Raw genomic sequence first — 57,671 nt, 5'->3', positions numbered from 1 at the left:
TTATTTCGGAGATTTAATAAAAAAAGAAACAGGAATTTCACCACAAGAGTACATTCAGTCTAAAGTGATTGACTTGGCTAAAGAAAAAATATTCGATATAGAGAAATCCATCGGGCAGATTGCTTATAGTTTAGGTTTTAAATATCCACAGCATTTTACGCGTTTGTTTAAGCAAAAAACGGGAATGTCTCCTTTGGAATACAGGAGTCTGAATTAATCTGAATTGTTGATCTATTTTCTTTATTTAAATTGAAAAGACTCAGTTTTATATTTTTTTCAAATTGGCAAAATTGGTTGATTTTGAAATCTTTTGAATGACTGACTGAAACCCTAGCCCCGATTGAAGCTTTGTTTGAGCTCATTTTCAGTGGTTTCGGCGCGGCAGCGAAGCTGCCGCGCCGAAACCACTGAAAATAGCGAGTGCGGAAAGCGGGAAATAGCTTCTAAAAAAACTACTTTTTATCGTATAATTTGAGAATCTGAACCAGATCGTTATCGTCTGCCATCACATCTATTAAAGCAGAAATATCTGGTGAATTTCCGAGCTTTTCTTTCAATAAAGGCTTTAATCCAGGTGCTTTAAAAGATATTTCTGTAATACTTTTATCTTTTCGCATGATTAAATATTCTATATTTTGGGTTTCATAAGTGTAGATGGGGCCGGTGTAAAAACTTCTTCTGTACCAAGCGGTTTTATTTCCGTTATACATCACCTGAAGCAAACCTGTATCTTTAGAAAGAATTGATTTTGAACTTACAAAACGTCGTCTTACTTTTTTAAGATCTCTAATCTCGAGATACTTAACATCAGTTTCGTTAATTTTTACTTTTTTACCTGAAGGATCTAAAACCGTCATTTGCCGGATATAAGTAGCCGGAGAAAACACTGAATTATCGTAAAAGCCAATATTGAGAGCTTTTGTCTTTATGGTATCTTTCGAATTTTTTAATACATATTTTACAGGAAAATAAGTCTCCTTGAACATCTCTTCTTTTTGGGAAAATAAAAAGCAAGAACATAAAATCGAAAGTAATAAAATCATTTTTTTCATGATGGTAAGATACAAAAAAGCCCGGTAATTCCCAGGCTTTAGCTATATTGCAGTGAATATTCTGGCTGTTTATATATTTCAAAGAGAAAAACTTTGTTTCTATTTATTTTTTATCATAAAGCTGAAGTATTTTCAAAAGATCATCATCAGTCTTCCATGAATTAACTAGGGCCATAAGATCGGGGTATGCTGCGAATCTTGTTTTCAGGCTGTTTTTAAGTCCAGGATTAAAAAATCCGGATTCATTGATAATCTTTCCGTTTTTATCATCGACAAGAAAATCTGCTTTGGTAATAATCCCGGTTCCATAAGGATAAAACCTATACCAATTCATGTTTTTGCCCTCATACAAAATTTCAATAAGACCGCCTTTAATCTCCATTCTTCCCACGGACGCATAATATTCGTGGCTAATGTTGTTTTCGTCTGTAATTTTGATATATTCAACATCTTTTGGCTCTACCCAGGTTTCTACGCCATTGTCGTCTCTCATCTTCATCTTAAACATTATAGTGGCAATATAATACTTTGTATTCGAGAATTTTCCAACATTTCTGATTCTTGTCCTGATAGTATCGCCGGACGTTTTTAAAGTATATTCTGCCGGAAAATATCTTTTATCATCTTTCTGCTGGGAAAATAAAAGTCCGAAGCAAATGAATAGCAGTAAAAATGCTGTTTTTTTCATAATCAATAATTAAAAATCCGGAAGATTCCGGGCTTTAGATATAATATAATAATATTTTAGTTATTAATATACTTCTCAAAAATTCTTGAGAAATCTTTTTGATTATACTTATCGAAACTATTGGTGTTCCACGCAAAAACATACTCGTTGATTGCTCTTAATTCCTGACTTTTAGAAACATTTTCCTGCTTTCCTGAAGCCACTGTTGTGATTGCTTTTTGAATGCTGTCATTAGAAAAGTTCAACAACGAATGATTGTGGTGAACTTCCTGCTGAATCGCTAAAAGAGCCTTATAAAGATCTTTTAACTGATCGATTTGTCCTTTCGCTACGCTGATCATTAATGAAACATTCCCAATATTGAACGAAATTTCAACATCTAAATCTATTGTTCCGGCAGTCTGCAATGCGATATTCGAAAAAGGAAACTGATAATATTCGTATCTCTTCAAAATTCTCTTTTTATCCAACGCACTTGCTCCGTCGATATGAATTAATGCTCTGTTGGTGAAGCAGTATTCATCTCTTTTAGATTTAATCAAGAAGAAAATTTTCTCATTGTCTTCGGATAAAATATAATCATCAGAATCTACTTTATCATAATCGTGAGAAGGAATAATTTTACCAATATCACCTAATCCTAACGCTTCTGCAGCTAATTTTTTAAACATCGTTTTTTGAATTTTTTAAAGTTTATTTAGTGGAATAAAATTAAGAAAATAACTGAGATAAAAACCATCTAAAAAAGAAAAACCACAGATTTTTCTTCTGTGGTTTCCTTATTACTTATTATCTTCTTTTGGATAATACCTAGAACTTAATGGACCTGATAAACTGGATCTAAAATAATCAATATATCCAGTTTTTTCACCATCATCAAATATTTCCAATAATCCAACATCTTTCCCTAAAATAGGAACTGAAGAAATTAGTTCTCTTTTTACACCATCTAAATCCTCAATTTCCATATATGCAATATCGGATTCTTTAATACGCTTTCTTTCTCCTTTTTCAGAAATAGTAAGAACACTTCCTACATATGTTGCTGCATGGTATTTTTTATTTGAAAAGACGCCTATATTTAAAACTCTTGTTTTTATTGTGTCATTACTTCCTTTCAAAACATATCGTGCAGGAAAATGTCTGTCTTTATACTTAAAACTACTTTCTTGAGAATATGAAAAAATAAAGCATACAAGACTTGATAGTATTAAAATTTTCTTCATTTTGGTGTTGGATAATAATTTTATTAAATGTGGATCACTTCTCCGTAAGCAGCAGCAGCAGCTTCCATGATAGCTTCAGAAACTGTCGGGTGCGGGTGAATTGACTTGATGATTTCGTGACCAGTCGTTTCTAATTTTCTAGCAACAACAGCCTCAGCAACCATATCTGTAACACCTTCTCCGATCATATGGCAACCTAACCACTCACCATATTTAGCATCGAAAATAACTTTCACGAAACCGTCTGTATTTCCGTTTGCAGTCGCTTTTCCACTTGCAGAAAGAGGGAATTTACCAACTTTGATCTCGTAACCTTTTTCTTTAGCCTGCTTTTCCGTAAGACCAACAGAAGCAACTTCCGGGTGACAATACGTACATCCAGGGATATTGCCATAGTCGATTTTCTCAACGTGAAGTCCTTTGATTTTCTCAACACAAGTAATACCTTCCGCAGAAGCAACGTGTGCCAACGCCTGAGTCGGGATCAAATCTCCGATTGCGTAATATCCAGGAACCGAAGTTTCGTACCATTCGTTTACCAAAACTCTACCTTTATCTGTCTGGATTCCCACTTCTTCAAGCCCGATGTTCTCGATGTTCGCAGCAATTCCAACAGCAGATAATAAGATATCAGCTTCAAGAACGATGTTTCCTTTTGCAGTTTTTACAGTAGCTTTTACGCCTTCTCCGCTTGTATCAACGCTTTCTACAGAAGCATTTACCATAATTTCGATACCTGATTTTTTCAGAGACTTTTCTAAGTGTTTAGAAACGTCCTCATCCTCTACAGGAACGATGTTTGGCATAAATTCAACAACAGTTACTTTTGTACCCATTGTGTTATAGAAATCAGCAAACTCTACCCCAATAGCTCCAGAACCTACAACGATCATAGATTTTGGCTGCTCAGGAAGAGATAATGCCTGTCTGTATCCGATTACTTTTTTACCATCCTGAGGCAAGTTTGGTAATTCTCTGGAACGAGCTCCAGTTGCGATAATGATGTGAGTACCTGTATATTCAGTTACTTTTCCATCGTTATCTGTAACAGAAACTTTTTTACCTTTTTGTACTTTCGCAGTACCTAAAATAACATCGATTTTGTTCTTTTTCATCAAGAACTCAATCCCTTTGCTCATTTTGTTGGCAACTCCACGGCTTCTTTGAATTACATTTGGAAATTCAAAGCTACCTTCTACTTTATTTAAACCATAATCTTCAGCGTGATTGATATAATGAAAAACCTGAGCAGATTTCAATAAAGCTTTAGTTGGAATACATCCCCAATTAAGGCAAATTCCTCCTAAATTTTCTTTCTCGATAATTGCGGTTTTAAAACCCAATTGTGCCGCTCTGATTGCAGTAACATATCCACCAGGACCACTTCCGATGACAATAATATCGTAATTCATTAGTTTAAAATTTTTATGCGAATTTAAGGAAAAATATTGGATGAAGCACGTTTCTGTAAATCTGTAAAGCAATGCATAATAAGTCTCATTTCATTTAATATAAAACAAAAAAAGAGAACAAATAAGCATTCTCTTTTAATAAATTTTATTTTTAATTAAAAACTTCACAAAACTAAATAAGTTTAATTAAACCTAATTAATTGACTTATTTGTATAAATTAGCAAACATTACATCTTTTTAAGCAATTGTTTTTGGCTTCTATATTTTTCATTTAAAGCCTTCAATTGATCCTGTTTCATTTTTTTTGTCGCCAAAGGATGATTCAAGATCAACTTTTTTTCCTGATTATATCTCTTATCAAGCTCTTTAGATTTAATTGCAATCAGTTCGCTTTTCGAGGGATGAGGCGGCGGCGTTGGATGTTTTTGTGCAAAAGCACTTGTTGATAAACCGACTAATAAAATGGTTGATATAAATAACTTTTTCATGACATTTAAATTTTTGAATGATTTTAGTTAAATACTGTTTTTCAATTAAATTCATTCGATTTCGATCTGAATATTACATATATCGTACCATATTTATTTTTTATGATAATTTATTCAATTTCAATGTTCTGCTTCAACGGCAAATTCTTAGAAGAATTTCCAACAAAAATTCGATAGGTTCCTTTTTCTACAATCCAATTCATTTTCTCATCTAAAAACTGTAATTCTTTCACCGGAACTTCAATCGAAATTTGCTTTGATTCTCCCGCTTTTAGTTCTACTTTTTGAAAACCTTTCAACTCAATAATCGGTCTTGAAACCGAAGCTAGCAAGTCTTTTACATACAATTGAACAACTTCACTTCCTGCCTTTGAACCTGTATTTTTTACATTCACTTTCGCAATAATCGTATCATTTTCAGTAAATTTTAATTGATTTAATTGTAAATCAGAAATTTCGAAAGTCGTATAACTCAATCCAAAACCGAAAGGATACAACGGTTCTCCACTCAAATCATGATAATCGTTTCCTCTTCCCGTCGGATGATGATTGTATGTCAAAGGTAATTGCCCTTCTTCGATTGGAAACGTAATCGGCAATTTCCCCGAAGGATTTTCTGCACCGAAAAGTATTTTCGCCACAGCATTTCCGCCTTCTTCACCGGGATACCAAACATCTAAAATTGCTCCAACTTTATCTTTCCAATCTGTCGTTTTTATCGCAGAACCACCAACCAAAACAACCGTTGTCGGCTTATTTAATTTTGAAACTTCCTGAATAAATTGTTCCTGATTTCCGAGAAGACTCAACGAAGAACGATCCTGAAATTCGCCTTCATGAATTCCGGCTGTAACAATGATGTAATCTGCATTTTGAACTAATTTTAAAGCATCATTAAAATCTTTTTGATAATCATTCAAACCATAATTCCAGATCAATTCGATGTTCGCTTCTCCTCTATTTTCATGGAATTCAACGACAATATCAAATTTTTGACCTTTTACGAAATCTATGTCAACAGTTTTTGTTGAATAGCTCAACTTTTCCCAATTATCAATCAATAGTTTTCCATTTAAAAACAATCTGAACCCATCATTTCCGCGAAGTCCCAGTTTATATTTTCCTGAATTCGGAGCTTCCAGTTTTCCTGTCCAGCGGACACTATAATTGTCTGGTTGCAGCTTTTCAGGATTGGGAGAATACAAAGTCCATTTAAAATTTAATTGTTCGTCGTGTTTTTCAAAAGCCGGATTTCCTTTTAAATCAGAATTGGAAAAATAATTTCCTTTTAACCCTTTTTGATTTTCAGAAGATAAAAATTCAGTCGGAACCGTTACAAATTGCTTCAAATTCCAATCAATTCCTTTTGAATAATTGACTTCAACATTTTTATTTTTAATGAAATTTTTAATCCCATCCAAAATGCTTACTTTTTTATTTCCGGGTCCTGAATAACCGCCCAATCTCGCATCAACCGCATCTGTTCCAACCACTAAAATCTTTTTATAATTTTCCGAAATCGGAAGTGTTTGATTATTATTTTGAAGTAAAACAAAAGATTCAATCGCTGTCTTTTCCGCTAAAGGTTTATGATTTATTTTCTTTAATTCATCAATGTCTTTGTTGGAAACATAAGGGTTTTCAAACAAACCTAATTCAAATTTTGCTCTCAAAACTCTTGCTACTGCATCATCAATTCTTTCCTTCAAAATTCGTCCATCCAAAAACGGCGGAATAAACAATTTGTAATGTTGATATTCAGTCTGAAAAATTACATCAAGTCCAGCGTTGATCGCCTGTGCAGAAGCATCATCATAATCTTTTGCCGTAAAATGCAGAACGTTTGCTCCACCAGCTGCACTTGCATCGCTAATCACGAAACCTTTGAAATTCCATTCTTTTTTTAATTTTTCAGTTAGCAGCCAATGATTGGCCGTTGAAGGTCTTCCATCCAACAAATTATAGGAAGTCATCACAGAACGACTTTTTCCTTGTTGAAAGGCTTTTTGAAAAGGAATTAAATGTGTTTCCTCCAAATATCTTTTGCTCCAATGAATTGGATATGAATCTCTTCCACCTTCACCAACATTCGCTAAAAAATGCTTCGGAGTGGTAATAATTCTCTGATTTTCAAAAGAACTCACGAAATTTACCCCCATCACGGAAGTCAAAAACGGATCTTCGCCATACGTTTCCTCGGTTCTTCCCCATCGAACATCACTTGCCAAATTCACAACCGGAGTCAGAATCTGACGAATCCCTCTCAATTTCGATTCTTTTGCAATAGCCATTGAAACTTGTTTCATCAATTCAGGATTGAAGGTTGCCGACAAGCCAATTGCCTGTGGAAAAGCGGTTGCGCCTTCTCGCATCAATCCGTGTAAAGCCTCATCAAAAGGAATAATTGGAATTCCCAATCGGGATTCTTCCACAAAATATTTTTGAATCGCATTGATTTTTTTCGCCAACCTTTCCGCATCTTCATTCGCATTGTATTTCAACAATTGTCCTGCAACTCCACCACCTTGGTTTCCCGCACTCACTTGCAATCCGAAAATTCCGTGAGCATATTGACCTTTCGGAACGTTATCCAAATCTCCCGGAATCATAAAGCATTGCCAGAATTTTTCTTCAGGAGTCATGCGTTTAAGCAAATCCTGAACCCTTGCTTCAATCGGTTGTTTTGGATCTTTATATAATGGTTTTTGAGCTGAAATAATTACAGAATTCAATAATGAAATTGCTATGATTTTAAAACGAAATTTAAAGTGCATAAATAATTTGATTTAATTATGGTTCTTTTGTCTTGAAACAAAAAAACCAAAAATTCAAGACTTGGAACTCTTCGCTAAAAATTAAAATTTAATCCTAAAATTCCCAAAACTTGCGCGAATTCAATATTCGTTCTTCGGTTCAATATTTGTGTCGCGCTTCAAACAATGGGAATTTCTTAACGGCTTAAATTTTAATTTTCTTAACGCTTCGATTTCCTAGGTCGTTTTTATAGACAGTTTAGTTATTGTGTAATTTGAATTACGGTTGAATATTTTAATTGCGTTCTTTCTTTAGACAAATTAACTTCAATTGAATTTCCTGTTTTTTTCCATTGAATTTTGTTTGATAACCCTAAAACTTTCAAAGATTTTGGTTTAAAATTATCCGGAATTATAAAATTTAATGTGGATGGAGATTGATAATTTGTTTTTTCATCCAAGTGAAAAATACTCACCGTTTTTCCATCTTTGCTTTGGGTGTAATAAAAATTTCCGTCGTGATAAGGCGCAATAGTTCTTGTTGCAAAAACCGCGGACTGGTTTTTATCCATCCAACCTGAAATTTCATTTAATCTCTCATAAACAATCGGATCGTAATCTCCATTTGATCCGGGAGCAATGTTCATCAGGTAGTTTCCGCCTCTTGAAATAATTTTAATTAAAGTTTCAATAATTTTCTGAGACGATTTATAATTGTCGTTCGGAACATACGAAAACGAATCACCCATTGTGATACAACTCTCCCAAGGGATCGAAAGCGCTTTTTCCGGAACGGCTTGTTCGGGAGTCACATAATTTTCCCATTTTCCAGGAACGGTACGGTCTACAATGATAATTCCGGGTTGATTTTTTCGAGCCATTGTGCCGATTTTATCCATGTCAATATCCTGCTCAACTTTAATCGTTCTTTGCCATTCAACATTTGGATCAATGGTGTGAAACGGACGAACCCAACCTCCGTCTAACCAAAGAATATCGACTTTACCATAGCTTGAAGTGATTTCATTTAACTGATTAAAAGTGAAATTTTTGAAATTATTCCATCTTTCAGGGTACTTTTTCGGATCGTAATTTACATTTCGATCTTTTGGTGGGAAGTATGACCACCAATAATCATCGGAATGCCAATCGGGTTTTGAAAAATAGGCTCCGATTTTGAAGCCGTCTTTTCGGAATGTATTGAAAACTTCTTTCACCACATCCGCTTTTGGATTTTTGGAGAAAGGTATTTTTGAAGAAGTTATTTTATAATCAGACTGTTGTGTATCGAACATCGCAAAACCATCGTGGTGTTTTGTTGTGAAAACCACATATTTCATTCCCGCTTTTTTAGCTGCATCTGCCCATTTTTGTGGATTGAACTGAGTCGGATTAAAAGTCGACTGAAGATTTTCATAGTTTTTCACATATTCGTAGTAAGATTTTCCGTGTTCAGGTTTTCTTTTCGTCCAATCTTCATCTTCCGGGCAAAGGCTCCAACTTTCGACAATTCCCCATTGGCTGTACGTTCCCCAATGCATGAAAAGTCCGAATTTTAAATCCTGCCAATTTTCAAGATTCTGAATAACAAGTGGATCTGTCGGTTTTTGATAACCTTCTGAAACGTTATGAGCCTGTGAAAAAAAAGTGGTTGATATGAGTAATGATGATAAAAATAAGGTTTTCGTTTTTGGTCTGATGAACATTGAAGTTTAGTTTTTGCTAATTTAATCATCATTTATTAAAATTGCAAAAGCTTACATATTTTAGGCTAAGATTGAGGTTTAGATTAAGATAAATCAAAAATTATTTATAAATTCATTAAAAACTCTTATTATATTTTTATTAAATCTTTAAATACATGATCGACTTCAGAATAAGAGAATTGAAAACCGTTTTTCATTAATTTTTCAGGATAAACGTTTCTACTTTTTAATAATAATTCCGTTTCTGTGTTTAAAAATATGGAAGCGATTTCCAATTGCCAAACAGGTGCATTTAATCCAAATGGAATCTTCATTTGTTTTCTTAATTTTCGCATAAAATCTTCATTAGACAAAGGATTTGGAGCTGTTATGTTGATTTCTCCTGAAATTTTTTCACTATTAATTATAAATTCAACAGCTTTACAAAAATCATCAATGTGAATCAACTTACATTTTGATTTCCTCTTCCTTGCTTTCCTCCTAAGCCGAATTTTGTGATCATTTTTAATTTCGGAAAAGCTCCACCATTATTGCCTAAAACGATGGAAGTTCGTAAAGCTACTTTTCGTACATTTTCTGTTTTTGATTTAAAAAATTCTTTCTCCCAACTTTTACAAATGTTCATAGAAAAATCATCACCGATAATTCCATTTTCTTCTGTATTTAAATGGGTTTCTGAATGAATGTAAATGGTTGCTGAACTTACATTCAACCAAATTTTGGGTTTATTAATACATTGATCAATTGCTTGTTGAAGAACTTTTGTACTTTCAATTCTTGAATCATAAATTTCTTTTTTGTTTTTGTCTGTATATCTGCAATCGACAGATTTTCCAGCGAGATTAATCAAAACATCGGAATTTTCAAGTACATTTTTCCATTCACCTAACATTTTTGCATCCCAATGAATTTCATTTTCACGTTTTGGGTTTCGGGTTAAGATGTAAACTTGGTTTCCTTTTTCTACAAAATATTTTTCGAGATTTTTTCCGAGAAATCCGGTTCCGGCAGCGATGATTATTTTCATTTTTGGTTTGGTTGCTTGTTGGCTGTTAATGGTTTTTAGTTTGAGATGCTTCGACAGGCTCAGCATGACATCAGCATGACACTGCGAATACTAACTATTTTTATTGATTTAATAGAATTAAAATAATCATCGTCGTCGCTCTGAAAATCATCCATGAAAGTGTTGGAAGAAAATTTAATTGTAAAATTTTACATCTTCTTATATGTTCGAGAAACATGATGGATACTACAGTTCCAAAATAAATGACATTAGCAATCGGATTTAAATTCAGAAATAAAGCCGGAATTAAAAGCAATGTTCCAATCAAAGAAACAGTCATCATATTTCCCAAATAATTCCAAATTTTATCTTTTAAATGGGTTTTTAAAAATATAACCTGCCACACGATTTGTCCGATGCAAATTGCAAATTCTCTCCAATAGTTTTGGTTTAAACCAAGCCCTAATTTTGTTGAAAATATACTTAAAACAAAAGCTGAGAAAAATACAACAAATGCAATATAAGCCAACCTATATTTTAAATTAAAATCAGGAATACCAGCGGTTTCTGAATTATTTTTTGACGGAATAATCTGCTTTCTGTTGTATGAAACAAATGAATATAGTTTCTTAAAAAACCAATATAAAGGTTTTATTCTAGCAATTTTTTCCAACGTTGGAAATGAATTTCCAATAATTAATAATAAACTATCTAAACCGTACATCACTTTATTTTTTTCATGATCGACTAAGGCAATTTCGTTCTTTGCACGGTTGAAATTAATAAGGTTTTTATTCTTTATGGTTAATTCTGTAAAGGCTTCTCTTCCGCTTTCATCCAACATTCCGGCTTTTATAAAACCTTTTGAATAGATGTTACACATTGGGCATTCGTTGTCGTAGATTAAGGTGTGTTTTGTGAGGGTTTTCATTGTGCTTGTTTTTGAGATTTGTATAATTTATAGTTTTCGTAAACATAAAGAATTGCTAAAAATGGACTGTAGAAAAATGCAGACATTATAATACCATCCATAATAGAGGCAATATTGTTATCCAATTTTACAGTTCGCTTACATACAATAGAAATCCAAACTGGTAAAATCAATATTCCATAAATATAAAAAAACAGTGATTTTTCAATTCTAAAAAAGATTTTAAGTAAAAAACTGATTAATTGTGGAATTCCTACAATAAAATAAAACAAGATCCATCCCGATAAACCTGCAAATAGAAAACCTTGCGGACCAATTATTAAAAAGAAAAATTGGATATAGTAATCATTTTTAGCAAAAGTTTTCATGGTCATTAATTTTAAAGGTTCAAAAAGTCTCCTCTCGTTCTTTTATTCTGGATTTTGAAAGTGAAATACATCCAGATTTTAAATATCAGTGCTTTCATTTTCGATGATTTTATCTTTATTCATGGCATGTTTACGACCTTTTAAGAAAAGTAATAGGTTCAGAAGCATCATTATTCCTAAGTAAATTGAAAATTTACCAATCTTTTCACTCATATCGACAACCAGACTTTCCATTGTTTTAATTTCATAGAATTCTATAATACAGAGCGCAAAACCAATGTTGAGAAGGTAAAATCCGATTTTAAATAATGAGTTTGTAGCCATCGCAATGTCTTCTTTCTGATGAAAAATATCAATCATAAAAGTTTTTGAGTTTTTGAATAGAAATTGTGAAACAAAAACAGTGAGAGTAATCACAATTGGCAAGTAAATCATGTATGCTGAAAAATTGTACGTCGTTGTGGTTAAAATAGTTGCTGTCATAATAGTTTTATTTGATGGTTAAATTTTTTCTTAAAAAATAGAGTGCAAAAATATTTATATAATGTAAAACACAAAGTATCAATACTATATATCCGATTCGAATGGCTGTTACCGTAAGAAGCTGCTCCATGTTGTTTACTTTTTCCCAATATGTAAGATTAATCGCGATATATCCAAGATTGATCAGGTAATAGCATCCCAAAAGTATCCTGTTGATCGTAAGGCAAAGCGCTTTATCATGAATCAGATATTCCAGATAATCTTTTCCTGCGTTGTAACATCTTCGCCCGACATCGATCGTGATATACGAACTGATGAAAAGAAAAAACAGATATGAAACAATATTGAACATTTTATAATTTTTATATTTTCAATAATTTTTGAAAGTTTATTTGAAATAAAAAAGGATTTTGAAGTCCTTCTTATTTCAATAAATTAGTAATTTTTCCAACCAACCAGTGATCGTCACTCTTAATCGCCAGATCCATAATATTGTTGATTTTTCCTGTAACGGAACTAAAATCTTCCATTAATTTGATAAACTCTTTTGCTTCAGGTGAATCTTTATCTTCAATATTTTTAAGCTCCTCCAAAAAAGAAATAACAGGCTCAATTTCTCTTTTTCTACGTTCTTTAGTGATTTGCTTGAATAAATACCAAACATCTTTTTCTGCTACGAAATATTCTTTTCTATCTCCTTTTACAAACTCTTTTCTTACAATTCCCCAATCGATCAATGCACGAAGATTCATATTGGCATTCCCTCTGGAAATCTCCAGCCCTTCCATCACCTCATCGGTAGAAAGCGGCTTATCACTCGCCAAAAGCAAAGCATGAACCTGCGCCATTGTACGGTTGATTCCCCAATTGGTAGCAAACGTTCCCCATGTCTGAATATACTTTTCTTTGGCTTCTGAAAGTTGCATTTTGTCTATTTTTAAATTTCTATTACAAATATAATTAAATATTTTGAATTTTCAATAATTTTTGAAAATTAAATTTTAAAAAAAATAGAAGCTACTCCGAGGAGCAACTTCTATTGCTAACATTCAACTATTTTTAAGGTTCAATTTTAGATTTAATTCCTTCATTCCAATGCTTAGATTCCGGCATATAATAAAGATAAACATTACTTGCTTTTCCGGTATATTCTCCGGCAAACTCGGTTTTTAAGTCTAAATGAATGACTTTCGTTTCATACGCATCAAAATGTTCCCAATACAACACCAGATAATTATCAAAAATCTCAAAATAGGAAACCTGCTTTTTATCAAGCAAATCTTTCAATAAAGCATTTTGTAGTGTTAATCCTGCCGGAATTCCGATTTTTGCAGTTACCATAGGTAATTGACCGTTGATTTTATTTTTTATGGTTATCGTCAATCTGTCCGTCTCTCCTACTTTTGAGGTTAACGATTTCAGCTTGGTTTCCATAGTCACAGGAATATCTGTACTTTTCGGAGCCTGTAACGTATAAAATTCATAATCCAGTTTATAAGGAAGTCCTTTTGTGCTCGGATAATTAATATCAATACTATTTTCTCCTGATTTAAATGCCGAAGTGATATTAATTCGCGGTGAAACATCCGCATTATTTACTTTGATGATCGGCTTTTCATTTCCATACAGCTTTTCGTTTTTAGCAAAGAAATCTGATAAAGTTTCCAATGCAAGACTCGTCGCCTGCGTAGAGCCGAAACCGTAATATCCGTTATAATTAATCAATTCATCAGCAACTTCAGCAATCTGTAAAGGGCTTTGGTTCTCATTTTTCTGCAACGCCATCATATATAAAGAAAGGGTTTCCGCATTGGCAGACCTTCCACCTGAACCCGTAAAAGTTACTTTTGTATTGATATTTTTATCCTTATCCTGCTTGTTTAAAATTTCCATTAAACTACCATATTCCTGCATTTTATCAAGATTTGCAGAAGCATTTGCCATTAACGCCAACTCATAAGAATCTTTTGTTGCCAAAGCTCTCTTCAGCATCAATTGGTAAGAATTTTCAATCTCATTTTTCACACCAACTTTCGATAAAGCATATAAAACATACATATTTCTCGACCATGAATAATCGGAATATGGCTGATTCATTTCATAATTTCTTCTCACTTCGAAAAGTCCATTCTTGTCTTTTTTAGATAAAATAAATGTTTTTAAATTCTGAATTAAAGACTCGTCAATACTTATTATTTTCTTCAAATCACTAAATTCCAGCAAAGCAAAAGCAGACACGGCAACACTCGATTCTGTAGAACTGAAATATCCGAACCCGTTATCCTTATTTTTATAGCTTAACATTCTCTGAAAGCCTTTTTTTAGATTTTTAAGAACTAAACTTTCCATTTCAGCATCTATTTTTTTGATCGATTTAAGATAATTCAGAATGAAAATATTAGGATAAACCGTGGAAGAAAGCTGCTCAAAACATCCGTAAGGCTCTTTTTTCAGTCGCTCTAGATCCTCAAACATCTGCAATGCTCTGTTTTCAAAAACATAATATGATGCATTCAAGCTGCCATCGATCAATTCAGGAATATGAATTTTTACGCTTTCATTTTTATTATTAATGATCGAATAATGATGCGGAAAACCTTTCTCCTCCACTTTGAAGGGCAAAATCATCGTTTCTCTGAAATCCCCCGAACGAACTGTAAACTGAATATTTGAATTGATGATTTCATTCGTCTGCACTTTAACAAATAATCTTCCGGATTCTAATGGTTTTAAGGTAATCAGGCTGTCCGATTTCATCAAGTTTACCCGATTCGGAACCACCACATTCATCATCATTGTTTTCGTTTCATTCGAATTATTTTTAATCACCACCGGAATCATCATCTCGTCCGTTCGCGTCAAATATTGTGGAATTTTAGCATCAATAGAAATTAAACTTTGAGAGGCATAGGTAGTTTCATTTCTTCCCAGAAGTCCGTTCGCAGAAAGTCCTTCTGTCATTATTCTGAAGGTCGTATTGGCATCAGAATTATAAAACTCTATTTTTGCCTTTCCGTTTTTATCGGTTTCAATCACGGGATTCCAATAAATTGCCTCTCTGTAATCATATCGGTAAGAAGTATTGGTGGTTTTGTACACCGGATAGGAAAACTGTCTCGTATAATTATAGCCATCCAAACTGTCGCTTCGCACGGCTTCCACCGCAAAATAAGACTTCGGGCTAATATCTAACTTCACACCTCTTCCACCGCTTCCAATAGAATTTACCAATACAACGCCATTCGAAGCACGGCTTCCGTAAAGGGCAGTTGCCGCCGCATCTTTCAAAACCGTAATACTCCCAATATCATTAGGATTGATCGTGGTATTGAGGTTTTCCACAGGCATCCCATCCACAATATACAATGGCTGCTTATTCGAAATAGAAGCCACCCCTCTTACTCTTATATTGACATATCCACCAGGCTGACCTGTGCTGTTAACTTCAATGCCAGCTACTTTACCATTTAAAGCAGATAAAACATTTGGATTTTGAAGTTCAGTTGTCTTAAGAGAGGCTAAGGCTCCTGTCATAGACTCTTTTCTCATGATTCCTAATGCAGTAACAACAACTTCTTCAATATGTTGGCTTTTAATTGTATCTGATATTTTACCTAAAGGTTTCTGAAACTGCTTCTTTGGTATCTCTTTTACCAATTCTTTCGGTTTTTCTTTTATTTCAGCTTCTTTAATGATTTCTTCAACATCAACATGACTTATTTTTTTCTTATCTAAAGGATTAATATCCAGTTTATAGGATAAAATTCTCACTTTCACTTCATGTTTAGGCAACAGCGATTTTGCAATAATTTTATACGACTTATCACGTTGAAGATCCGAAAAGTAAAATAATCCGTCTTTCGCTGTATTTTGCTTTACAATTTTACTTTCCTTATAACTTTCTTCCAACAAAAAAACTTCCGATTCTACAGGATTTTTATGTTCGTCTTCCACCATTCCGTAAATCGAATTTTTCTTTTCCGGAAGGTATTTGTATTTATCAGATTGAAGCACTTCGGGGATCAGTTCAAAATATCGGTAGCCGTTGGTAAGCATCACCAAATCTAGACTTTTAGATGCCTTTTCTTCTTTTTTATCAAAATAAAACTGCGGTTTTTCAATCTTTCCTTTGAGTTCAGAATCCATCAGCAACCATGAAATAATATGGTTTTGCTTGTCATCGGCATACGTCCAAAGTTTATCATCAACCACGCTCAATCCAAGATTTGCCGGAACAGCTTTTTGATTTTCATCTAAGGTTTCAATATCCAAAACAACTTTTTCTCTCGGAAGATAATTTTGTTTTGAAGGTTTAATTTTGATGCTCAGCTGCTTATTCTCATTCGCAAAAATAACACGCTCCGCCAACGGAATATCCTTTTCAAAAACGGTAAATCTGCAGATTCCGACAGGAAGCTGATGTTCAGGAATTTCAAATGAATTCAATCCTTTTTTTAAGATGATTGATTGACTGTAAATCTCTTTTTCTCTAAAGTTTCCTTTTACCAAAACCGTCTTCTCATCCGTAGAAAATAGTTTAAAATAAAACGTCTTTTTTTCTTTAGTAACATTTAAAACAACTCCTTCATTTTTTGCAACTGAAAAAGGGTAAATGCTTTTTATATTTTCCGGCTTAGCAACTTTTGCATAATACGTCTCATCTTTTTTAGCGGTAAACAGAAAAGAGCCCATTCCAAAATTATAGGCAGAAATTTCTTTTATTTTTTGATGATTTTGGTTAAAAATTTCCAATGTTGCATCCACAGGTTTTTCAAATTCATCCAAGATTTTAAAAGCAATATTTTGTTCAATTCCGTTGATCAAACTTCCTCCTTCAGGCATCAATTTCACATCCAGATTATTCAGAACAATCGGAATATTTCGCGAAATAGATTCTGTAAATCCATCAAAATTGACTTTGATATTTAATAAAGCATCAGACGATTTCAGGATCTTTGGCAGACTAAATTTCAACTGATATTTTCCTTCTTTATCGGTTATTAACTTTCCTTCGGAAACCTTTTCTCCATCATGCATTACGGTGTAATCTGCTTCGTAAAAAGGGATAGGCAAATTACTCAGACTTTTCATTGAAAAATCTGCCAACACTTCCTCTCCTGCACCATAGCCTTTCTTCGGAAAATCCAGTTTCATTAAAATTCTTGGTGAGACAATCTTCTGTAGGGTAATCTCCTTTTCGAAAGCATTTTTTCCCTGTTCATTCAGCATCCAGTTGGTATAGGCACGAACTTTATAGATTCCGCCTTTCATTTCGTGATCAAAATAGACGTATCCTTCAGCATGACCGTTTTTAATTTCACATTTAAACTTTCGGGAAACCGTTCCGCTAGGTTCAATCAATTCAAAATTAACCACTTTACTATCCTGAGTCGGAAGATTATTCTCACCTTTTACAGTGTAAATTTTAAAGTACATTTCTTCTCCCGGTTTAAAAAACACATGATTGGTCTGCACATATACTTTCTCTTTTTTAAAATCCTGAAACGGTTTTTGAGCATTAAAAAAAACACTTAGAAAAAGAAAGTTAAGCGAAAAAATATAGGTTAGAAGTTTGAAATTCATAGCTTTAAAATTTAAATGAAACCATACATCCGAACGATTTAAAAGAAGGTAAATTGAAAAAGTCCAATCCTTTTCCATTATCTGTATCGTAAAAACTCTGATTAGGATCTGTTCCTTTATTTGCCTGCCAAAGCAGAATATTATTCACATAAAAAGTCAGGGTAAGAGTTCGGAAAGAATTATTTATAGGAAAATTAGCAGATAACGAAATATTATTGATTCGAACATAATCCGCTTTTTGTACATACTCTTCTGCAACTCCCAAATAACCATATCTCGACCATCGGTTTTCCGTAACATCCTGATTTTGGTTATAAAAATCAACCGGAATTTGATTTATTTTTCCGTTTGAATGAACACCCTGAAAAATATAATTTTTGATATTCCTTTCCTCACCAGACTGGTAAGAATGTCCGTAATAATCGAGAACTGCCTGCGTTCCGTTCCAGAGTTGTCCGCCTTTTTTCCATTCCCAGTTGATGTCTAAAGAAAACCGTTTGTAATTAAACGTATGATTAAATTTCATCACCAAATCAGGCGTCGGATCGGCAATTATTTTCATTCCATCGGCTTTTTCAGGAAAACCAAATTCATCAATAATCAATTGATTATCTGTATTTCGTTTAAAATAACTTCCCATCACCGCTCCCAAAACCTGACCTTTTGAAAGGGTTTTATAAATATCCTTAAAACCTGAAACTGCCCAACCGTCATATCCCGCAGCCACCCGATCAACAATATCTTTATACTTAAAAAACGAAATTTTATTGGCGACATAAAAATCCTGACCTAAGCGAAGACGTTCATAATTAAAATTGAATTCATAACCACTATAGGTATGATCTGCCATATTTTTCAGCTTTAACTGATTATTTTCGAAGAAAGGAAATACATCATTTTTGATTTTTCGATTAAAATATTCCCCTTCAAGACTTATTCCATACCCCAGATCCAGTTTTCCGTCCATTTTCCATTCATTGACATCTGTATTTGAAAGATTCTTAAAACTTTCTATCTCATAAACCGGAAAATATTGGTAAGAATTTTCTGCATTGAGCAATGTCGTTGCATAAGAAGCATACGACCTTGTTATTTCAGGTTCAGCGCTTAATTTTGTGTAAGCTCCCACCAATTTGAAATTGACTCTCCTTATATTGAAAATATCATTAAACTTGAGAAAAGCATTCGCCTTTGGAAGCCAGTATGCATTTTTATCTGACGTGTTTGAAATATAGAATGAATTACCAAGATTAACGCCCATTTCAAAATCATTATCATAAATTTCCATATTATAATTAAAACCATAATCCTGAGAAGTTCTTTGATAATTATATTTTTTGCTGATTAAGCTGCTATAAACATCCGATTTCCTGTCATTTAAAATAAAATTTGCACTGAAAATATTTCTAAATCCATAATTTCCCAACGTATAATTTCCTGAAACATTAGAATGATACAAACTATTATTCTGCGTTCTTTCATTTATAATTCCATTGAGAAATCCATACGTGGAAGGTTTATACTGATCGAAATTCCAGAAATAGTCATTTTCGTAGGACTGACTTATATTTAATTTAAAATCGCCCCATTTTTTTGCTATATCCAAACTGAATTGCTTTCTGTTATCTCGATAATTGTATTTATTTTCTTGTTCAAAAAGGAAAAAAGGATTATCTGCTGACTGGCTGTAGCTTCTTTGCAAACCATTTGAAAGAAAAGTTTGCTGAGAATTTGAAAAAGATATGGGAGTAAGCAAAGCATTTTGATAAATTCTATTGAAAAGCCCTATTCTATTCGCATTGGTAACTTTATTTTCTTCATAATTAAATACCGCATTTACCGTGTAACCTTTAAAAGTAGCGTTCAGCTTAGATTTCAACATATTCGAAATATTGAACTGATCGGTAAAATACATTTGATCTTTCTGCTGACCTAATTCTAATGATAACCTCACCCTTTCCTGATACCCTTCTTTAATAAAAGCATTGACCTTTAACTGATTATTGTATCCAACCGTCGTTTTAAAAATATCATTATTGTAAGCTTTTGCGGGTGAAATGCCTTTATCAGAACTCATCAATCTTCCGTTTTGGTCGTATTCATAAGGCTGACCATCAAATGCTAAAGACGAAATATCCGGACCGAAGCTGAAAAGTTCATTTGTCTCGGGACCTCTCCATGTCAAATTTCCATTTTCAGATCTTCCCTGAACGTATCTGCTCTGTGTTTTAGGAATAGAGTTTCTGCTTTTGATCTCGAAAGAAGTCGTAAAACTTCCGTTGAAAATTAAATATCGCTCCTGAATGGATTTCAGCTTGTACAAGCTGTCATTTTTCCGTTTTAATTTCCGAACTGATGAAAAATATTTATCTGAATTTTTACTTAAACCCAAATTAGAGTTTTCAATGCTGAATCGATCTGGTGAGCTTTCTGAAATTAGACTGTCGTACGTTTTGCTGTAAATATGAGCAACACTTTCTTTCTCATCCTGGCCTTCCAGAATAGATTTTAATTCTTTTAAACGGTAAGACATCACCACTTCTGTGTTCTTTCCGTTATTCCAAACTAACGTATCGTAAGGTTTTGCAGCAAGAATGGCAAATCCCTTCTCATCGGTCATTTCATAAATACCACTATTTTTATTAAATACCTTTAAAAAGTTTTGTGGTTTTCCTTTATGATTAAAAAAAATTCCTGAATAGTAGAGATTAGAATCCTGGGCAAAAGCTGCCACAGCTGTTGTCAGAAGACACAGAATATATATTTTTTTCATGGTTAATGATTTACTATGAAACAGAAATTATTTTAATTAATTTTCGACTTTGAAGGGAATTGATGCCTATCTTATTTCTTTTTAACTCCGGCTTTTATCAATATCTCATTTATTTTTTTTCTTTCAGCTCTCGAAATATCTTTTGTTTCCACGACAATGGCTCCGCCGGAAGCTTTATTTCCGAAAAATTCGGTAGCCTTTTCATCTTTTAAAACCGTAATGGCTACAATTCGGTTAGGATCTAATGTTCTGAATTCATCTAAATTTGTCGGCTTACCATCAATAATATATAAAGGATTTTCTTTGGCTGAGGCAGCCCCGCGAATGATCACATCCACTTTTCCTGAACCGGGGTTTCCGGAAGGGCTCATGCTTAAGCCAGCGACTCTTCCCTGTAACATATTTGCCATAGACTGATCGCCCACTTTTTCTGCCAATATAGTATTAGATGCCACCTTCTTTTTATTTCGCAAATAAGTAGAGTTATAACCTAATACCAATGGCTCTTTCAGCTCATTTTTAATCTCAAACTGGCTGTTTGAGTATGCTAAAGCTTCCGCAGTATCGGTCTCAAGCTTCATTTTAGATCTAACCATATCACTTGAAGAAACTAAAGAGGTAGAAGCGTTAGAAGCAATCTTATCTTTTTTCAATCCCATCACCACCACTTCTTCAATATTTTTTCTCTTTGCACTGTCCATCACTTTTGGTAAAGCTGGCGCTGACATTTCTTTGTAAATCTGGCTTCCCAAAGGGTTTTCGATTTCATTGGAAGAAATAATAACCGGTTTTTCAAAAGATTTCTCTTGATGATAAGCTAAAATTTCCTGTTTTTTCGATAGCGTCGGAGTTTCTATCTGATTTTGGATGTTTGACTTTACCGTGCTGTCAATTTTTTCAATGTGTGTATTTTTAGGCCCTGTTGCATTTTCTGCAACTGTATATGATGTATTTTCAGTTGGAATCTCACTTTTGTTTACGAAATAGAATGTTCCGAAGCCAATCATTAAACTTGCTGCAATTCCGTAAGGAATCCAAAAAGGAATTTTCTTCTTTTTTTCTTCTTTTTTATCTAATTTTTCTTCAATTTGGTTCCAAACTTTATCAAACCCAGGAAAAGTCGCAGGTTCTTCTAAAGCTTTGGAAGCTTCGTTGAAAGTTTTGTCTATATTATTATTTTCCATTGTGTTTACAGTTTAAATGTTTTGATTACCTAAAAGTTCCTGAAGTCTTTTTCTCGCAAAATTGAGTTGAGATTTTGAAGTTCCTTCACTTATGGAAAGCATCGTAGCAATTTCTTTATGCGGATACCCTTCAATTGCAAAAAGATTAAAAATAGCCCGACAACCTTCGGGAAGGAAGTTTAAAAGACTCAAAATATCTTTTTCAAATGAAAGATTTTCAGTTTCTGAATCATGAGATTGCGCATAGTTTTCGTCTAAAGAAATATGCAACGCTTTTTGGGAGCGAAGTTTTTGCAGACATTCATTTACCGCAATTTTCTTTGCCCATGCTTCAAAAATATCAGGATTGTGAAGCTGATTCATTTTCGTGAAAATTTTATAGAAGGTATCTGCCAATGCTTCTTCGATATCTTCATCGTTTTTCAGATAACGCTTACAAACTGTATACAGCTTGCCCGCCATCTTTTCGTATACTTTCCGCTGTGCATTGCGGTCGTTACGCTGACATTCTATCAGTAATTCTTTTTCCATAGTCAGGCTTTATACTTATAGAGATGCATGAAATTTCAGAAAGGTTGGAAACATGGTAAACTTTTTTTAAAAATAGTTGAAAATGATGAGTAGCACAAATAAAAGAAAGAGGTTGGAAGTGGGAAGTAGGAGGCTGGAAGTAAAGTTAGCAACTTCTACCCTAGCCCCGATTGCAGCGTTTGTTTGAGCTCATTTTCAGTGATTTCGGCGCGGCAGCTTCGCTGCCGCGCCGAAATCACTGAAAATAGCGAGTGCGGAAAGCGGGAAAAAGCTTCAAATAAAAAAAACTTTCTAACATACACAAATTTAACTTTTCATAAAAAAACTCAATATTAAATTTAACTTTTACCTTTGTAACTAATCTTTAATATGAACGACTATTCATATAAATAATCTTTTTATAGTAATGAAAAATAGAAAAATTGCGTCGTTACTTTTTGTTTTGTCTGCAGGAAGTATGATGTTTGCACAGGATGACTTAATCAATAAGTTAAAAAACAACCAATCTCAAAATGCTAACTTTCAATTTACTACGGTAAAAGATGTGGGTGCTACTTCAGTGAAAAATCAGGGTTCTTCGGGAACTTGCTGGAGCTATTCAGGGAATTCTTTCCTTGAATCCGAAATGCAGAGAATGGGGAAAAAGCCTGTGGATCTGGCAGAAATCTTTACTGCAAGAAATTCTTATCACGACAAAGCAAAATTATATGTTTTAAATAATGGAGCTATCAGCTGGGGAGACGGAGGAGAATTGCACGATGTTGTAAATATGTACAAAAAATATGGTGCCGTTCCTCAGGATGTTTATACAGGACTGAAAGCTGGACAAACTTTGAATAATTTCAAAGAAATGCAAGGGAAATTAAAGCCTGTTTTGGATAGTTTAGTTCAGGCATCGTCTAAAGGAAAACTTTCGGATAACTGGATGTCTTCTGTTGATGCGATCTTAGATGAATATTTAGGAAAAGTTCCTGCAAACTTTACGTATGAAGGAAAAAACTACACTCCGAAAACATTTGCAAAGGAAGTTGTGGGTATTAATCCTGAAGATTATGTAGAAATTTCTTCTTATAAAGATTATCCTTATTATCAAAAATTTGTAGTTCCGATTCCTGATAACTGGAGCCATGATTCTGACTGGAATGTTCCGATGAAAGATTTAACTGCAATTGTAGACAACGCTGTAAACAAAGGATATTCCGTAGGTTGGGCAACGGATGTTTCTGAGCCTTATTTCTCTTATAAAAACGGAGTGGCGTATGTTCCGGATATGGATTTAGATCAAATCACTGCGGAAAATAAAGCGACTTTATTCACGGAGCCTAAAAAAGACAAAACGATTACTGAAGATATGCGTCAAAAAGCCTTGAATAATCTTTCTACAACGGATGATCACGGAATGCATATCGTAGGAATAGCAAAAGACCAAACCGGAAAAGAATATTATATGGTTAAAAATTCTTGGGGTGTAACCAATGATTTTGAAGGATATCTGTATGTAACAAGACCTTATGTTGAATACAAATCAACGGCTATTCTTGTTCACAAAAATGCAATTCCAAAGAATATTCTTAAACAATTGAAGCCAACTAAAAATATTGGTTTGTAAGATCACTTTTTGCCTTTTATTGGCAATTTAGATAATTAATCTGTTAAAAACCGTTTTCATTTTTGAGGACGGTTTTGTTTTTTATTTATGTTTTCCATAAACTCTATTTCTGTAATTCATAATAGGTTTTTCAATACAAACATAAGAAATTGTAGCTGTGATAAAAGAAAGGAGGAAGAAAAGTATAAATTTTACTGTTCCGGGAATAAAACTGAAAGAATTTAACTCCAACAATTTAAAGACCAACCAATGTTGTAAATACAGAGAATATGATATTTTGCTTATAAACGTGAAAATATTTAAAAATAATCTGTTTGAACATTTAATTTCTTTAAAAACAGGAAAAACAAAAGCCAATCCCAACCCTAAAACGGAATAATAAAAAGTATTAAAATAATAAAGATTAGAATAATGATTTCTGATAATAATATACTGATTGATCATTATTAAAACGATTCCAAGCCCCAACAGAATACATCTGCTTAAAAGAACTTTCTTTTCATAAAAATAAAAAGGCACCGACATTAAAATACCCACAGCTATCGCATCTAGTCGTAAAAAAGCCACTTTTCTTACTCCTTCATAAAAGTTGAAATTATAATGACTGAAAGCAATCATCCGCATTAGAAGAAATCCGAGCAGAAATATAAAAACTCCCACAGCAAATATTCTTTTGGTAGATAAATTCTGTTTTATTTTTTTAATCAAGAACAGAGTAAAAGGGAATAAAATATAAAACCATTCTTCAATACTTAAACTCCATGAAACACCAAAGAAAGTAGGTTGTTCATGAAAAAAATTCTGAATGAAAAGAAAATATTTCCATAAGGCAACATCTGCATTTTTAACGGAATCAAAATATTTATTACCAAACCAATAAACAAAAAGCATTATAAAATAAAGAGGTAACGTACGCAACCATCTTCTGATAATAAAATTCTTTACGTTTTGTCTTATATTATTAGTCTCAAATACTTCTATTAATAACTTTCCAATCAATACACCGCTTAAGACAAAAAATAATTCAACCCCAAATAAACCACTGAAAAAACTAATAAAAAACGAATATTCACCCTCATAAATATACCCCAAAACATGCCCTGTCATCACCAACAAAATGGCAAGGGAACGAATAATATCAAAACCAAAAATTCTCTTTTCCAAAGCAGTTTAATAGAAATTACAGAAACGATATCTATCAATTCTAACATCGATATAAATCATAAATATTCAGTTATTTACACCATTATAAATGTATTAAAACTGAATTTCATTAAATTCTTTAAACCACATTATAAAACCTTGCTACAATAAAAATTTTACGAAAATTTTACCGAATTTGATTAAATATTAAATCTCCTCTTTTTTAATTCTTAAACAAGCCCTATTTCTAAATAAAAAAACCAGCTTTCAGAAATCCTGAAAGCTGGTTTCGTTTAAAAATTTAAATAGGTAATCAAGATATATATAAATTGTGAACAGCTGATATCACTTTGCCAATGAATAGTTGTTAATAATGAAGGTTAGAATTAACCGCAAAGCAATTCACCATTCACAATTAAATTTTAGTATAAAGTTGCTAAACTTTCAGCAGAAAAATCAAGAAGTTCTTCCGTGTTTCCTTCTTTAATTTTCATCACCCAGTTCGGATCCTGTAAAAGTGCACGTCCAACGGCAACAAGGTCAAAATCTCCTCTTTCTAATCTTTTGGTAAGTTCGGTTAAATCTGCTTTTTCGGTTCCCTGACCGGCAAATGCACCCATAAAATCCCCTTCCAGACCTACCGAACCCACAGTAATTGTTGGCTGACCGGTAATTTTCTTAGCCCAACCCGCAAAATTCAGATCAGAACCTTCAAACTCAGCTTCCCAAAAACGTCTTTGAGAACAATGGAAAATATCCACCCCAGCCTCTTTTAATGGTAATAACCATTCTTCCATTTCTTCAGGAGTGTGAGCCAATTTTGATTTATAATCCTGTTGTTTCCACTGGGAAAGACGGATGATAATCGTAAAATCTTCTCCAACAGCAGCTCTGATCGCTTTTACAACATCGACCGCAAATTTGCTTCTTTCCTTCAACGTTTTTCCACCATACTCATCTGTTCTGGTATTCGTCACTTCCCAGAAAAACTGATCGATCAGATATCCGTGCGCTCCGTGAATTTCCAACACATCAAAACCAAGATCTTTAGCCGATTTGGCAGAAGCTGCAAACTGAGCAATTGTATCCTGAATATCTTCCAACGTCATGGTAGAAGTCTTTTCCATATCTTCCAGCGGATAATCTTCAGAACTTCTAGTGTCTCCAACATGCCAGATTTGAGGTCCCATTTTTCCTCCATTTTCATGCACGGCATCAATTACGTTTTTCCAGCCATTTAAAGCTTCTGTTCCATAAAAATCAGGGATATTCTGAAGGTTTTTGGAAGCAGGTCTGTTAATTACTGTTCCTTCAGAAAGAATTAATCCCACTTCAGCTGCAGCTCTTCTTGCGTAATATTCCGTAATTTGCTGAGTAGGAACTCCGTTATCAGACTGCGCTCTCGTCATCGGAGCCATTACGATTCTATTTTTAAGTTCTAAATTTTTATATGTAAAAGGTTTGAATAATGATTCTGTACTCATTGGTAAAAGTATATTTTATAATTGTTACACAAAGTAACTAATAATAGTTCATTTTTGTATCTTACAAATTAAAAAAAGTGGTAACTTTGGAGTAACTTACATTAGTAACGTAAAAGTAACGCTTGAAATTTTTACTATGAAAAAGAATGAGTTAATGGCTTACAGTTGCCCTTTAGGGAAAGCGATGTCGGCTTTAGGAAGCAAATGGAAACCTATTATTGTATTGGTTATCAAAGATCGAAAATTACGTTTTGGTGAACTTGCCGTGAGAATTAATGTGATTTCCAGAAAGGTATTGACAGACCAATTGCGCGAAATGGAAACCGATGGATTGGTGATTCGTGAAGAATTTAAAGAGCTTCCTCCACGAGTTGAATATTCTTTGACTGAGAAAGGATTGGCTTTGCTGCCTATTTTATATCAGTTGGAGGAATGGGAAACGAAATATCATGTTTACGATCCTGAAAAAGCGAAAGATTGTAAGATGCTTTTGGAGAGTAAAAAGTTGACTAGAACTGTGGAATCCTAACAATTACAAGATGCGGTTGATACTTTTTCCACTTTTGATATTTTCCATTCATTGTAAAGAAGTTAAGAACGTTGACTTCTCAGGGGAATGGAATTATGAAAGTTTTGATGATAAAAATCCGCTTACGAATAAAACATTTTCTTTACAACTCAATCAAAAGAAAGATTCGGTGAACGGATATTATTGTTCTGTATCACGAAATGGAAACAGAGTAGATTGCTTTGATGAAAAAGATCTTAATCTAAAAGGAAAAGTGAATCATGATACTTTATTTCTTGATTTTAAAAGCAGTTTTAATAATGAAACCGACAAAGCAAAACTCTATTTTAAAGGTAAAAAGCTGTATTGGACTATTACAAAATCTAAAGGCATAAACTATTTACCTTCGGATATTTTACTTGAAAAAAATTAATCTAAATCTCAATTAATTCACTCATAATCAATAAACTTTCAAAAGTTATTAATTTTTGATTTATAATTTATTAAGTTTTATCTCCACACTTTCAGGATAATTTCCATTAATATAATTTACAAAACCGTTTTGAATTATAGCTTTTGAACCAGCTTTTGGGATTATATCTTTATATTTAAAATAAAGAGTATCATTTTTTAACTCATAATTTCCAGAATAAATTTCTTCATCCCGCATCATTCCTCTAGAAATAAATTCAAAACTTTTATCATCATACATTTTTAAATACATCCATCCTAAAGGAGCTTCTCTATCGGCTGAAAGAATCTCTTTCTTTTCATTTTTACAATTGATAATTACCATTAGAAGGAATATATAGGTAAATTTTATTTCAAAGGTTTTTAGTCTCATATCGTGAAAATTTCGGTTTAACATTATTTTACTTCTTAATAATCAGCATATTCGCAAAAGGTGTTAATTTTTGATTCTTTATAATCTTTAAATCTGAGCTAGCAATGGCTTTCTTCCAATTCTTTTCACTCAAAAAATGAAATGCTCCAATATTAAAGAAAACGAAGTTGGTAAAATCTCTGAATTGCTCTGAAACAATGATTATACCGTCATCTTTCAAAATTCTCTTTGCTTCTTTGAAAAATAAAACTCTTTGCTCATGATCCAAAATTTCATGCAAAGAAGTTACTGCCAAAATTATATCTTGAGATTTATCCTCGAAAGGTAATCGATTGGGCGAAATCTTTATTTCTTTAGGATGTGGAGGAAATATTTTTTTTGACGTTTCAATTCCTTTTTCCTGTTCATGACGGTTTCCAAAGATATCACAAACCGTCAAGTTTAAATTTGGATATTTTTCCTCTAACCTTTTAGACAAGGGATCAAAACTTGCGTGAACAAGAATAGCATTTTCAATTTTTTCCCAATCTATTATTCCATTTAAATTTTTCAGTTCATACAAATCAGACTTGTCGTATAAAGTATAAGATGCTACGAGTGAAGCGATGATATTTAAAACAATTAGAGCACTTAGAATTCTAAATAATAACTGAATCCAATCTATATTAATCCAAAAAGAAGCGATCAATAATACAGTTGAAACAACTATTCCTAAAAGGATTTTCTGATAATTGAAAAGAATGACAAGTTTAGTAATTTTCACGATTATGTTTTAAAAGTGAATGTACAAATTTTCAACAAAAAAACCGCCTCCAAAAGAAAGCGGTTTCAAAATTTATCTAAAATCTCAATTAAAATATCGCAGGATATTTCTGAGGATTTGTTTCATTGAATAAAGCGTAAATTCTTTCCACCATATCATCAGAAGATGGCTTAGAGAAGTAATCTCCGTCACTTGCATACGCCGGTCTGTGGTCGTTTGCAGCAATCGTTAATGGGTCAGAATCTAAGAATCTGAAGGCTTTTTGTTTCTCTAAAATCTGTTGAAGGATAAACGCTGAAGTTCCGCCTTCCACATCTTCGTCGATTACAACTAATCTGTTCGTTTTCTTCACAGATTCAGCAATTTCGTGCGTTAAATCGAAAGGAATTAATGACTGAACATCAATAACTTCCGCAGAAATTCCCAATTTTTCCAATTCATTAGCAGCTTCCATAACGATTCTCCAGGTCGACCCATAAGTTACCAAAGTAACATCTTTTCCTTCTTTTGTCACATCGATTTTTCCAACAGGAACCGTGAATTCACCTAAGTTATCAGGCTGCTTTTCCTTTAATCTGTAACCATTTAAACATTCAACAATTACAGCCGGTTCGTCTGCTTGAAGCATTGTATTATAGAATCCTGCAGCAATCGTCAAGTTTCTTGGAACCAAAACTAAAATACCTTTTGAAAGGTTCAGAATTCCCGCCATCGGAGAACCTGAATGCCAGATTCCTTCCAATCTGTGACCTCTTGTTCTGATGATTACCGGAGCTTTCTGTCCCCCTTTGGTTCTGTAATGAACCGTCGCCAAATCGTCGCTCATTCCTTGTAGACAATACAAAATATAGTCTAAATACTGGATCTCGGCAATTGGTCTTAAACCTCTCATCGCCATCCCAATACCTTGTCCAAGAATCGTCGCTTCGCGAATTCCCGTATCTGCAACACGAACTTCTCCGTATTTTTCCTGCATTCCTTCAAGCCCTTGATTTACGTCACCGATATTTCCGGCATCTTCACCAAACACTAAAGTTTCAGGATATTTTTCGAAAATTTTATCGAAATTGTTTCTTACCACTACTCTTCCGTCAACCTCTTCTGAATTTTCAGAGAAAACGGGCTTTACTTCTTTTACATTTTCAGCTTTCCATTGAGACTGAGAATATAAGTGAGAAGAATAATTGTCTTTTTCAACTTCAAAAATCTCGTTGTATTTCTGCATCAATTGGTTTCTTTCCGCAGAATTTGTTCCTCTTGTCGCTAATATTGCTTTTCTTGTTAAATGGAAAACATCTTTCTTAGCTTTTGAAACTAATTTATTGAAATGATTAATATAATTCTCAATTTCAGCATTTTGTCCTTTCAAATTTTCAACTAAAGGCAACACCGAATTGATTAAATCTGTAATCGTTTTTTGATAATGATCCCAAGCATTTTTCTGTCCAGCTTTTACTGTTTTCTTCGCTTCATCATCTATAGAATCCAACTCTTCAACAGTAGCAATTACCTCTTCTTTTCCTTCAATTTCGATTGAATAATTTAAAATCCATTCTCTGAATTTTACCAATCCGTCAAATTGAGCTTCCCAAGCCAAACGCTCTTCGTTTTTATATCTTTCGTGAGAGCCCGAAGTCGAGTGACCTTGAGGCTGTGTAACTTCAATTACATGAACCACAACCGGCACACTTTCAACTCTTGCAAACTGCTCTGCTTTTGCGTAAGCATCCAATAAAGCCGCATAATCCCAAGCTTTCACCTGAATAATTTCACAACCTTGGTTTTCACCTTCTTTTCTTTGGAAACCGCTCAACATTTCAGCGATATCTGCTTTTGCTCTCTGATTTTTTGTAGGAACCGAAATTCCGTAACCATCGTCCCAAATAGAAACAACCATAGGAACCTGAAGCGCACAAGCTGCATTCAGAGTTTCCCAGAAATGACCTTCTGCCGTAGAAGCATCTCCAATGGTTCCAAAAGCGATCTCGTTACCGTTGTTTGAGAACTTTTCAGAACCTTCAAAGTGTACTGATTTATACACTTTAGAAGCCTGAGCTAATCCTAATAATCTTGGCATTTGCCCTGCTGTAGGAGAAATATCAGAAGAAATATTTTTTTGAGACATCAAATCTTTCCAGCTTCCGTCCTCGTTCAAACTTCTTGTGGCAAAGTGCCCATTCATCTGTCTTCCAGCTGATGCTGGCTCTCTTTCAACGCTTGTATCTGCATACAACTGCGCAAAGAAACTTTCTACCGACAATGCATCTACAGCCAATGAAAAAGTCTGATCTCTGTAATATCCTGAACGGAAGTCTCCATTTTTGAAAACCTTCGCCATAGCCAACTGAGGAAGCTCTTTACCATCCCCAAAAATACCAAACTTAGCTTTTCCTGTTAAAACTTCTCTTCTGCCCAAATAAGACATTTCACGAGAAATTCTTCCTAATTTATAATCTCCAAGTATTTGATTTTTAAAATCTTGAAAGGAAATTTGCTGTGTTTCAATATAGGTTGTTTGCATAGCCAAATATTAAATATTTTTTATTTTGAAGTATTTTGCTAATATACACTTTTTAAATTAATTTTAATTTTTAATAATCTTTTTTAAAAATTTGATAATAAAAAAAATTGTGTTTATCTTAGAATAAATTTGTAAAAGATGGAAAAAAAGTCGACTCACATCCTTAATGCATCGAGCAATCTTTTAGGATTTTCGCTGGTGATTATCACTTCATTAAAGATTACCAAGATCAGTCACAGCACGTATTTAGACGAATTCGCGGGAGTCGCGTGTCTCTTTTTTGCCTTCAGTTGTTTCTTCTCTTTTTTAGCCATAAGAGCTACCAACCAAAAGCGTGGAAACAAGTTTGAAACTATTGCGGATTATTTATTTTTAATCGCTTTATTTTGTATTGTTCTAGCTGTTATTATCGTAACAATGAAGGTTATATAATTTAAAATTTACGCTCAATTACGTAATCCAGCATAAGATGTAACGATTTTCTCGCTTCAGATTCAGGAAATTCATTCAGAATATCTTTTGCTTTTTGCTGAAAATCTTTCATTACTGTAATTGCATACTCTAAACCACCTGAATTTTTAACGAAATTAATCAACTCTTTCACACGTTTTTGGTCATTATTATAACGCTTAATCGTATTGAAATAGTATTTTTTATCTTTCTCGTTGGCAATTTTTAACGTATGAATTAAAGGCAAAGTCATTTTTTGCTCTTTAATATCAATTCCTACAGGTTTCCCGATAACGTTTGAACTTAAGTAATCAAAAAGGTCGTCTTTGATCTGGAAAGCCATTCCTGTATAAGTTCCGAAGTCCATCATTTTTTTAGCCAATGTTTCATCCGCATTATTAGACAAAACTCCGATTTCGCAACAAGCGGCAATTAAAGTAGCTGTTTTCTGGCGGATAATTTCGTAGTAAACATCTTCTGTAATGTCTAATTTTCTCGCTTTTTCTAATTGAAGAAGCTCACCTTCAGACATTTCGCGAATAGTTCTTGAAATAACGCCCAACAAATCGTAATCTTTGTGATCCGTTGATAATAAAACCGATTTCGACAAAAGATAATCTCCTACCAAAACCGCAATTTTATTCTTCCACAACGCATTGATTGAAAAGAAATTACGACGCTTGAAACTTTCGTCTACCACATCATCATGCACCAAAGTAGCGGTATGAATCAACTCGATCATGGAAGCTCCACGATAGGTTTTTTCGTTTACATTTCCGATAAGTTTTGCGCATAGAAATACGAACATCGGGCGCATTTGTTTTCCTTTTGTAGTAACGATAAAACGAGTTACTTTATCTAATAAAGGGACTTTGCTCTGCATTGATTCATAAAACTTTTGTTCGAAAAGTTTCATTTCCTCATTGATGGGTTGCTTGATTTCTTCTACAATGTTCGCCACAATCTTCGAATGATGGATAAATTACTAATTCTTACAAAGATAATTTTTTTCAGCCAATTTTAAGATAAATTAATCTTTGAGTTTATCTTTAGGAATAAAATAAAAACTCGGTTTTGCAGTTCCCAACGGCGAATGGAATTTTTCACCCGAAATATACACTCCGGATTCATCCACAGCAATGCCTTCAATTTGCCCGACGGAAAGCGCGCTTCCTAAATAATAATGCTTTGGATTTTCTTTAAAAAAGATTCCCGGTTCTGTTTCTTTGAAGATATTTAAAAACACTTCTGTTTTCTTTGTATAGCCTACCAAATAAAGCTTTTTATCAAAATAATAAGCATCGGTAACTACATAATTTGTTTTGAAACTTTCTACTTTTTGCGCTTGCTGATTTTTTGAAATTTCAGGATCTATCGTATAATGTGTGGTTGCTTTTGAAGCCCATTCTTTAGTAAAAACATGAATTTTTCCGTTTAAATAAATCATGGCTTCCGCATCGAAATCTGTATTTATATTTCTCGATGTAAAATCTGTTTGCTCGGGATAATTAAAAGAAATCGATCTCACAGAATCATTCATTAAACTTCCGTTTTGGAAAGGAACTTTGTAAATTTCTAAATCTTTTCTGGTTCCGGCATTGTTTCCAAAATCACCGATATAGAAGTTACTTCCGTCATTGTTAAGCGCTTCCCAATCTTTATTTTTAGCATTTACTCTTAACGCGTTTATAATTTCACCTGTATTTTTATTGATCTCAAAAATTTCGGGAGAATTTCCGCTATCGTTGAACGTATATAGTTTTCCATCAAAAAAATTAAGCCCCGAAGTCTCCTGAATTTTTTCATCCAAATGATTCACTCTGTACTTTTTGATCTTAAACAAATCTGCCTGTTGAGCAAATGAAAATTGAGAAATAGTAATCGCTAAAACAACAATAATCTTTTTCATATCATAAAATTACGGGTTAAAAATAAAAAAACGGACCGAAGTCCGCCTAGTGATTATATAGATTTTATTGAAAAATTAACGTTTGGTTTACGCTGTCTTTTGCTGAGCGTCGGCTTTTTTTCTGGCTTTTTTAGCAAGATATTCCTTTTGAAATTGCCTTACCGTTTTACCGGTTCCATCATGTCTCCATCCCGGAGAATTGAAAATATAATTGATTCTATCTGAAAATTTTAAACCGGGTTGCTTAATATCTTTCCAAATTTTTCGCCATTCATAGAAAAGAATGGTATCTGGTCTATTGTCCGGCATTTTAGGGTAGATTCCGTATTTTACAGGAACGTTTGGATCTTCCTTTTCAAAAGTTCCGAAAATTTTATCCCAGATAATCAGGCACATTCCCATATTTCTATCCAGATATTTGATATTACAAGCGTGATGAACACGGTGATGAGAAGGTGTTACCAAGATATATTCTAAAATACCCATGCTTTTTACGGTTTGTGTATGCACCCAAGTTCCGTAAACCTGACCGATGGCGTAAACCACCATAATATGCCAAGGATTGAACCCTAAAAATGCCAACGGAGAAAAGTACAAATATCTGTAAAGCGGTTGTAAAACCGGACTTCTGAAACCTGTTGTAAGATTGAAAAATTCTGAGTTGTGATGGGTGATATGAACTGCCCAAAACGCCCTCGAATGATGATCGACATAATGCAGAACATAGTACGCAAAATCTGTGATCACAAAACAGATCAGCCAATACCAAATCGTAAAATCCCAAGAGAATAACCTGTGACTGTAAAAGAAAAACATCACACCCATCGCAAAAGCCTTCATAATAAGGTCTAATCCGAAGTTCATCAATGCAAGATAGACGCTCGTAGCAACGTCTTTACCGTTATATAATTTAGCCTCTGAAACGTGGCTGTAAATCATTTCTGCTAGGATAACCGTAGCATGCAAAGGTATGGACCAGGCATATACATTTTCCAGCCCATCTTCACCTAAAAAATAATCCATCATCACCTTTTAGTTTTAATACGCAAAGGTATGATATTAAGAAATTTTTAAGAAAATAAAATTGAGTTTTTAAGGAAATTTTAATCCGCTGTTTTGTTGGCCAGCTGTCCGCAAGCCGCATCAATATCACCGCCACGGCTCTTTCTTACGACGCAAACAATTCCGGCATTTTCAAGTTGACGAATATAATTTTCTTCAGCTTGTTTATTACACTGGTCATATTTTCCGTCACCAATAGGATTATACTGAATTAAATTCACTTTAGAAGGAACCTGTTTACAGTATTTAATTAACGCTTTAATATCTTCATCGCCATCGTTAATTCCTTTCCAGACACAATATTCAAAAGTAATTACAGAACCGGTTTTTTGATACCAATACTGAAGAGCTTCCATAATATCCGTTAAAGGAAATTTATCCGAAAACGGCATGATCTCATTACGTTTAACCTCAATGGCAGAGTGAAGTGACAAGGCTAATTTCACACGTAGTTCGTCATCTGCAAGCATTTTGATCATCTTTGGAATTCCCGATGTAGAAACGGTAATTCTTCTCGGAGACATTCCCAAACCTTCCGGCTGAGTAATTTTTCGGATTGCTTCCACCACATTTTTGTAATTCATCATAGGCTCACCCATTCCCATAAAAACGATATTGGAAAGCGGTCTGTTGAAATACATTTTACTCTGGCTGTCAATTAAAGCAACCTGATCTACGATTTCCGCTACTTCAAGATTCCTCATTCTTTTGAGTCTCGCCGTTGCACAGAATTCGCAGTTTAATGAACATCCAACCTGCGAAGAAACACAAGCTGTAGTTCTCGTTTCTGTAGGAATTAAGACAGATTCCACCAATAATCCGTCGTGAAGTTTCACTCCATTTTTAATGGTTCCATCTGAGCTTTTCTGAAGCAAATCTACAGAAACAGGGTTAATGGTATACTCTTCTGCAATTCTTTCGCGAAGAGGTTTCGAAAGATTCGTCATTTCATCAATCGAATGGAGGTTTTTACTCCACAGCCAATCATAAACCTGTTTCGCACGAAACGGTTTTTCTCCCAAAGACACAAAATAGTCTTTAAGCTGATCTAGTGATAAAGTACGGATATCTTTCATAATATTTTAAAGAGCCAAGTTAAAAGTAAAAATTAAAAAGGGTTAAAGTTTGGTATTATTAACGATTGCAGCCAGAATATTCTTCAATTCGGAACTTTCATTTAATAAATGTTTAAATTCCTCTGAATTATAACCATCTAAATTTTCTAAAATCCGAAGCCAAAAATTACTTTCTCGAGCTTCTCTTAAAGCAATTTTCACTTTATTTCTAAAATCAGCTTTAGAAGATCCGGCTTGTGATTCTTCATAATTAGCCCCAATTGAGGTAGCAGATTTACCAAGTTGAAATCTCACTAATTTACTTTCAGGATCATTTGGAAGCGTTCTTAAAAACTTAAGACAGTCTACTCCAAACGTAAAAGTCCTTGTAAGTAAATCATTTTGTTTCATCTTGATAAGTGTTACTTTTAACTTGTTTTGCCTTTTTACTTTTAACTTGGCTCTTTTTACTTATTTTGTTACAAAATTAACATTGCATCTCCGTAAGAGTAGAATTTATACTTCTCTTTTACGGCTTCTTCGTAAGCATGCATTACGAAATCTCTTCCTGCAAACGCTGCAATCATCATAATTAATGTAGATTTTGGCGTGTGGAAGTTTGTGATCATTGTGTTGGCAACTCCGAAATCGTGAGGCGGATAAATGAATTTATTCGTCCATCCTTGGAATGCAGAAATTTTTCTGTTTGAAGAAACTGAAGTTTCAATCGCTCTCATGGTAGTAGTACCCACAGCGCAAACTCTTCTGTTTTCCTGAACCGCTTTGTTGATGATCTCAGCATTTTTCTCGTCGATAATGATCTCTTCAGATTCCATTTTGTGCTTAGAAAGATCTTCTACCTCAATTGGGTTGAAAGTTCCTAAACCAACGTGAAGCGTTACTTCAGCAAAATCGATTCCTTTGATCTCCAATCTCTTCATTAAATGCTTAGAGAAGTGTAAACCAGCAGTTGGTGCCGCTACAGCTCCTTCTACTTTAGCATAGATCGTTTGGTATCTCTCAGCATCTTCCGGCTCTACATCTCTTTTGATATATTTAGGAAGCGGAGTTTCTCCCAATTCTTTTAATTTTGATCTGAATTCTTCATAAGAACCATCAAATAAGAATCTCAAAGTTCTACCTCTTGATGTTGTATTATCGATAACTTCAGCTACCAAAGATTCATCTTCAGTAAAGAATAATTTGTTACCAATTCTGATTTTTCTTGCAGGATCTACCAAAACGTCCCAAACACGAGTTTCTTTATCAAGCTCTCTCAACAAGAAAACTTCAATTTTAGCTCCTGTTTTTTCTTTGTTTCCATACAAACGAGCAGGGAAAACCTTAGTATTATTAAAGATAAATAGATCTTTCTCGTCGAAATAATCAACCACATCTTTGAATAATTTGTGCTCAATTGTTTGAGTTTTACGGTCAAGAACCATTAATCTTGCTTCGTCTCTGTGCTCAGAAGGATGTTCTGCTAGTAATTCTGCAGGAAGGTCGAAATTAAAATCGGATGTCTTCATTTTTTAAATTACGGTTTAAAAATTATCAAATTACAAGGTGTAATTTTCGAGGTGCAAATATACGACATTCAATACCCCTTTGTCAAGTATTATTTAACATAAATAAAAAACCGTGATATTACGGTACTTTTCAACGGTAAAAAAAGCTATTTTTGAGACAGAAAATATTACACTTATGAGCAAATATTCAATCGAATCATTCGTAAACGAAACAAAAGAAAATCCACAAAAAAGAGATTATTTTGAACTGGAAAAGCCTGCTTTGCTGGAAATTAATCTCAACAACCAATATGTTTGGACGAAAACCGGAAGTATGGTAAGCTACATCGGAGACATCAAATTCGAAAGACAGGGAATGCTTGCCGGCGGATTGGGAAATTTGTTGAAAAAAGCCATCAGCGGTGAAGGAGCAAAGCTGATGAAAGCGGAGGGAACCGGGAAATTGTATGTTGCCGACGAAGGTAAAAAAGTAAGAATTCTTTATTTAAATAACGAATCTGTTTGTGTAAACGGAAACGATGTTTTAGCGCACGAGCAAAGCATAAAAAGTGATATCACCATGTTAAAAAGTATTGCCGGAGTAATGTCTGGCGGACTTTTTCAGGTTAAACTTTCCGGAACAGGACACATTGCGATCACCACTCACGGTGAACCATTGACCTTGATGGTAACTCCTGACAGCCCAGTTTTTACAGATCCCAATGCCACCGTTGCTTGGTCTGGAAATTTAAGTCCTGAACTGAAAACCAATGTTTCTCTTAAAAGTTTAATAGGAAGAGGAAGTGGTGAAGAATTCCAAATGAAGTTTTCAGGGAATGGTTGGGTGCTTATTCAGCCGTATGAAGAGGTTTATCGCCTAGAAAAGTAATTTATTTTTTATCATATAAAGACTATTTCACTCTTGAAATGGTCTTTTTTTTATTTTAAAATGTAAATATTTTATTCATAAAAATTAATTTATTCAACTTTATTCACTTTTTCATTTCGATAATAATATTTCAATATCTTTACTAAAAACAAAACATAAAGATGACGACACGTAGAGATTTCATTAAAACAACAGCATTGGCAAGTTTTGGTGCTCTTGTTTTACCCAGTTCATTATTTTCATATTCTAAAGGTTTCGCAGCAGATAAAAAAGTTCGTGTAGGCTTCATTGGCGTTGGCTTGCGAGGTCAGGAGCACGTAAAACTTTTAGCAAAAAGAGATGATGTGGAAGTCGTGGCATTTGCTGATCCCAGTAAAATAATGCTGGCTGCATCTCAAAAAATCCTGAAAGACAATAATAAAGCAGCGGCGAAAGAGTTTTCAAACGGAGAATATGATTACCGAAACCTTTTAAAGCTCAATATTGATGCCGTAGTGATTGCAACCCCTTGGGAATGGCACCTTACACAAGGTGTCGAAGCGATGAAAGCTAAAAAAATTGTAGGAATGGAAGTTTCCGGAGCGATAAAACTGGAAGATTGCTGGGAATTTGTAAAGGCTTATGAAGAAACAAAAGTTCCGATTTTTATGATGGAAAATGTTTGTTACCGACGAGATATTATGGCAGTTTTAAACATGGTTCGTAAAGGAATGTTCGGAGAATTGGTTCATGGAAGGGGCGGTTATCAACACGATTTACGCGACGTTTTATTCAATGATGGAATTACACCTTACAAATCAGGGGTAGAATTTGGTGCAAAAGGTTTCAGCGAGGCAAAATGGCGTACTGAACATTATGTAAAAAGAAATGGCGAACTCTACCCTACCCACGGGCTCGGGCCTATTGCCATGACGATGAATATTAACAGAGGAAACAGATTAACCAGACTTTCTTCATTCTCATCAAAAGCGGTCGGTTTGCATAAATATATTGTGGAACATCCAAAAGGTGGCGAAAATCATCCGAATGCAAAAGTGAAATTCAATCAAGGTGATATTGTGACCACACAAATTGCCTGTGAAAATGGTGAAACCATACTTTTAACGCATGACACGAGCCTTCAAAGGCCTTACGATTTAGGTTTCCGAGTTCAAGGAACGGAAGGAATCTGGCAGGATTTCGGTTGGGGCGATTTTAATCAGGGGCATATTTATTTTGAAAAAACCATGAATCACACCCACAAATGGGACAATTCTGAACAATGGTTAAAAGACAACGACCATCCGATGTGGAAAAAGTTTGAAAGTAAAGCAACAGGCGCGGGACATGGAGGAATGGACTTTTTCGTTATGAATACTTTCATTGAATGTATCAAAAGAAACATAGAATTCCCGATGGATGTGTATGACTTGGCGACATGGTATTCTATCACGCCACTGAGCGAAAAATCAATACAAAAAAGTGGACAGGCAATTGATATTCCTGATTTCACCAAAGGACAATGGAAAAACCGTAAACCTGTATTTGGAATGACCGATGAATTCTAAGAAAACAGTACTCATATTAGCCGGCGGACTCGGAAGCCGATACAAAGGATTAAAGCAAGTCGACGGAATTTTAGATAACAACTCGCCTATTTTGGAGTATTCTATTTATGATGCGCTGGAAGTGGGTTTCAATAAAATCGTGATCATTATCAACCGTTTTATCCCCGAAAGCTATATTGAAAGGCTTGAAAATATTTCTAAGTTAAAAAACTTTGAACTTCATTGGGTTTATCAAGATATGGAAAAATATGTTCCGGAAAATATTGACTTTGAAGATCGAAAAAAACCTTGGGGAACTGGTCATGCCATTTTATGTGCAAAAGAGGTAATTAATGAGCCTTTTGTAATGATTAATGCTGATGATTTTTACGGCAAAAAAATATACAGCTTAGCGGCACAGGAAATCGACTGGAGAAATATTTCTGAGCAGCAATTTGAAATGATTGCCTACCCCATCGAAACAACATTAAGTGATAACGGAACCGTAGCAAGAGGAATTTGCACAATAGATTCTGAGAATTTCTTGGTGAATGTTGATGAACAAACTTCTATCCGAAAAGAAAATAATTCAATAATTTACACTGAAAACGGAAAAAATATTAAAATAAATTCTGACACTTTGGTTTCCATGAATTTTCTGATATTTCATCATAAAATATTCACTTATCTCGAAACTTATTTTAATGAATTTTTGAATTCAAAACCTGCGATTACGGAAGAATTTTATATTCCGCTTGCTGTTCAGAAAATGATTGATTCCAATAAAATAAGAGTGTTGGTAAAAAAATCGCCTTCTATTTGGAAGGGGATGACATACCCTGAAGATAAAATCATTTTGAAGGATTTTTTAGAAAACGAAATTCAGAACAAAATATATCCTGTAGATTTATGGAATTAAAAAATATTGTTCAAGAATTCATTTGTACCGAAAATTATAAAATTTCTCCGATAACCAATGGATTGATCAATTCCACCTATCTTTTGGAAGACCTTGATAAAAAGGAAAAATATATTCTTCAGAAGATCAATACTTCAATTTTCAAAAACCCGGAAACCATTATTCATAATCATTTAGAAATAAATAATCTTCTTCAAAAGAGTGATTACCATCTGAAAATGGTGAATCCTATTCATTCAATTTCAAATCAATATTTAATTAAAACTAAAAATGGAGAAGCATGGAGAATGCTCAGTTTTATTGAAAACAGTACAACCTTTTTAAAAGTTTCGGATAAAAAAACGGCTTACGAAGCAGCGAAAACTTTTGGTTATTTTTTGAATATCATTAATTCAGAATCAATTGTAAATATCAAAGAAACGCTTCCTGATTTCATCAATTTTGAAAAAAGGATGGCTGATTATAATATTTCGTTAAAAACTGCTTCTGAAACTTTCCTGAAAAATTCTGAAAAAGAAATTGAATTGATAAATCAATTGCTGGATCTACCGGAAAAATGGATTGATATGGAAAAAACTCAACTTCTTCCAAAGAGAATTATTCATGCAGATCCGAAAATAAGCAATATTCTTTTTGATCACAATAATGATCCTTTAGCCGTTATAGACCTCGATACAATCATGATTTCGACGATTTTATATGATTTTGGAGACATGATTCGATCCTACACGAACACTACAGACGAAGACGACGGTAATTCTGAAAATAATTTTGATTCTGAAATTTATAAGGCTGTAAAAGATGGTTTTTTATTCCATTTGAAGAAAAATCTAACAAATATTGAGATTGAAAATCTGGATTATGCATCGCAAGTCGTTATTTACATTCAGGCAGTGCGATTTTTAACGGATTATCTGAATGGAGATATTTATTATTCAACAAAATATACTGAACATAATTTGGATCGAACTAGAAATCAATTGATGCTTTTGAGAGGATTGAGGGGATTTTTGAATAAAACGTTATAAATACTTCGACTTTGCTCAGCATAACATGCCTAATACTAACTGATTTTTGATATGTCTCTCGCAGATTTAGCAGATTACGCAGATTTTTTAATTTTAATTATCCTTAATCATCTGCTGAATTCGCGAGAGATTTACCCTTTATAAAAACTTTAAAATAGCCTTCCATTCCTCTAGCTTTTTTTCAAACGAAATGGTGTGAAGCGGACTGGTTGACGGCAGAACATAGAAAGGAATTCTAAAATCTTTACCTAAAACTTTCTGCAAATTTTTAAATGATTTTCCGCCATTGCAAAAAATGGTTTGTATGTTAGGAAATTCCTCTAAAAGTTCTGCAATTTGGTTGGCTTCTTCATTTTTTATTTCAGAATCTAAACTTCCTTTTCTCTCGCAGGAATCGATAACGTCCCAAAGTGCAATATGATGTTTTTTCAAAATATTAATTCTTTCGGCGTAATCTTCGGTAAAGTTTTCATTAAATAATTCGAAAATAATTTTCCAGAATTTATTTTGAGGATGAGCGTAATATTGCTGTTTTTCTAATGATTTTACACCGGGAATTGAACCTAGAATTATAATTTTAGAATCTTTGTCGATGATGGGTGGAAAAGAAAATATTCTGTCTTGCATGGATTAAATATATTTTGGCTAAAGCCATTGAAATATTATAAACAAAAAGCGGGCTAAAGCCCGCTCCTATTGATATTTTTAGTCGTTTTTACATTATGATAAACTTTAAAACCACCCCGTCAAAAATTCTTCCGAATTTTCGCCACCCCTCCAAAGGATGGAAATTGTTTATGATTACAAAGTTTCCTTTAACCAATCAAAGAATTCTCTTTGCCAAACCAAACCGTTTTGAGGATGTAAAACCCAGTGATTTTCGTTCGGGAAGTACACTAATTTTGATTTCAACCCTCTCAGTTTTGCAGCCTGGAAAGCTTCCTGACCTTGTTCGTAAGGAACTCTGAAGTCAATTCCGCCCTGAACGATCATAATTGGCTTGTTCCATTTATCTACAAAATTACTTGGATTAAATTCTGTATATGCTTTTGGAAGCGGCTTTTCCCAAGGAGAACCTAAATCCCAATTGGCAAACCAAAGTTCTTCCGTAGTTAAATACCAAGATTTCATATCAAATAATCCATCGTGCGCAATGAATGTTTTAAATCTGTTTTCGTGAATGCCGGCTAACATAAATACACTGTATCCTCCATAACTCGCACCAACAGCAGCTACTCTTTCCCCATCAACATAAGGTAAAGTTTTCGCATAATCTGTTGCTGCCAAATAATCTCTCATCGGCTGGCCACCCCAATCTCTTGAAATTTCCTCGTTCCATTTTGTTCCCCAACCCGGCATTCCGCGACGGTTTGGAGCAACCACGATATATCCGTTTGCAGCCATTAAAGCAAAATTCCACCTTACGCTGAAAAATTGAGTCAATGCAGATTGAGGGCCTCCCTGGCAATATACAAGAGTCGGATATTTTTTATTCGGATCAAAGTTTGGCGGATAGTGGAACCAAACGCCCATTTCTTTTCCGTCTGAAGTTTTTACCATTTTCAACTCAGATTTTCCCTGAGCTAAATTGGCGTAAGTATCTTTATTAGCTTCCGTAACCTGCTTCATTTCTCCGTTTTTCAAGTTGACAGAGAAAAGATCTGTTGCATGGTTTATATCGGTTCTTCCTACTAGAAGGGTATTTTTCTGATCAGCAAAAATTTCATTTACATCAAAATCACCTTTGGTTATTTGCTGAACTTTAGCATTTTTAGCATCTAAAGAAAATAATTGTTTTGTTCCTCTGAAAGCCGCTGTAAAATAAATTGTTTTGGAATCTCCAGCCCAGAAAACATCGCCGGAAACGCTCTCGTCCCAAGCAGCCGTAAGATTTGTAGTTTTCCCAGATTTCCAATCCATGATTTTTACATCATTTTTATCCGCTTCATAACCGTCTCTGGCCATACTTTGCCAGATCAGTGATTTTCCGTCAGGACTGAATTTTGGATTTACATCGTATCCTTTATTCGTTTCAGTTAAATTTTTTGTTGATCCTGAAGCTAAGTCGTAAGCAAAAATATCTGTGTTTGTGCTTGTAGAATATGCTGCACCACTTTTAGGTTTTGTAACATATAAAAGTTGTGAAGAATCCGGGCTCCAGATGAAATCTTCAGCACCACCGAAAGGTCTTTGCGGAGAATCCCACATTTTTCCTTCCAACAAATCTTTTGCTGAATCTACAGCAGATGAAGTATTCACTACAAAAACATGGTTGTATTTCCCTTCGTTAAAGTAATCCCAATGTCTGTGGTTCAAATCGGTATATACCTGAGCCGTCGTTTTCGGAGTATCAGAGAATTTGTCTTTCCCCATTACTTTTTCCACCAAAACCTGCTTGCTGAAAGCAATTTTTTTCCCGTCCGGAGAAATTACAATATTATCGGCATCACCAATGGTATAAAACTCAGACCAGGTTTTTCCGCTGTCTTTTGACAAGAAAATTTTATCGCCTTCCTGAGCATAAATTCCGTTTTTATCCCACTGAATAAGGGCTTTTTTACCGAAATCTATTTTGGTAGACTGATGATTAAGAACGTTTAGAAAATAGTTCTCACTTTTTGTTTTTTCTGTTTTCAGATCCGTTTGCCCTACTTTATAAATAAGAGAAGACTGATCTGGCGAAACTGCCTGTACCCCCACTTTCTTCAAAGTCCATAGGATCTCAGGCGTCATTAACTGTTGTGCATTCATTAAAAGCGGAGCTGCCAAAGCCAGCAGACTGTACTTAAGTTTCATATAAAATTCATTTTTAACAGACGATGAAATCAGGCTGATCTCATCAATTCCAATTTAATTCAAAGATTGCCAAAGTTAATTATTTAAAATAAAAACCCGATAGTGATTTCATAATTATCTTATCAAACAAAAATCCACCAATTAATAACTGATGGATTTTCTATAATTTGATATGAAGTTTTCTGTTTGATTAATCTCCGTCCGAGAACATCGAATTGGCAAGAGAAGTAATGATGGAAAGCAAAATACTGAAGATAAATGCCCACCAGAAACCATCTACTTTCATCGAATCAATGAAATAATCGGCGATAAGGATGATAATTGCGTTGATAACCAAAGCGAAAAATCCTAGTGTTATGATGGTAAGTGGCAAACCGAACAAGCTTAAAACCGGCTTTACAATTAAGTTTAAAATACCTAAAACTATTGCGAATATAACAGCCGTTGAAAATCCGTCGAAATGTACTCCCGGTAAAATTTTCGTTAAAAGAAAAGCCACAATGGCCGTAATCAAAAGTCGAAGAATCAAGTTCATAATGTTTGATTTTTTTAATGTTTATAGGACTTACCGAGCAAAAGGCATTCCAAATAACTCTAAAAATCACAACCATGTCTTTAACCCATGAAAATAATTAGTTTACATTTAAAATTTAATTAAAAAAATCAATTTATTAAAAAACGAAAGAGCCATCCGTACAGTGAATGACTCTTTCAACATATAAAGAATTCTAGCTTTATTTTACTGCGGAATATTTATTCTTTTCCTTTAAATAATGGATGAGCTCTTTTGGTCTGTCGGTCTGAATAATGTTGATATTATTTTTAAGATACCATTCATAGGCATCCGGTTTTTCCAGCACCAAATCATCGTAATGACCGGCACTCAGCTGCGGCCAGAGAGAATTGATCCAAACTCGGGCTCCTTTATCCTGTACTTTTTTAAAATCTATTAAATGGCTTTCGTCTTTACCTAACGTGAATTCAAAACCATATACTTTATAGTTTTTCAGGTAGTTATTTATTTTATCCCAACCTTCATTTTCGCTTAATCTTACAATTGGCATAAAGTGAATTTCATTCTTTATTTTTCCATATTTCAAATTAAATTCATCATAATTTGCCACTCCTTTGAAAAGAATCTGATCAAACATATTCCTTTTCTTTAAAATCGGATACACCAAATCAAAATAATCAAACGCTTTATCGAGATTGATGAAAATTTTACCGTCTGTAAGATCTAAAACCTCATCCAAAGTCGGAACTTTCATCTGTGTGGGAGAACCTACGCCATCCCTCAAATACATTTCTTTAATTTCTGCCAATGTATAATCCGAAGGTTTACCTTTTCCGGTGGTGGTTCTGTCGATGGTATTATCGTGCATTAAGATCAGAACATTATCTTTTGTTAATGCCAAATCTATTTCCACCATATCAATTCCTTTCTCCATTGCCTTTTTAATCGCCATGATGGAGTTTTCGGGAGCTTCCCTCCAATCTGCTCTGTGGGCGACTACCATCACTTTATCTTTTGGAAATTTGCTTAATGAAATCTGTGCATAGGCAGTAACAGAAACGCATAAAAGCAAAAGAAAAGAAGCAATCTGAGTCGTTTTAAAATTATTTTTCGCCATAATTCAATTTTATATTAATATCCCGGATTTTGCTTGATCGCAGGATCTGTATTAATCTGATCCTGAGGCACAGGCATTATCAAATTATGAGATTTTATCGATGCTGTAGAATATCCGGGTGTATTCTGGAAATAATTGGTCATTACAGAAATCGCTTTTCCTGTTCTCACCAAATCAAACCATCTGTGGCCTTCACCTACTAACTCTTTTCTTCTTTCCAAGGCAATTTCATCAAGCAAAGCTGTTTGAGTGGTAAGGTTTACATTAGAAATTCCCGCTCTGGTTTTTATTTTATTTAAATATAAATTAGCATTCATAAAATCATTTGCCTGTGCATAACATTCTGCCATCAAAAGATATACATCTGCCAAACGAAGCACCACCACATTGCTTCCTCCGTCTGCAACAGCAGCAGATGTTTTCACCAATTTTTTGGTATAAGGAACATTATTGGTGGTAATACCTAAATAAGCATCTCTTCTGTTTTTATCATCACTTCCAAAAAGAGAATAAATTTCTTTTGTAGGAAGATTATGCCCTTTAGCTCCCGGTACAAATCCTGAAGGACTGAACATTTGATAGGCCTGGCTTCCTTCTGTATTACCGTTTAGCCCTGAAGCAAACTGAACATCAAAAATAATTTCAGCATTATTTTTATTAGCTGGATCAAAAATTTTACTTATATCAGTAGGCACCAATAATTGATATCCTAAACTTTCTACCTGTTTAAAATAAGGTAAAGCTTCGCTAAATTTATTTCTGGTAACCAATACTTTCCCTAAAATTCCCAAAGCAGCGCCTTTTGTTACTCTACCGTTCTGAGCCGCTTTTGCAGGCAATAAATTAATTGCATCTTTCAACTCAGTTTCAATGAAATTATAAACGGTTTCGGAAGACGTTCTTCCCTGTCCGAAATATTCATTCACATCTACCGTTTCCTTTGTCGCTAAAGGCACATCTCCAAAAATTCTAACCAAATTGAAATACATTAAAGCCCGTAAAAACTTTACTTCACCTGTTCTATAATTTTTCAGCGTTTGATCCATCGATACAGCGCCAATTCTATTCAATACAATATTTGCCTGCTGAATTCCTATATAATTGTCTTTCCAGGTACTTGAAATCAACGAATTATTGGGTTGAATGGTAAAAAAATCAAACTCACCGTAGGTAAAACTGTCGTTTGCCGGAACCTCATCAAATGTATTATCAGAAGGAATTTCACCAATTGCCAACATTGCCAACTGATATTGCCCATTGTATTGTAACGAAGCATAAACAGAGTTCACCCCTTGCTCCAACTGTGCCTGATTCTGATAAAAAAGAGCCGTTTGTTTAATACTTTCAGGAGCCGTATTCAGTACATCAGAAGAACATGACTGTAATAAAACGATGGCTAATAATGGTATATATAATTTTTTCATTTATTTAAAATTTAATTAAAAACATTCAGATTAAAATTTCATATTCATTCCGAAAGAATACGTTCTGGCTACCGGATAATATCCGTTGTCATATCCTTGTGTTAAAACACTGTCTGAGTTCGCATCTAAGTTTTGACCTTTGTAAGAAGTGAAAGTCAACAAGTTATTCCCCATAAAGTACAATTGAATAGATCTTACCTTTAAAGCTGATGTTAAACTTTCCGGAAGATTATAAGCCAATCTTAAAGATCTCAGTCTTACATAATCCCCATTTTTAAAGAAAATGCTTGATGTTCTCGCTTCTTTTCTGTTGTTTGAAAAGTTCATGTTCGGCATTGCATATGTTCCATTCGGATTGGTAACAGGATTGTATCGGTTATCAAAATATTCCTGATTTGCAACCCCAAAACCTTCTCCGGATTCTGTAATACTCACCTGATCTCCGTTGTAAATTTTTCGCCCTAATTCACTATATAAAGTAAAATTTAATTCAAAGTTTTTATACTTAAATGAATTGGTAAAACCCATCACATATTTTGGAATTCCAGATCCAAAGCTTTTCTTATCATTAGCATCAATCTTTCCATCTTTATTGATATCCTCCATGATATAATCTCCAACCATTGTACCTTCGATGTGAGGCGAATTATTAATTTCTGCCTGTGTTTTATACACCCCAAGAATATTATATCCGTACATTTCCGCGATAGAACCTCCTACTTTTGTCACCGAGAAATTGTTTGCACCTGTCACAATCTGAGTCTGATTATCTGCTAAAGCCAATACTTTATTTTTGTTTGCCGAGAAGCTTAAATTATTAGAATATTCAAAATCATCCCCGATATGAACTGGTCTTAATGATAACTGAAGTTCCAAACCTGTATTCCTGATCTTCCCGATATTCTGAAGAGCCGTTGTATAACCCGATTGCTGAGGAACCGGAACATCAAGAAGCAATCCGTTTCTGTTTAAAATATAATAATCTGCAGAAACATTTAAATATTTATTAAATAAAGAGAAATCGATCCCGAAATTGGTAGATTCAGATTTTTCCCAAGACAAATTCACGTTTGCCGGCGTGTTCGAACGGTATCCCGGAGCTAATATTCCACCAAAAACATAGTTCTCAGGTGTCATTAATGACATTGCACCGAAGTTTGGAATCTGGTTGTTTCCATTGGTTCCTAAACTAAATCTAAATTTAACGGGATCAATGAATTTATTTTTCGGGAAGAAGCTTTCATTACTCAACGTCCAACCTAAAGATAGCGCGTAGAAATCTCCCCATTTTGTATTTGCTCCGAATCGCGAAGAACCGTCTCTTCTGTAAGATGCCATGAAGCTGTATCTGCTGTCGTAGCTATAATTAAATCTCGAAAAATAAGACAATAATGCCCAGGTATAATCGGTAGCATCGATTTTAAAAGAGCTTCCTCCTGAAATATTTTCAAGGCTGTTATCCGGAAAACCGGCCGCCAATGTTACGACTTGGTTAGACTGCTCTTTCTGAAAAGACTGTCCGGCAATAACGTTAAATGAATGGTTGTCTAGTTTTTTATCAAAAGTTAATAAATTTTCAATCAAATAATTTTTAGTAATATATTCCGTTCTGCTTGCTGAGGCAACATCAACATTGGCCGCTGTTCTATAACTTCCCACTGTAGAAGGTTTAAAAAAGTTATATTCATAGCTTGAATAATCTCCTCCTGCAGAAACTTTATATCTGAAATCCTTTAAAAAGTTCCATTCTGCGAAAATATTTCCGAATGTCTTAAATAAAGTATATTTCCTTTTCGTCATTTCTGCAATAGCCACAGGATTTTCTACTAAAGCACCGTCATAAGGACCATTCTCTCTAATCTCTTGAGAAATCAAAAGATTTCCGTTTGCATCTCTTGGAGAAAAGAAAGGATACATGGTACTCGCCATTTGCAGCAAATTATATGTTCTTCCTCCATTTACCATGTCAAAAAGTTCACCTTTCGCGAAAGATGGTGTCATGGAAACTCCAAACTTTAATTTATCTGTAATATTCGTGCTTAAATTGATATTTCCCGAATATTTTTCATATCCTGTTCCGATCAATAACCCTTTTTGATTCAAATAACTTCCGGTAAATGAATATTTTGTTTTTTCATTTCCCCCCAATACGTTGAATGCTGTATTACTCATCGGGGCGGGTTTCAAAACTGTGGAATACCAATCTGTATCGGTAAGTCCCGGTTGTTTATTAAGATAAGGAATCAGATAATTCGGAATTAATTCTCTTAAAGTAGCTCCTTTTGCTACTCTCGTCGCATTATCATCAGAGGCACTTCTCCCCGCTCCTTTTGAAAGATAATTGTTATCTCTGGCTTCTTTCATGTAAGTCGCCATATCATAAGCGTTCACAAACTTTTCGTTATCACTTCTGGTCTGAATTCCGTAATAAGAATCCAAAGTATACTCAAGCTTGCCTTTTTTTCCTTCTTTGGTCTGAATCAAAACCACACCATTCGCCCCTCTGGAACCATAAATTGCTGTTGAAGCCGCATCTTTCAATACATCAATTGAAGCAATTGAATTGGGATCGATTGAATTTAAGTTAGTGCCTTCTGTTAAAGGAAAACCATCAACAACAATCAGCGGATTAGCACCTGCTGTTAATGTTCCCACACCACGTACACGAATTGTGGGCGAAGAACCCGGCGTTGCATTTGCCTGCGTTACCTGAATTCCCGTTGCTTTACCGGCAATCATATCTCCGAAGTTTCCTGAGGCTACACTTTTCAAATCTTTTTCAGACATGGAAGCAATGGAACCGGAAATATCTTTTTTGTTCTGCTTTCCGTATCCGATTAAAACTACTTCATCAATTTTCTTTTCTCTTTCTTTTACGGTATCGTTTTTTACCGCAGCGTTCAGATTCATTGCAATTTTCTTCGGAGCCATTTTCATTGCGGTTCTTCTGGCTGTGATAATATTGTTCTGAACGTTAAATTCAATCGGATAGTTTTTCTGCAGATAATCCAAAGATTTATTCAAAGATTTGTAATCTATCTTTTTATCATCTACTACAATGTCCTGAAGGTCTGAAACGGAATAAAAAACCTGTGCTTTTGTTGTTTTACTCAGTTTATCAAGCACCTTCGTTACGGGTAATCCCGCAGGGGCAGGATTCTGGAAGTACGTGTGTATTTCTTTCGCATAAGACATTTGTACTGTACACAAAATGCCAAGCATAGCAATACTAATTGCTGTTTTTTTCATAAATTTGCCAATGTTAATTTATTAAACTTTACCGGTTTCTAAATTGATCTATTAAGCATCGATACGCCAATATCGGTGCTCTTTTATTTTAAAATTATTTCTGTACTATTTTTTCTTTCTGGTTTTAAATTAAAAGGGAAACTAATCACGGAAAGTACTTCGTTAAGATTTCCGGTGAATGCTCCGCTTACTTTTTTATGACTGAATTTTTCCGGATAAGAAATCTTTATATTATATGTTTTTTCAAGTTGTTGAATGGCTTCTGCATATTCAGCATTATTAAAGGTGAAATCTTTCTGCTTTTCAGGATTATAAAAATGAACATTTTCATTTCCTTTTCCGTTGATCCAGATTTCTTTTGGAAGCAGATACGTTATTTTATTCTGATGTTCGATTTTCACTTTACCTTCGAATAATTCTACTTTTTTCTCTTCCGATTTCTGATCAAGGAAGAACTTGGTTCCCAGTACCTGAACTTTAAAATCTCCTGCCACAATTCGGAAAGGCTTTGTTTTATCTTTTGTAATGCTAAATATTCCTTTTCCTATAAAACTTACATTTCTGTCTTTCTTTCCAAAATTTTCGCTTACTATTAATTTACTGTGCGGCTGCAGCTCAATGATGCTTCCATCCGTTAACTGAAATGATTTTAAACTTTCCTTCGATTCGTAAACATATTCTTTTCTCGATTCCGTTTTTGAATGTTGAAAGGTTTTAAAAATCATTAAAAAAGCGATAAATGGTACTAAAACAGCAGCAACCCAATATATTTTTTTTTTATTTTTTTGTGTTTTAATGGTATTCTCAATCCCATTCCAGATTTTTCGGTCTGTAATATCATCCATTCTCTGATCATCGGGAATGGAGTTCCACGCATTTTCAAACTCTTCTTTTGAATTCATCCTTTTATATTATCCCAAAATAACTTTCAGATAAGTCATTTATAGTAAATACGCAGAAATGTAAAATCGTCAACCTAAAATTTTAAAATTTAACATTTGGTTAAAATTAAAAGAGGGAAATATTAAATTATGTAAGTTTTATTTTGAGTTTAAACCTGTAAAAGTTTTTCTTCTGCGAGGATCTAAGCATAGTATTAGAAAAATTCGTATTGAGTTCTGCTGGACGATAAACTTTGTGACTCAATTTATTATTGAGATTGCTTCACCTTCGGTTCGCAATGACAATCGAACTCTATTCATATTCTATGGAAAGACAAACATTGTAATTATTTCCCAAATATTAAATGAATGACCGCATCCCTAGCCCAGATTGAAGTATTTGTTTGAGCTCATTTCGATAGGTTTCGGCGCGGCAGCTTCGCTGCCGCGCCGAAACCTATCGAAATAGCGAGTGCGGAAAGCTGGAAAAAGCTTCTAAAAAATATAAAACAACAATTTCATGAAGTCAAAAAGCTTCAAATAAAAAATGTAATTCAGCAATAAAAATTACTGAAGATTGATTTTAAGAAAAGAAATCGCCTTGTTGATTTGCTTACCAATAGCAGTTTTGGAAACATTATTTTCCTTTGCCAATTGAGAATAACTGGCGTTTTCTATGGTATGCTGAACGAATAATTTTTTAGTTTTTTGCGGAAGTTTATCCAAAAGGCTTTCAATCTGTGAAATTTGTTCATCTTTTACAGATTCATCCAAAATTTCATCTTCGCTGTCTTTAATGATGATTTGCTCTGAAGATACAAACTGAAGCTTATTTTTACGGTAAAAATTAGCAACTTCCTGCTGAGATGTTTTGAAAATAATAGCTTCAACAGATACTTTTTCAGCTTTTTCAAGATGTTTCCAAACGTGCACAAAGATATCCTGAACTACATCTTCCACGTCTTCATCTCTCTGAATGTATTTCTTAACAAAGAAATACACCCTATGCTTGTACTCAGAATATATTTTCTTGAATTGATCCATCACTGTGTTTTATAAAACAGCTTGACAAAAGTATCTATAATTAATTTTTCTAAGATTAATAGGATGTTAATTTTCCCTTTGCTGTACGAAGTAAATCTAAGAAAAACATTGTGATTGGCAAATAAAAAATATATTTCTATTAATTTGATTATTAACAATATAAAATAAACATATCAATAATTATCAAATCATTATTTTAACCATTTATTGATTTTTAGAAAAAGTTGACGCTCTGTAAACCAAGTCGGTATCCATCACAATTGTCGTGCTGGGAGTGGAAATATCTTTTATTTTATCTAAAATTAATTTTGCAGCCGCCTCGCCCATTTTTACCAAAGGTTGCTCCACACTGGTGAGTTGGGGATGAACAATGGTTGCCAGTTCGGTTCCCGAAAAACTTGCCACCGAAACTTCTTCCGGGATTTTGATACCTTTTTCGTGAAGGTAATTCATCGCTCCGATCGCCAAAGTATCTGAAAACGCAAAAATACTGTCGAATTCAACATTTTTATCAAACAGCTTTTTAATAGCATTCTTGCCATCTTCAAACATCATTCCTTCCGTCTGAATAATTAAATCCTGATTAAAAATCTGATGTTTTTCAAGAATTCTTTTATAACCATTTGCCCTTTCAATCACATTCCGGATCGTAGAAGGTCCCATTATATGAGCAATTTTTCTTTTTCCGGTATTAATCAAATGTTCTACCACCAGAGAAGCTTTAATATGATCGTCTACAATCACTTTAGAAACATCCAACGATTTACTGGGAATCCTGTCGAAGAAAACAATAGGCGTTCCACGTTCGATGATATTCTTATAAATATCTTCGTTGTAGGTTTCATGACTTAAATTAATGATAATTCCTTCCACATTAAATTCTTCCAACAACTGTAGATTTTTTCTTTCTATCAAAGGATTTTCGTCAGATTGAGTAATAATCACGCGATAGCCCAAAGGATATAAAACTTCCTGAATTCCCTGTAAAACTTTTGAGGAAAACGGGGTAATCATTTCTGGAACTACAAGCCCAATATTCTTGGATTGACCGTACTTTAAACTGATGGCAGCAGGATTTGGTTTATAGCCTAATTTTTCAGCAGCTTCTAGTACTCTTTTTTGGGTTTCGGGATTAATGTTTTTGTCATTTAAGAGCGCCCGGGAGATCGTAGACGTAGATAATAACAAAAATTTTGATAGATCTTTTATGGTAACACGCTTCATATGATGTGTTTTTTTATCAAAAATACTAAAAAAAAGTGCAATTGGGAACGTTCCCTAATCTTTGGGAACGTTCCCGTTGCTCATTTGTTAATAAAAACTCTCAACGAATATGATTATTAATATAAGTTTAGCAAAAGATTAACGGATAATTAAAACTATATTCATATGACTATCAAACCTTATACATTTGACCCTAAAAATATAACGACAGGAATCGTACACATTGGGGTTGGAAATTTCCACAGAGCTCATGAGCAATATTATACCAATTTGATATTGAAAGAAAAAAATCAGCAGAACTGGGGAATCTGCGGAGTTTGCCTTTTACCGACTGATGAAAAAATCGTTCATCATCTTCGTTCTCAAAATCTTGATTATACGTTGACAGTTTGCGGAAGAAACGGAAAAGATGAGGTTTATAAAATAGGTTCTTTGAGAGAACTCATCTGGGGAATTGAAGATCCTCAAGCTGTTGTTGATAAAATTGCAGATCCAACTATTAAAATCATTACTTTAACGATTACGGAAGGAGGTTATAATCTGGATAAAGAAACCAATGAGTTTAATTTAAATGATGAAAAAATTAAACATGATTTAGAAAATCCAACCCAGCCATCCACCGTTTTCGGATTTATAGCAGAAGGTCTTCGTCAGAGAAAAAACAAAGGAAACGGCAGCATCACAATTTTATCCTGCGACAACCTTCAGCACAACGGAAATACAACGAAAAAAGCTTTTACGACTTTCATCGAAGCTCAAGACAAAGATCTGGCAGAATGGATGAAATCTAACGTCACTTTCCCGAACAGTATGGTAGACAGAATTACTCCTGCGACGACTCCCGAAGATGTGGAAAGATTAAACAAAAAAAGCGGAATTGATGACAAAGCGCCAGTTTACTGCGAAGACTTCGTACAATGGGTAATTGAAGATAATTTTATTGCCGGAAGACCCAACTGGGAAAATGTAGGCGTAGAATTTACGGATGATGTGACTGCTTTTGAAAACATGAAACTCAGCCTTCTTAACGCTTCTCATATGATGCTTTCTTATCCATCATTTTTAAAAGGGTATAGAAAAGTTGATGAGGCGATGCAGGATAAAAGTATTGTGAAATTTATCCGTGATTATATGGATATTGATATTACACCGTATGTTCCGGCACCTAAAAATACAGATCTTGACGTTTATAAGCAGACACTTATTGAAAGATTTGCCAATCACAGTGTGAGCGATCAGGTAAGCAGATTGTGTTTCGACGGAATTTCAAAGCTTCCTGTTTATATCATGCCAAATCTTATCAAAATGGTAAATGATTATAAGAACCTTACCCGAGTAGCCTTCCTTTTTGCTTCTTACAGACATTATTTGAAATATAAAGTGGATGATAAAGGGCATTCTTTTGAAATTGCAGAACCTTGGCTGGGAGAAAAAGATGAAAAATTAATTTCAAGTGATAATGCATTGGATTTCTTAGATTTATCACCTTTCAAAAGCATAGATCTTAAATCTGCGAATAAATTTGTAGCATTATATCAGAAATTTACAGAAGAAATAAAAAATAATGGTGCAGGAGAAACATTAGAATCAATACTATAAAAAACAAACACATATGATCGTAAATTCAGACGTAAAATCCTTGAATACAAAGGAAACCGGCAGCGTATTTCCGTTTGCTATTATTACCTTTATTTATTTCATTGTCGGATTTTTAACCACCGTTAATGAGCAGCTACAGGCTCCGTTGAAATTCACATTTCTTTCTCACGCAGGAAGTTTGAAAAACACATTTACCACCCTTATTTCTTTCTTTTTCTTTTTAGGATATCTCTTAAACGGAACTTTGGGAAGCAAATGGGTAAATGCTTTTGGATATAAAAATACCATTCTGAGAGGTCTATTCTTCATGATTTCAGGACTTTTCATGTATCTTCTATCTTCATGGTTCGGGACACATTATACAGATTTACAGTTTACTATAGGCGATGCCATTATACCTTTCGGATTTGTCATTTTCGTGGCAGGATCTTATTTAATGGGAACTTCAGCGGCTGTTATTCAGGTGGTGGTAAACCCTTATGCGGCTTCTTATCAGCTAAAAGGAACACAGCCCGTTCAGCGTCTGAACATTTTAACAGCCATTAATTCTATTGGAACCACTTCTGCTCCGTTCTTCGTAACAGTAGTGATGTTTAGCGGAATTTCCATTGAAAGTATTGAGATTAAACAGCTTTTACTTCCTCTTTCTGTCTTGATCGTTTGTATCCTGACCGTTATTTTAATTACGAAAAGACTTCATTTACCGGACATCGAAAACACAAGAGCCGTAGCTGGGGAAAAACTGGAAAGAAGCATTTGGTCATTCAGACATTTTGCATTGGGTGTAGTTGCTATTTTCTTTTATGTAGGAACCGAAGTTGCCATTGGAGCCAATATCAATCTTCATGCATTTGAATTAACGGAATCAGGTCACCCAATCACCTTCTTTGGAAAAACAGATATCATGATCGGCGGAATGGATCTTGGAATTCATGCCCTGCTTTCAACATTATATTGGGGTGGCTTTTTGGTAGGCAGATCTGTTTCAAGTTTCCTGAGTCATATTTCTGCGAGAACTCAGCTGGCAACAACTACTATTTTATCAACCATTTTAGCTATTGTTGCTATGATCACTCAAAATTTATGGTTTCTGGTAGCCATTGGACTTTTACATTCATCCATGTGGAGCTGCATTTATTCACTTTCTATTAAAGGATTGAATAAATATACTTCAAAAGCTTCAGGAGTTTTCATTTCTGCAGTATTCGGAGGTGCCGTTTTTACCTTAGTTCAGGGAGGATTGGCAGATGCTTTCGGATCTTGGAGATGGACGTGGATTCTTACTGTAATCTGTGAATTATTAATGCTTTCTTACGCATTATTTGGTTCAAAGATCAGAGAAAAAGATTTAATAAACAACTAATAAACCGTTCATCATTGTGTTTGTGAATTCTACATTCTGGTATTTTTATCGGATGTAGGATGCTACAACTCAACTAAACACACAAATGTTATGATTAAGACAAAAATTTTGATAATTTCATCAATTATCATTGGGACTTCTCTTTCCTTTGCCCAACAGTTACATTCCGCTTTACAACTCAGAAACAGTCATTTATGGCGCGGACTGGAAGTTTCATCAGGATTAATTTATACCGGAGATCTTCACTTGGACGGAAAAAATTTTTATGGCGGATTCTGGACAGGTGGAAATGTTGACGGTTCCTACAAAGAATTCAACAATTACATCGGTTATAAAAATAAGCATCTTACGGTTGAACTTTGGGACATTTATAACTTTTCGCCTGCAGCCACTTATAACAACAAAGAATTCTTTAATTATAATGCCAGCGAAACGGGTCGTTTCTGGGATTTGAGATCATATTATACGATTAGTGACAAACTGCCTTTAACATTAAGTTTCAATACCGTTGTTTTCGGACGCGACCGAAATAAAGAAAACACAGAGAATAAATACTCCTCTTTCGCTTCTGCGGAATATCCTGTGTATAAAAATGAAGATGAAAATCTGGAAGTTCGCGCCAGAGCGGGATATGGTTTTGCCTTTAATCATGCCGGAGAAGCAAGTAATTTTTTCGCTAAAAAAGATGGTATAACGGAAGTGAGCTTAATTGTTTCCAAAAGCTTTACCATCGCAGGCTATAAACTCCCGATCGGTATCTGGGGAATGTGGAATCCTGTGGGTAATAATGCCTATTTACAGTTTTCGGTACAGGCATTTTCTTTCTGAGCTTGAGTGTGGGAGTTTTTTTTTGGGTGAGAAGGTTTTAGAGTTGGAGCGTGAGAGTGTTGGAGTGTTTTTACTGCATCGTCAATTCGAGTGAAATTCTGAAAAGAATTTTGTATCGAGAATTTTTTGTTAAAACTCTTTATAACTGAATTAAAAAAATTATCTACAAAGTTTGTCATTTTGTAAGAATCTAAGAGCGAATATTCCTTACTTCCACTGGTATATTTAT

Annotated in this window: 51 protein-coding genes (1 of these 51 running past the window's edge); 12 read left to right on the top strand and 39 right to left on the bottom strand. The window is 34.2% G+C overall.

Annotated features, from left to right (window positions below; genetic code table 11):
- Nucleotides 1–217 carry the 3' portion of a response regulator transcription factor gene (locus OXQ85_RS03615; protein WP_267402444.1) on the top strand. Its footprint begins 680 nt before the window's first position, so the window shows 217 of its 897 coding nt (coding positions 681–897); its start codon lies beyond the left edge, outside the window; its stop codon occupies nt 215–217.
- 235 nt (nt 218–452) lie between these two features.
- On the opposite strand, the gene OXQ85_RS03610 is transcribed toward OXQ85_RS03615, so the two are convergent.
- The 19 genes from OXQ85_RS03610 to OXQ85_RS03525 all read right to left on the bottom strand — a co-directional run bounded on the left by OXQ85_RS03610 (nt 453) and on the right by OXQ85_RS03525 (nt 22,185).
- Entirely contained in the window at nt 453–1,043 is a 591-nt protein-coding gene (locus OXQ85_RS03610; RefSeq protein ID WP_267402443.1) for a hypothetical protein, read from the bottom strand.
- A gap of 112 nt (nt 1,044–1,155) precedes the next feature.
- Nucleotides 1,156–1,740: a hypothetical protein gene (locus tag OXQ85_RS03605; protein WP_267402442.1), complete on the bottom strand. Its 585-nt coding sequence runs from the start codon at nt 1,738–1,740 to the stop codon at nt 1,156–1,158.
- A 56-nt stretch (nt 1,741–1,796) separates the two neighbouring features.
- Nucleotides 1,797–2,411 carry a PH domain-containing protein gene (locus OXQ85_RS03600; RefSeq protein ID WP_267402441.1) on the bottom strand — a complete coding sequence of 205 codons (615 nt, stop codon included), beginning with the start codon at nt 2,409–2,411 and terminating at the stop codon, nt 1,797–1,799.
- A 111-nt stretch (nt 2,412–2,522) separates the two neighbouring features.
- Nucleotides 2,523–2,966 (bottom strand): hypothetical protein, encoded by a 444-nt coding sequence (locus OXQ85_RS03595; protein ID WP_267402440.1) that lies wholly within the window; start codon nt 2,964–2,966, stop codon nt 2,523–2,525.
- 23 nt (nt 2,967–2,989) lie between these two features.
- Nucleotides 2,990–4,378, bottom strand: coding sequence for a dihydrolipoyl dehydrogenase (lpdA, locus tag OXQ85_RS03590; RefSeq protein ID WP_267402439.1), 1,389 nt, complete (start codon nt 4,376–4,378; stop codon nt 2,990–2,992).
- Nucleotides 4,379–4,606: 228 nt separating this feature from the next.
- Nucleotides 4,607–4,867, bottom strand: coding sequence for a hypothetical protein (locus OXQ85_RS03585; protein WP_267402438.1), 261 nt, complete (start codon nt 4,865–4,867; stop codon nt 4,607–4,609).
- Between the two features lie 110 nt (nt 4,868–4,977).
- Nucleotides 4,978–7,641, bottom strand: a complete 2,664-nt coding sequence (locus OXQ85_RS03580; RefSeq protein WP_267402437.1) for a beta-glucosidase — start codon at nt 7,639–7,641, stop codon at nt 4,978–4,980.
- Between the two features lie 242 nt (nt 7,642–7,883).
- The gene (locus tag OXQ85_RS03575) at nt 7,884–9,326 is read right to left on the bottom strand and encodes an alpha-L-fucosidase (protein ID WP_267402436.1); all 1,443 of its coding nucleotides are present in this window, start codon (nt 9,324–9,326) and stop codon (nt 7,884–7,886) included.
- 128 nt (nt 9,327–9,454) lie between these two features.
- Entirely contained in the window at nt 9,455–9,640 is a 186-nt protein-coding gene (locus OXQ85_RS20670) for a DUF1731 domain-containing protein (RefSeq protein WP_346659703.1), read from the bottom strand.
- A 128-nt stretch (nt 9,641–9,768) separates the two neighbouring features.
- A complete protein-coding gene (locus tag OXQ85_RS03570) occupies nt 9,769–10,353 on the bottom strand; it encodes an NAD-dependent epimerase/dehydratase family protein (RefSeq protein WP_346659702.1) in 585 nt (194 codons plus the stop codon).
- 100 nt (nt 10,354–10,453) lie between these two features.
- Nucleotides 10,454–11,263: a hypothetical protein gene (locus OXQ85_RS03565; protein ID WP_267402435.1), complete on the bottom strand. Its 810-nt coding sequence runs from the start codon at nt 11,261–11,263 to the stop codon at nt 10,454–10,456.
- Entirely contained in the window at nt 11,260–11,631 is a 372-nt protein-coding gene (locus tag OXQ85_RS03560; RefSeq protein ID WP_267402434.1) for a hypothetical protein, read from the bottom strand. The genes OXQ85_RS03565 and OXQ85_RS03560 overlap by 4 nt, the downstream gene beginning before the upstream one ends.
- Before the next feature lie 78 nt (nt 11,632–11,709).
- Nucleotides 11,710–12,114, bottom strand: coding sequence for a hypothetical protein (locus tag OXQ85_RS03555; RefSeq protein WP_267402433.1), 405 nt, complete (start codon nt 12,112–12,114; stop codon nt 11,710–11,712).
- A gap of 7 nt (nt 12,115–12,121) precedes the next feature.
- Nucleotides 12,122–12,466 carry a hypothetical protein gene (locus OXQ85_RS03550; protein WP_267402432.1) on the bottom strand — a complete coding sequence of 115 codons (345 nt, stop codon included), beginning with the start codon at nt 12,464–12,466 and terminating at the stop codon, nt 12,122–12,124.
- Between the two features lie 70 nt (nt 12,467–12,536).
- Entirely contained in the window at nt 12,537–13,040 is a 504-nt protein-coding gene (locus OXQ85_RS03545) for a transcriptional regulator (RefSeq protein ID WP_267402431.1), read from the bottom strand.
- A 133-nt stretch (nt 13,041–13,173) separates the two neighbouring features.
- Nucleotides 13,174–17,697, bottom strand: a complete 4,524-nt coding sequence (locus OXQ85_RS03540; protein WP_267402430.1) for a TonB-dependent receptor plug domain-containing protein — start codon at nt 17,695–17,697, stop codon at nt 13,174–13,176.
- 4 nt (nt 17,698–17,701) lie between these two features.
- Nucleotides 17,702–20,470, bottom strand: a complete 2,769-nt coding sequence (locus OXQ85_RS03535; RefSeq protein ID WP_267402429.1) for a hypothetical protein — start codon at nt 20,468–20,470, stop codon at nt 17,702–17,704.
- A 71-nt stretch (nt 20,471–20,541) separates the two neighbouring features.
- Nucleotides 20,542–21,654: a TonB-dependent receptor plug domain-containing protein gene (locus tag OXQ85_RS03530; RefSeq protein ID WP_267402428.1), complete on the bottom strand. Its 1,113-nt coding sequence runs from the start codon at nt 21,652–21,654 to the stop codon at nt 20,542–20,544.
- A 12-nt stretch (nt 21,655–21,666) separates the two neighbouring features.
- On the bottom strand, nt 21,667–22,185 hold the full coding sequence (locus OXQ85_RS03525) for a sigma-70 family RNA polymerase sigma factor (RefSeq protein ID WP_267402427.1): 519 nt from the start codon (nt 22,183–22,185) through the stop codon (nt 21,667–21,669).
- 406 nt (nt 22,186–22,591) lie between these two features.
- Between OXQ85_RS03525 and OXQ85_RS03520 the strand changes: the two genes are divergently transcribed.
- A complete protein-coding gene (locus tag OXQ85_RS03520) occupies nt 22,592–23,794 on the top strand; it encodes a C1 family peptidase (RefSeq protein WP_267402426.1) in 1,203 nt (400 codons plus the stop codon).
- An 81-nt stretch (nt 23,795–23,875) separates the two neighbouring features.
- On the opposite strand, the gene OXQ85_RS03515 is transcribed toward OXQ85_RS03520, so the two are convergent.
- Nucleotides 23,876–24,958, bottom strand: coding sequence for an acyltransferase (locus tag OXQ85_RS03515; RefSeq protein ID WP_267402425.1), 1,083 nt, complete (start codon nt 24,956–24,958; stop codon nt 23,876–23,878).
- Nucleotides 24,959–25,359: 401 nt separating this feature from the next.
- The gene (locus OXQ85_RS03510; RefSeq protein ID WP_267402424.1) at nt 25,360–26,421 is read right to left on the bottom strand and encodes an NADH:flavin oxidoreductase; all 1,062 of its coding nucleotides are present in this window, start codon (nt 26,419–26,421) and stop codon (nt 25,360–25,362) included.
- A 136-nt stretch (nt 26,422–26,557) separates the two neighbouring features.
- On the opposite strand from OXQ85_RS03510, the gene OXQ85_RS03505 reads away from it, so the two are divergent.
- Complete coding sequence (locus OXQ85_RS03505; RefSeq protein WP_267402423.1) at nt 26,558–26,950, top strand: helix-turn-helix domain-containing protein; 393 nt, start codon at nt 26,558–26,560, stop codon at nt 26,948–26,950.
- 10 nt (nt 26,951–26,960) lie between these two features.
- On the top strand, nt 26,961–27,362 hold the full coding sequence (locus tag OXQ85_RS03500) for a hypothetical protein (RefSeq protein ID WP_267402422.1): 402 nt from the start codon (nt 26,961–26,963) through the stop codon (nt 27,360–27,362).
- Between the two features lie 60 nt (nt 27,363–27,422).
- On the opposite strand, the gene OXQ85_RS03495 is transcribed toward OXQ85_RS03500, so the two are convergent.
- From OXQ85_RS03495 to OXQ85_RS03485, 3 genes are all read right to left on the bottom strand, one after another.
- Nucleotides 27,423–27,725, bottom strand: a complete 303-nt coding sequence (locus tag OXQ85_RS03495) for a hypothetical protein (RefSeq protein WP_267402421.1) — start codon at nt 27,723–27,725, stop codon at nt 27,423–27,425.
- Between the two features lie 76 nt (nt 27,726–27,801).
- Complete coding sequence (locus OXQ85_RS20665; protein ID WP_267402420.1) at nt 27,802–28,536, bottom strand: methyltransferase domain-containing protein; 735 nt, start codon at nt 28,534–28,536, stop codon at nt 27,802–27,804.
- Nucleotides 28,537–28,624: 88 nt separating this feature from the next.
- Nucleotides 28,625–31,057 carry a thiamine pyrophosphate-dependent enzyme gene (locus OXQ85_RS03485; protein WP_267402419.1) on the bottom strand — a complete coding sequence of 811 codons (2,433 nt, stop codon included), beginning with the start codon at nt 31,055–31,057 and terminating at the stop codon, nt 28,625–28,627.
- A 138-nt stretch (nt 31,058–31,195) separates the two neighbouring features.
- On the opposite strand from OXQ85_RS03485, the gene OXQ85_RS03480 reads away from it, so the two are divergent.
- Nucleotides 31,196–31,489, top strand: a complete 294-nt coding sequence (locus OXQ85_RS03480; protein ID WP_267402418.1) for a hypothetical protein — start codon at nt 31,196–31,198, stop codon at nt 31,487–31,489.
- A gap of 1 nt (nt 31,490) precedes the next feature.
- Here OXQ85_RS03480 and OXQ85_RS03475 read toward each other — a convergent pair whose 3' ends face one another.
- The 6 genes from OXQ85_RS03475 to queA form a co-directional block, all read right to left on the bottom strand.
- Nucleotides 31,491–32,468, bottom strand: a complete 978-nt coding sequence (locus tag OXQ85_RS03475) for a polyprenyl synthetase family protein (RefSeq protein WP_267402417.1) — start codon at nt 32,466–32,468, stop codon at nt 31,491–31,493.
- Nucleotides 32,469–32,537: 69 nt separating this feature from the next.
- Nucleotides 32,538–33,416, bottom strand: coding sequence for a hypothetical protein (locus OXQ85_RS03470; protein WP_267402416.1), 879 nt, complete (start codon nt 33,414–33,416; stop codon nt 32,538–32,540).
- Between the two features lie 87 nt (nt 33,417–33,503).
- The gene (locus tag OXQ85_RS03465; RefSeq protein WP_267402415.1) at nt 33,504–34,442 is read right to left on the bottom strand and encodes a sterol desaturase family protein; all 939 of its coding nucleotides are present in this window, start codon (nt 34,440–34,442) and stop codon (nt 33,504–33,506) included.
- 77 nt (nt 34,443–34,519) lie between these two features.
- Nucleotides 34,520–35,554, bottom strand: a complete 1,035-nt coding sequence (rlmN, locus tag OXQ85_RS03460) for a 23S rRNA (adenine(2503)-C(2))-methyltransferase RlmN (RefSeq protein ID WP_267402414.1) — start codon at nt 35,552–35,554, stop codon at nt 34,520–34,522.
- Nucleotides 35,555–35,596: 42 nt separating this feature from the next.
- Entirely contained in the window at nt 35,597–35,944 is a 348-nt protein-coding gene (locus OXQ85_RS03455; protein WP_267402413.1) for a four helix bundle protein, read from the bottom strand.
- A 68-nt stretch (nt 35,945–36,012) separates the two neighbouring features.
- Nucleotides 36,013–37,062, bottom strand: coding sequence for a tRNA preQ1(34) S-adenosylmethionine ribosyltransferase-isomerase QueA (gene queA, locus OXQ85_RS03450; RefSeq protein ID WP_267402412.1), 1,050 nt, complete (start codon nt 37,060–37,062; stop codon nt 36,013–36,015).
- Nucleotides 37,063–37,237: 175 nt separating this feature from the next.
- On the opposite strand from queA, the gene OXQ85_RS03445 reads away from it, so the two are divergent.
- The 4 genes from OXQ85_RS03445 (at nt 37,238) to OXQ85_RS03430 (ending at nt 41,403) form a co-directional block, all read left to right on the top strand.
- Nucleotides 37,238–37,930, top strand: coding sequence for an AIM24 family protein (locus tag OXQ85_RS03445; RefSeq protein ID WP_267402411.1), 693 nt, complete (start codon nt 37,238–37,240; stop codon nt 37,928–37,930).
- 161 nt (nt 37,931–38,091) lie between these two features.
- The gene (locus tag OXQ85_RS03440; protein ID WP_267402410.1) at nt 38,092–39,477 is read left to right on the top strand and encodes a Gfo/Idh/MocA family oxidoreductase; all 1,386 of its coding nucleotides are present in this window, start codon (nt 38,092–38,094) and stop codon (nt 39,475–39,477) included.
- Nucleotides 39,467–40,375 (top strand): sugar phosphate nucleotidyltransferase, encoded by a 909-nt coding sequence (locus OXQ85_RS03435; protein WP_267402409.1) that lies wholly within the window; start codon nt 39,467–39,469, stop codon nt 40,373–40,375. The genes OXQ85_RS03440 and OXQ85_RS03435 overlap by 11 nt, the downstream gene beginning before the upstream one ends.
- Entirely contained in the window at nt 40,366–41,403 is a 1,038-nt protein-coding gene (locus OXQ85_RS03430; protein WP_267402408.1) for an aminoglycoside phosphotransferase family protein, read from the top strand. Before OXQ85_RS03435 ends, OXQ85_RS03430 begins: the two co-directional genes overlap by 10 nt.
- Before the next feature lie 138 nt (nt 41,404–41,541).
- On the opposite strand, the gene OXQ85_RS03425 is transcribed toward OXQ85_RS03430, so the two are convergent.
- The 9 genes from OXQ85_RS03425 to OXQ85_RS03385 all read right to left on the bottom strand — a co-directional run bounded on the left by OXQ85_RS03425 (nt 41,542) and on the right by OXQ85_RS03385 (nt 53,652).
- Complete coding sequence (locus tag OXQ85_RS03425; protein ID WP_267402407.1) at nt 41,542–42,030, bottom strand: DNA-deoxyinosine glycosylase; 489 nt, start codon at nt 42,028–42,030, stop codon at nt 41,542–41,544.
- A 174-nt stretch (nt 42,031–42,204) separates the two neighbouring features.
- Nucleotides 42,205–44,199, bottom strand: a complete 1,995-nt coding sequence (locus OXQ85_RS03420; protein ID WP_267402406.1) for a S9 family peptidase — start codon at nt 44,197–44,199, stop codon at nt 42,205–42,207.
- Nucleotides 44,200–44,389: 190 nt separating this feature from the next.
- Nucleotides 44,390–44,734: a phage holin family protein gene (locus OXQ85_RS03415; protein WP_267402405.1), complete on the bottom strand. Its 345-nt coding sequence runs from the start codon at nt 44,732–44,734 to the stop codon at nt 44,390–44,392.
- A gap of 199 nt (nt 44,735–44,933) precedes the next feature.
- Nucleotides 44,934–45,830, bottom strand: a complete 897-nt coding sequence (locus OXQ85_RS03410) for a glycerophosphodiester phosphodiesterase family protein (RefSeq protein WP_267402404.1) — start codon at nt 45,828–45,830, stop codon at nt 44,934–44,936.
- Between the two features lie 14 nt (nt 45,831–45,844).
- Complete coding sequence (locus tag OXQ85_RS03405) at nt 45,845–47,254, bottom strand: RagB/SusD family nutrient uptake outer membrane protein (RefSeq protein WP_267402403.1); 1,410 nt, start codon at nt 47,252–47,254, stop codon at nt 45,845–45,847.
- 30 nt (nt 47,255–47,284) lie between these two features.
- On the bottom strand, nt 47,285–50,503 hold the full coding sequence (locus tag OXQ85_RS03400) for a TonB-dependent receptor (protein WP_267402402.1): 3,219 nt from the start codon (nt 50,501–50,503) through the stop codon (nt 47,285–47,287).
- Between the two features lie 83 nt (nt 50,504–50,586).
- Nucleotides 50,587–51,405, bottom strand: coding sequence for a FecR family protein (locus OXQ85_RS03395; RefSeq protein ID WP_267402401.1), 819 nt, complete (start codon nt 51,403–51,405; stop codon nt 50,587–50,589).
- A gap of 546 nt (nt 51,406–51,951) precedes the next feature.
- Entirely contained in the window at nt 51,952–52,428 is a 477-nt protein-coding gene (locus OXQ85_RS03390) for a sigma-70 family RNA polymerase sigma factor (protein WP_267402400.1), read from the bottom strand.
- 204 nt (nt 52,429–52,632) lie between these two features.
- On the bottom strand, nt 52,633–53,652 hold the full coding sequence (locus tag OXQ85_RS03385; RefSeq protein ID WP_267402399.1) for a LacI family DNA-binding transcriptional regulator: 1,020 nt from the start codon (nt 53,650–53,652) through the stop codon (nt 52,633–52,635).
- A 165-nt stretch (nt 53,653–53,817) separates the two neighbouring features.
- Between OXQ85_RS03385 and OXQ85_RS03380 the strand changes: the two genes are divergently transcribed.
- From OXQ85_RS03380 to OXQ85_RS03370, 3 genes are all read left to right on the top strand, one after another.
- Nucleotides 53,818–55,251, top strand: coding sequence for a mannitol dehydrogenase family protein (locus OXQ85_RS03380; protein ID WP_267402398.1), 1,434 nt, complete (start codon nt 53,818–53,820; stop codon nt 55,249–55,251).
- Between the two features lie 13 nt (nt 55,252–55,264).
- Nucleotides 55,265–56,614, top strand: coding sequence for an MFS transporter (locus OXQ85_RS03375; RefSeq protein ID WP_267402397.1), 1,350 nt, complete (start codon nt 55,265–55,267; stop codon nt 56,612–56,614).
- Nucleotides 56,615–56,704: 90 nt separating this feature from the next.
- Entirely contained in the window at nt 56,705–57,442 is a 738-nt protein-coding gene (locus OXQ85_RS03370) for a hypothetical protein (protein ID WP_267402396.1), read from the top strand.
- Nucleotides 57,443–57,671: the final 229 nt, after the last annotated feature.

Source organism: Chryseobacterium sp. GM_Chr_2 (genome assembly GCF_026540445.1).
Lineage (GTDB): Bacteria > Bacteroidota > Bacteroidia > Flavobacteriales > Weeksellaceae > Chryseobacterium.
The sequence above is the reverse complement of the archived record's forward strand: the minus strand, read 5'-3'. Positions and strand labels throughout refer to the sequence as shown.

What these genes read in the sequence shown, in the direction of transcription:
- OXQ85_RS03440 (WP_267402410.1), top strand. Translation starts at nt 38,092, where the DNA reads ATGACGACACGTAGAGATTTCATTAAAACAACAGCATTGGCAAGTTTT.
- OXQ85_RS03560 (WP_267402434.1), bottom strand. Translation starts at nt 11,631, where the DNA reads ATGAAAACTTTTGCTAAAAATGATTACTATATCCAATTTTTCTTTTTA.
- OXQ85_RS03405 (WP_267402403.1), bottom strand. Translation starts at nt 47,254, where the DNA reads ATGAAAAAATTATATATACCATTATTAGCCATCGTTTTATTACAGTCA.
- OXQ85_RS03435 (WP_267402409.1), top strand. Translation starts at nt 39,467, where the DNA reads ATGAATTCTAAGAAAACAGTACTCATATTAGCCGGCGGACTCGGAAGC.
- queA (WP_267402412.1), bottom strand. Translation starts at nt 37,062, where the DNA reads ATGAAGACATCCGATTTTAATTTCGACCTTCCTGCAGAATTACTAGCA.
- OXQ85_RS03570 (WP_346659702.1), bottom strand. Translation starts at nt 10,353, where the DNA reads ATGAAAATAATCATCGCTGCCGGAACCGGATTTCTCGGAAAAAATCTC.
- OXQ85_RS03535 (WP_267402429.1), bottom strand. Translation starts at nt 20,470, where the DNA reads ATGAAAAAAATATATATTCTGTGTCTTCTGACAACAGCTGTGGCAGCT.
- OXQ85_RS03605 (WP_267402442.1), bottom strand. Translation starts at nt 1,740, where the DNA reads ATGAAAAAAACAGCATTTTTACTGCTATTCATTTGCTTCGGACTTTTA.
- OXQ85_RS03420 (WP_267402406.1), bottom strand. Translation starts at nt 44,199, where the DNA reads ATGAAACTTAAGTACAGTCTGCTGGCTTTGGCAGCTCCGCTTTTAATG.
- OXQ85_RS03385 (WP_267402399.1), bottom strand. Translation starts at nt 53,652, where the DNA reads ATGAAGCGTGTTACCATAAAAGATCTATCAAAATTTTTGTTATTATCT.
- OXQ85_RS03500 (WP_267402422.1), top strand. Translation starts at nt 26,961, where the DNA reads ATGCGGTTGATACTTTTTCCACTTTTGATATTTTCCATTCATTGTAAA.
- OXQ85_RS03455 (WP_267402413.1), bottom strand. Translation starts at nt 35,944, where the DNA reads ATGAAACAAAATGATTTACTTACAAGGACTTTTACGTTTGGAGTAGAC.
- OXQ85_RS03485 (WP_267402419.1), bottom strand. Translation starts at nt 31,057, where the DNA reads ATGCAAACAACCTATATTGAAACACAGCAAATTTCCTTTCAAGATTTT.
- OXQ85_RS03430 (WP_267402408.1), top strand. Translation starts at nt 40,366, where the DNA reads ATGGAATTAAAAAATATTGTTCAAGAATTCATTTGTACCGAAAATTAT.
- OXQ85_RS03390 (WP_267402400.1), bottom strand. Translation starts at nt 52,428, where the DNA reads ATGGATCAATTCAAGAAAATATATTCTGAGTACAAGCATAGGGTGTAT.
- OXQ85_RS03465 (WP_267402415.1), bottom strand. Translation starts at nt 34,442, where the DNA reads ATGATGGATTATTTTTTAGGTGAAGATGGGCTGGAAAATGTATATGCC.
- OXQ85_RS03610 (WP_267402443.1), bottom strand. Translation starts at nt 1,043, where the DNA reads ATGATTTTATTACTTTCGATTTTATGTTCTTGCTTTTTATTTTCCCAA.
- OXQ85_RS03410 (WP_267402404.1), bottom strand. Translation starts at nt 45,830, where the DNA reads ATGGCGAAAAATAATTTTAAAACGACTCAGATTGCTTCTTTTCTTTTG.
- OXQ85_RS03375 (WP_267402397.1), top strand. Translation starts at nt 55,265, where the DNA reads ATGATCGTAAATTCAGACGTAAAATCCTTGAATACAAAGGAAACCGGC.
- OXQ85_RS03495 (WP_267402421.1), bottom strand. Translation starts at nt 27,725, where the DNA reads ATGGTAATTATCAATTGTAAAAATGAAAAGAAAGAGATTCTTTCAGCC.
- OXQ85_RS03480 (WP_267402418.1), top strand. Translation starts at nt 31,196, where the DNA reads ATGGAAAAAAAGTCGACTCACATCCTTAATGCATCGAGCAATCTTTTA.
- rlmN (WP_267402414.1), bottom strand. Translation starts at nt 35,554, where the DNA reads ATGAAAGATATCCGTACTTTATCACTAGATCAGCTTAAAGACTATTTT.
- OXQ85_RS03400 (WP_267402402.1), bottom strand. Translation starts at nt 50,503, where the DNA reads ATGAAAAAAACAGCAATTAGTATTGCTATGCTTGGCATTTTGTGTACA.
- OXQ85_RS03595 (WP_267402440.1), bottom strand. Translation starts at nt 2,966, where the DNA reads ATGAAGAAAATTTTAATACTATCAAGTCTTGTATGCTTTATTTTTTCA.
- OXQ85_RS03545 (WP_267402431.1), bottom strand. Translation starts at nt 13,040, where the DNA reads ATGCAACTTTCAGAAGCCAAAGAAAAGTATATTCAGACATGGGGAACG.
- OXQ85_RS03530 (WP_267402428.1), bottom strand. Translation starts at nt 21,654, where the DNA reads ATGGAAAATAATAATATAGACAAAACTTTCAACGAAGCTTCCAAAGCT.
- OXQ85_RS03470 (WP_267402416.1), bottom strand. Translation starts at nt 33,416, where the DNA reads ATGAAAAAGATTATTGTTGTTTTAGCGATTACTATTTCTCAATTTTCA.
- OXQ85_RS03540 (WP_267402430.1), bottom strand. Translation starts at nt 17,697, where the DNA reads ATGAATTTCAAACTTCTAACCTATATTTTTTCGCTTAACTTTCTTTTT.
- OXQ85_RS03585 (WP_267402438.1), bottom strand. Translation starts at nt 4,867, where the DNA reads ATGAAAAAGTTATTTATATCAACCATTTTATTAGTCGGTTTATCAACA.
- OXQ85_RS03555 (WP_267402433.1), bottom strand. Translation starts at nt 12,114, where the DNA reads ATGACAGCAACTATTTTAACCACAACGACGTACAATTTTTCAGCATAC.
- OXQ85_RS03370 (WP_267402396.1), top strand. Translation starts at nt 56,705, where the DNA reads ATGATTAAGACAAAAATTTTGATAATTTCATCAATTATCATTGGGACT.
- OXQ85_RS03580 (WP_267402437.1), bottom strand. Translation starts at nt 7,641, where the DNA reads ATGCACTTTAAATTTCGTTTTAAAATCATAGCAATTTCATTATTGAAT.
- OXQ85_RS03520 (WP_267402426.1), top strand. Translation starts at nt 22,592, where the DNA reads ATGAAAAATAGAAAAATTGCGTCGTTACTTTTTGTTTTGTCTGCAGGA.
- OXQ85_RS03395 (WP_267402401.1), bottom strand. Translation starts at nt 51,405, where the DNA reads ATGAATTCAAAAGAAGAGTTTGAAAATGCGTGGAACTCCATTCCCGAT.
- OXQ85_RS03510 (WP_267402424.1), bottom strand. Translation starts at nt 26,421, where the DNA reads ATGAGTACAGAATCATTATTCAAACCTTTTACATATAAAAATTTAGAA.
- OXQ85_RS03600 (WP_267402441.1), bottom strand. Translation starts at nt 2,411, where the DNA reads ATGTTTAAAAAATTAGCTGCAGAAGCGTTAGGATTAGGTGATATTGGT.
- OXQ85_RS03575 (WP_267402436.1), bottom strand. Translation starts at nt 9,326, where the DNA reads ATGTTCATCAGACCAAAAACGAAAACCTTATTTTTATCATCATTACTC.
- OXQ85_RS03445 (WP_267402411.1), top strand. Translation starts at nt 37,238, where the DNA reads ATGAGCAAATATTCAATCGAATCATTCGTAAACGAAACAAAAGAAAAT.
- OXQ85_RS03380 (WP_267402398.1), top strand. Translation starts at nt 53,818, where the DNA reads ATGACTATCAAACCTTATACATTTGACCCTAAAAATATAACGACAGGA.
- OXQ85_RS03505 (WP_267402423.1), top strand. Translation starts at nt 26,558, where the DNA reads ATGAAAAAGAATGAGTTAATGGCTTACAGTTGCCCTTTAGGGAAAGCG.
- OXQ85_RS03415 (WP_267402405.1), bottom strand. Translation starts at nt 44,734, where the DNA reads ATGAACTTGATTCTTCGACTTTTGATTACGGCCATTGTGGCTTTTCTT.
- OXQ85_RS03550 (WP_267402432.1), bottom strand. Translation starts at nt 12,466, where the DNA reads ATGTTCAATATTGTTTCATATCTGTTTTTTCTTTTCATCAGTTCGTAT.
- OXQ85_RS03525 (WP_267402427.1), bottom strand. Translation starts at nt 22,185, where the DNA reads ATGGAAAAAGAATTACTGATAGAATGTCAGCGTAACGACCGCAATGCA.
- OXQ85_RS03565 (WP_267402435.1), bottom strand. Translation starts at nt 11,263, where the DNA reads ATGAAAACCCTCACAAAACACACCTTAATCTACGACAACGAATGCCCA.
- OXQ85_RS20670 (WP_346659703.1), bottom strand. Translation starts at nt 9,640, where the DNA reads ATGAAGATTCCATTTGGATTAAATGCACCTGTTTGGCAATTGGAAATC.
- lpdA (WP_267402439.1), bottom strand. Translation starts at nt 4,378, where the DNA reads ATGAATTACGATATTATTGTCATCGGAAGTGGTCCTGGTGGATATGTT.
- OXQ85_RS03425 (WP_267402407.1), bottom strand. Translation starts at nt 42,030, where the DNA reads ATGCAAGACAGAATATTTTCTTTTCCACCCATCATCGACAAAGATTCT.